This is a genomic window from Streptomyces sp. ME02-8801-2C (assembly GCF_033793965.1).
Lineage (GTDB): Bacteria > Actinomycetota > Actinomycetes > Streptomycetales > Streptomycetaceae > Streptomyces.
Genome location: NZ_JARAXP010000016.1, coordinates 111,358 through 167,254, shown reverse-complemented (window position 1 = coordinate 167,254; position 55,897 = coordinate 111,358). Strand labels below are relative to the sequence as shown.

Sequence of the window (55,897 nt, the reverse complement as noted above, 5' to 3'; positions counted from 1 at the left end):
AGCCGCCCGGCCTGTCCGTGACCGGCCGGGCGGCTCACCGGCGGTGTCAGCTCTTGTCGGTCTTGCCGAGGAGCTTGTTCATCTCGGTGATCTCGGCGTTCTGGGTGCGGATGACGTCGTCGGCCATGGAGGTGGCGGGGCCGTACTTGCCCTTGGCCTTCTCGGTGGTGGCCATCGTCACGGCGCCCTTGTGGTGCTCGATCATCATGGTCAGAAAGTTCTTGTCGAACTCCTTGCCGGTGGCGGAGTGGTCCATGCCGGGCATCGATTCCATCCCTTCCATGGACTCCATGCCGGGCATCGACTCCGTCGACGTCGGGACGTCCTTGCCCCAGGTCTTCAGCCACCCGGACATGGTCTCGATCTCCGGTGCCTGGGCCTTCTCGATGCGGGCGGCGAGGTCCTTGACCTCGGGCGACGAGGCCTTGTCCGCCGCCTCCTCCGCCATCTCCAGGGCGCCCTTGTGGTGGGGGATCATGCCCTGCGCGAAGGTGACGTCCTGGGCATTGTGGTCCTCGGTCCTGGTGCCACCGCTGGCGCTGGCGCTGGCGCTGGTGTCGCTGTTGCCGTCGTCGCTGCCGCAGGCGGTGAGCGTGACGGCGAGTGCGGCTGTGGCGGCCATGACGACGAGAGTCCTACGGGTTTTGCGCATGCTGGAACTCCTGCTGTGGGGAAGGGAATCGAGGCGAGGTGGGGGTCGCCTCTAGATCCGCAGCAGTTGGAGTTCGGCGAGGGAGGGTGGCGCTCTCGCGCCCTCGGGGGACCGGGGCAGCGAGTGGCCGCCGCGGGCGGCCGGGGCCGAGGCGCCGGCCGGGTCGGGCACGAGGGCGGGGAGCGTGTGGCCCGCCGGGACGGCGCCGGACGCGCAGGTCGCGTCGGCGTGCTGGGTGTGGCCGCCGTGCGAGCCCATGCCGTGGCAGACGGATTCGTCGGCCGGCCCGGCCCGCATGCTCATGCTCATCTGCTGGGCCTGGACGCCGTGGTGGGAGGCGTCCGTCGTCCCGGCCGGCATACCGCCCGGCCCGAGGCCGTGCATCGCGAGGACACCGGCCAGCAGCCCGAGCACGACGAACGCCCGCACCCACCAGAACCGGCGGTGGGTGCGCTGCTGTCGCTGTGCGCGGGCTGTCATGTGGGGCATCTTGTCAGGAAGTACGGGCGAAACAGCGTTCCAGCTCATCCAGGGCGTAGAACTTGCTGCCCTTGTCCACCGGTCGGCAGCCCGCCTTGAACGCGGTCTCCTTCTCGTTGTAGAGCATCCGTACGAGAGTGGTGCCGAGAGTGGTGTCGCCCCGGGGGTGACCGTGGAATGGCCGATACGGAGTGGGGTTCTGGTTGTTTGATTCACCTTGTGCGGGAGATTTGGTGACTTCTATCATCTAGATCTTACTCGCGAGACCCCAGAGGCCACCCGATGACGTCGACGCAGCAGTCCGAGCAGCACCTGGCCGGCGGCCTCCCCGCCGACCTCGACGAAGCCGTGCACCGGTGCCTTGTCGCCGGTTTCGACGGCACCACCGGTGTCCCGCACACCCTCAAGGGGCTCATCGACCGGGGTCTCGGCGGGGTCATCCTCTTCACCCGTAACGTGCGTGACGCGGGCCAGGTCCGCCGTCTCACCGACGAGCTGCGCGCCCTGCGTCCCGATCTCCTGGTCGCCATCGACAACGAGGGCGGCGGCATCGGCCACCTCGTCGCCGCGGGCGCGCCCGAGGTCCCCGGCTCGTACGCCCTCGGCGTCGTCGACGACCCGGACCTCACCGCCCGCTGCGCCGACGCCCTCGCCGGTCACCTCGCCTCGCTCGGCATCACCGTCTCGTACGCTCCCGTGGCCGACCTCCAGCATCACCCCGACAACCCGATCGTCCGCACCCGCTCCTTCGGCGCCGACCCGGAACTCGCCGCCCGTCACCTCCGGGCCTGGATCACGGCCACCGAGGCGCGCGGGGTCGCGTCCTGCGCCAAGCACTTCCCCGGCCACGGCGGCACGGTGACCGACAGCCACCACGAGATGGCGGTCGACCCGCGGTCGTACGACGAGATCCTCGCCGATGTCGAGCCGTTCCGGGCGGCGGTGGCGGCGGGGGTGCCGATGCTGATGAGTGCGCATGTGGTGTACCCGGCGCTGGATCCGGAACGGCCCGCGACGCTCAGTCGCCGCATCCTGGGCGACCTGCTCCGCCACGAGCTCGGGTTCGAGGGGGTGCTTGTCAGCGACGCGCTCGAGATGAAGGCGATCGCCGACCGGTACGGCGAGGCGGCCGGCGCGCGGCTCGCCCTCGCGGCGGGTGCGGACCAGGTGATCGTGGCGGTACCGGACCTGTCGACGACACTGGCCTGCCGGGACGCGGTGATCGACGCGCTGCGGGAGGGGGTTCTCGCGGAGGAGCGGGTGCGGGAGGCGGCGGGGCGGGTGCGGGGGTTGGCTGAGCGGTACGCCTCCGGCGGGGTGGGCGGAGGGGGAGTGGGCGCCTCCGTCGGGGTCGGCGGATGGGACGCGGAGGCCGGGCTTGAGGCGGCTCGCCGGGCTGTTCGGGGTGGTTTCGCGGGGGTGGCCCGGTCGGGCGGGGTGGCGGGGTCGGGTGGGTCCCCAGGGTCGGGCGGGGTGGTGGGGTCGGCTGGGTCCCAGGGGTCTGCTGTGGTGGCCCGGTCGGGCGGGGTGGTGGGGTCGGGTGGGTCCCAGGGGTCTGCTGTGGTGGCCTGGTCGGGCGGGGCGGTGGGGTCGGCTGGGTCCCCGGGGTCTGCTGAGGTGGCCGGGGTGGCCGGGGTGGTCCGGTCGGGCGCGGGGGTCGGGGTGCGGGGGGCGTATGTCGTTGATCTGTTTCCGTCGCCGCATCCCGCGTTGAACTGGGGTGGGGAGGATCTGCTGAGTGCGGTGCGGGCGCTGGATCCGACGGCCGCGGGGGTGGCGTTGAACGAGGCGCCGGTGGAGCCGGGAGCTCTCGTCGAGGGGATTCTGCGGCGGGCCGCGGGGGCGCCGTTGGTGGTGGCTACGGCGGATGCGGGGCTGTATCCGTGGCAGGGGGAGCTGCGGGAGCGGTTGGTGGCCGGGCGGGGGGATGCGGTGGTGGTGGAGACGGGGTTGCCCGGTGGCGGTGGCCATGGGGGAGCCGCCGCCGGTGCGTTGTGTTCGTTCGGGCGGGGTCGGGTGAATTTGCGGGCATTGGCCGAGGTTTTGGTCGGGGGCGTCTGAGCAGTCGCAGCATCCGCCCTGTACCAAAGGTCGATTGACCCGAGGGTCGGCCACCGGAATGATTGGTCGGGTGGTTACGGGGAGTTGGGTGAAGAGACGCCGACGCAGTACGTCACTTTGTTCGTCGCATCGCACTGACAATCCGGCCGAGTTGCTGCCTGCCCGCAGGTACGGGATTCAAGGAATTGGACTGCGATGAGTGACGTTCCCGACATTGTTGTTGAGGCTCTGAAGTCCGCGGAGGCGCGGGGATTCGGGCTTTCCTGCGAGGAAATGGTGGGCAGGCTCCTTGCCACTCTCGCGAGTGCCGTTCCTCCCGGCGGGCGGGTTCTGGAGCTGGGCACCGGCGCCGGCGTCGGTGCGGCCTGGCTGGTCTCGGGGCTCGGGCAGCGAAGCGACGTCACGGTGCTCACGCTGGAGCGGGATCCGGAACTTGCCGTCGCGGCCCGGGAGTTCGCGTGGCCGGATTGGCTCGAGGTGCGGGTCGCCGACGCGGAGAAGGAGCTTCCGCAACTAGGGCGTTTCGACTTGGTCTTCGCCGACGCCGAAGGCGGAAAATGGTCCGGACTCGACCTGACCGTATCGGCGTTGCAGCCCTCTGGAATTCTGGTCGTCGACGATATGGACCTGTCCCGCTACCAATCCGCCGAGCATCGTGCATCGGTGACCCGTGTACGCGACGCGATTCTCTCCGATCCGCGTCTCGTGGCAGTGGATCTCCCTGTGGGCAGCGGAATCATGGTGGCCGCCAGGCGTCGCGACTGAGGTAATGCGGCCCGTTCATTTCCACGGCGTCTTTCGTGTTGCCGCACGCGATTCATTTCCCCTCACTCCAGGAGACGACTGATGAGTGATACCGGGCTGGTGGATGCCCCGGGCAAGGACATGAGCTCTTCCCAGGATCTGCTGTCGTTCTACGAGACGATGAGCCTCATTCGAGCGTACGAACACCGCATGATGGAACTGCGGACCGCGCGCGAGGTGGTCGGGCCCGTCCATCCGTATGTCGGTCAGGAGGCCGTCGCCGTCGGAGTGTGCGCCGCGCTGGAGCCGCGCGACCACTTGGTGAGCCACTACCGCGGACACGGGCACGCGCTGGCCAGGGGCACCTCGCCGGTCGCTCTGACCGCCGAACTGTTCGGCAGGAGCACGGGGTTGTGCGGCGGCAAGGCGGCGGCGCTCATCTCCGACCCGGACCACAACATCCTGGTCTCCAGCGGTCTGGTGGGCGCGGGCATTCCGATCGCGGCCGGGGCGGCGATGACGGAGCAGGTCCGCGGCACCGGCGGAGTGGCCGTGGTCTTCTTCGGCGACGGGGCGCTGGGCAGCGGAGTGGTCCACGAGACACTCAACATGGCCGTGACGCAGCGCCTCCCGTTGGTCATGGTGTGCGAGCACAACGGCTACCAGGGCGGCACCCGCACCGAGGAGGTGTACCCGGAGACCTCGCTGCTCAGGGTGGCTCAGGGGCACCGGATGCGCGCCGTCCCGGTCGACGGGAACGACGTGACGGCCGTACACCGCGCGGCCGGTGACGCGGTGTCGGCGGCGCGCGCCGGAGCGGGACCCACCTTCATCGAGGCCCGTACGTACCTGACGGAGTTCCACCTCCAGTTCGACAAACCGTCGACGGAGAAGCGCCCGGAGGACGAGCTGCGTCACTGGCGGGCGCGCGACCCGCTGATCCTGCTGGCCCGGCGGCTGCTGGCCGACGGAGTCGCGCAACAGGAGCTGGACCGTGCCCAGGAACGGTCGTCGGCCGTCGTCACGGACGCTGTGCAGCGAGCCCGGAACGCGCCGTGGCCCGAGCGGAGCCAGGTCTTCACCCACATCTGGCCGGAGGCGTCATGAACGAGTTGGCCGTGCTCGACCTCGTACTGGAAGAGGAAATGCGCCGGGACGAGCGGATCGTCCTCCTCGCCACCAGCACGCCGGAGCCTTGGCGGCGGGAGTTCGGGCCCGAGCGCATCCGCACGTGTCCCATATCCGAGCAGGCCATGACCGGCATGGGCGTCGGGGCCGCGATGACCGGACTGCGGCCCGTCGTCGATCTGAACCGCGCGTCCTTCACCTTCCTCGTCATGGATCAGCTGGCCAACCACGCGGCCAGGCTGCACTACATGTCCGACGGCGGCTACCGGGTGCCCATGGTCGTCACCTCGGCCACCCGCGGCCGTCAGCAGCTCGGTCCGCAGAACGAGCAGTGTCCGTACGGGGTGTTCATGCAGCTTCCCGGGTTCCGGGTGGTGGTGCCGGGATCGGCGGAGGACGCGTGCGGTCTGCTGCGCACAGCCGTCCGGGAGGACGGCCCGACCCTGTTCTTCGTCGCGCCGGAGCTGGCGCGCGGTGTGCGGCTGGCGGCCGCCCTGGCAGCCGAGCCGATCCCCTTCGGCCGGGCAGCCACCCTGAGTTCCGGTTCCGACGTGACGGTGGTGGCCATCGGCGGAGCCGTGCAGGTCGGAGTGAAGGCGGCGGCGCTGCTCGCCTCACAGGGTGTGTCCTGCGATCTGATCGACCCCAGGACCCTCGTTCCGCTGGATGTCGACACGATCGCGCGGTCCGTGCGTCGCACCGGTCGCCTGGTGTTCGTCGACGACGGGCCCCGCTCGGGCGCACCGGCTCAGATCCTCTCCGCGCTGCACGACGTCGAGGGACTGGCCGCGAGGCTGGGCGGCAGGGTCGGGTTCGTGTGCTGCCCCGACGTGCCGGTGCCGTCGACCCCCGCTCTGGAACAGCACACTTGGCCGCTGGAGCAGGACGTGGTGGACGTCGCGTTGAAGCTGCTGAAGGCGGTTTGACGGTGGGTTTCGCGGAGACGGCCGCGACCGCACCCCGGACCACTCCCGCGACCAAGGACACCCGGTCGCGATCGGCGCCGGCCCGTCGCCTCGAACGCGGTTCGGCGTTCGCCGTACGGGCCGAAGCCGCGCGCCTCGAGGCGGCGGGCCGGGACGTGGTGCATCTGGAGCTGGGCGAGCCGGACTGGCGGCCACCGCCCGCCGTGCTCGACGCGCTGCCGACTGCTTGCGTGGACGGCGGCCGGCGGTACACGGAGGCGGCCGGAGATCTCGATGTACGGATCCAAGTCGCCGACAGCTATACGGAGTTGATGGGGACGCGGGTCGACCCGGAGCGGGTCGTGCTGGTGCCGGGCAGCAACCTGGTCCTCTACCTCACGCTGCTGGCCGTCGCGGGGCCGGGGGACGAGGTGCTGCTGCCGGATCCGGGATTTCCGCCGTACGCGGAGCTGGTCCGGCTCGCGGGCGCGGTTCCCGTGCCCTATCCGCTGCGCGGCGAGACGGGCTTCCTGCCCGACGCCGACGAGATCGGCTCCCTGATGACCCGGCGCACCCGACTGATCATCGTCAACTCGCCGAACAATCCGACGGGTTCGGTCATCCCCGACGAACTGACCGAGAAGATCATGGAGGTCGTCGACAGGAACGGACTGTACGTGGTCTTCGACGAGGCCTACCGGGAGTTCAAACCGGGCGGAGGCCGGCCGTCCCTGTACGGAGAGCTCGCGGAGCATCCGCGGACGGTCTTCATGGAGTCCCTGTCCAAGAGCCACTCCATGTGCGGGTGGCGGGCCGGAATCGCCATCACCCGGCCGGAGTTGGCCAAGGATCTGGCGGACCTGATGGTGAACACCGCCTGCTGCATGCCGTCCATGGTCCAACGGATCATCCCGGCAGCCCTGAACAGCCGGGAGTGGCTCGCCGGGCGAGTGGCCGAAGCGGCCCGGCGCAGACACCTCGTGCACGGCGAACTCGTCACCATGCCCGGTATCCGGTCGGCGGCGGTGGGTGAGGGGCTCTACCTGTTCCCCGACATCACGCGCACAGGGCTGTCGGACCGGGAGTTCGCCCGCCGTCTGCTCGACGGGACAGGGGTGTCGGTGGTGCCGGGCAGCGTCTACGGCCGACAGGGCGCCGGACACGTCCGGATCGCCTGTACGCAATCGATCGAGCGGCTGACCGAAGCGATGAGACGTATGCGAATCTTTCTGGAAGGAACGGCATGGGCGAACGCGATTCCCTAGGCAGCCGGCGTCTCAGCGGCCTCGACGAGAGCGGGGCGCTGGGAGAACCGTATGTGCTGGTCGACGCCGACAACGCCACCCTCGTGCTCCGCGGCACCGACGGCCGGGTGCGCACGTGCTCCGATTTCATGTCGGCCTACGCCTCTGTCAACTTCGGGCACCGCAACCCGTACGTGGAAGAGGTTCTCTCCCAGGGCTCGGACATCTCGGCCCTGTTCTATCCGGAAGAGGCCGAGTCGCTCTCCCGGCGGCTGTGCGCCGCGGTCGGTGGCGAGCGGAGGGTTCTGTACCAGGTGGGCGGCAGCTTCGCGGTGTCCACCGCCTTCGCGCTGGCTCGCCGGCACCGACCGGGACGCATCCTGGCCATCGAAGGGGCCTTCCACGGACTCGGTCTGGACGCGCTGGCCGCGACGACCGTGCAGCGCGACATCGCCCTTCAGGACACCGGACTGTCCGCGCTGCTGTCCGCGCAGATCGAGCACCTGCCCGTCGGCTCCTTACCGGAGACCTGGCAGGACGTCTCGGCGGTCGTCTACGAACCCGTCCAGGGCGCGAACGGCTATGTGCCCCTGGACACCGACTGGCTCGTGGAACTGGAAGCAGCGGCGCGGAAGAACGGGGTGCTCACCATCTCGGACGAGATCCAGTGCGGTTTCCACCGGCACGGCTCGCTGAGTCCGTCACGGGCGTGGGGGCTCACGCCTGACATCGTCCTGTTCGGCAAGTCCCTGACCAACGGGGCGTATCCGCTCTCCGCCGTCGTCTACCGGTCCGAACTGGAGAACTCCGTCGCGGGGCGAGTGCACCTCGCGCACACCTTCCAGACGGCGACTCTCGGATTCCGCGCCGGGCTTCGGGTCTTCGGCTTCCTCGACAGCAACCCGGTGGCCGACATGGGCGAGCGTGTCGCGGAGCTCTTCCGTGACCGTGCCGAGAAGTGGTCCGCCGATGGTCTGGTGCGCGAACTGCATGTCACGGGCCCGGCCCTGTCGTTCGAGCCGACGACGGTGGCCGGCCCCGAGGCGGTGCGCTCGGCGTTCGACGACGGAGTGCTGATGCTGCAGGGGGGCGTGCGAGGTCAGCGGATCCGGATAGCTCCCCCCTTGACCACACCCCTCGAACAGATCACCGAAGGCCTTGACGTGGTGGGCGGAGTGCTGGCCGGCAGTCGGGCGTGACCCGTCCCATCGCACGGACACGTGAGGAGAGTTCATGGAAAGCGCCAAGTTCTACGACGAGCTACGGGGATTCCTGCTGTCGATACAGCCGGACGACGCCGGACGGGCCGGACTGGAAAGTCTCGGGCACGACGACAACCTCTTCGACCTCGGCCTGGTCACGTCCTTCTCGGTGATCCGCATGATCGTCTTCATCGAGACGCTGACGGGTTGCTCCCTCGACCTGGCCGAGCACGACATCGAGAGCTTCTACACCATGCGTGGTCTGTGGGAGCTCGTCCGGACAGAGGAGGCGGGCACCCGATGACAACCGTGTCCTCGAAATACAGCGAGGAACAGATCGCCACCTTCCGGCGTCGCTTCGCCGAGGTGGCCTGCGCACAACTCGCCGACAGCGCCGCCGAGTTCACCAACCCCCTCCCACTTCCCCTGGTGGCACGCAACGGCCTGCCCCGGGTGTGCGGACCGGTCTTCCCCGTCACCACGTCGGACGACATGCTGCCCTGCCTCCAGGGGCTGGCCGCGGCTCCTCCGGGCTGGGTGCTCTTCATCCACAACGAGATCAGCCCGTCCGAGGGACTGGCGGGTGACATCTTCGTCGCCTCCGCCGAGGTACAGCGACTGGGCGGGATCGTGGTGAACGGCGCGGTACGGGACCTGGAGGCGATCGCGGACATCCCGGTGCCGGTCTTCTCCACCGAGGTCAACTTCGTATCGGCGCGGACCACTTCCGTACTGGCCGAGGCCGTGCCCGACACAGTGGATGTGGCGGGCTGCCGGCTGGCCCCCGGCGACTGGATCTTCGGTGACGAGGACGGCTTCCTGATGTTGCCGGAGAGCCATGTGTCGGCTGTGCTCGCCTCCGGCGCGGTACTGCGCGAGCGGGAGGACCGGCTGCGCCGGACGATGCGCGAGCAAGGGCGGACCCTGGCCGATCTCACGGGCCTCGACGAGTTCATCGCGGGCTCCGGCCCCCTCAAGTTCAACCCCTAGCCGAGGAGGCCGCACGTGCCCACCAGGGCGAAGGACAGCCTGCGGGAGAACAGGCCCGTTCACGACATCGACTTCGCGGCGGCGGACTTCCAGCGGGACCCCTGGCCGACCTACGACTGGTACCGGGAGAACGAACCCGTGTCTCTGTCGCGGCGTTACGGCGCCCACTTCGTGTTCGGCTACGAACATGTACGCCGGGTGATGACCTCGCCCGACTTCACCGCCTTCCACCCCTTCCGGGTCAGCCGCCGGGCCTTCGGGCCGACCATGCTCGACCAGGACGGCGAGCATCACACGCGGCTCAGGTCGGCGGCGGCCGACCCCTTCCGGCCGCGTGCCGCAACGGAGTTCGGCCGCCGCGTGGTCGCGCCGCTGGCCGGGCGCATGCTGGACGACCTCCTGACGCGCGGGCACGGCGACTTCGTCGCCAGGCTCGCCGAGCGGCTGCCCATGGCGGTCGTCTGCCACGTCATGGGTCTCCCCGACGGCGATGCCGGCCGGCTGCGAGAGCTGATGCGGCCCCTGGTGGAGTACGTGGACCACGGCACCGTGAGTCTGGAGCAGGTCGTCGCCGCGCGCGGGGAGCTACGGAGCTACCTGCGTGCGGCCCTGTCGGCCCGCCCGGGGGCCGACGGCCTGCTGAACGCGCTGGCCGAGAACGGGACTCTCGACGAGGCCGACGTCGTCAACACCTCGGTCCTGCTGCTCGCGGCGGGCACGGAGACGACGGCGGCGGGCATCACCAATGTGCTCAGCCGGGTGGCCGCCGAGCCGGAGGTCTTCCACCGTCTGCGCGAGGACCGCTCTCTGGTCCGCGCGGTCGTGACCGAGACGCTGCGTCACGAACCGCCCCTGCACGTCACTCTGCGCTTCGCCGCCCGGGATGTGACGCTCGGAGGCGTCGACATCCCCGTGGGCACGCCGCTCCAGGTGGTGCTCGCCAGCGCGAACCGTGACCCCGCCGTGTACCCGAGCCCGCACGTGTGGGACCCGGAGCGGACGGTCCGGACACCGTTCACCTTCGGCATGGGACGGCACGTCTGTCTGGGCATGGGACTGGCCCAGCAGGAGCTGGAGATCGTGCTGCACGGCGTCCTGGACCGGGTCGAGGAACTCGGGCTCCGCGGTGGGCCGTTGGCCCCGGCACAGGGCCGCACCTTCCGCACGGTCCGTGACTTCGAATGCGTCTACCGGCTCCGGTCCGGGGGCGACGCGGTGAGGACGACATGAGCGGCGACATGGTGACCTGGCGGGCGCCGGCTCCGCTGGCACCGTCCCAGCGCAGGACGTTCGAGGATCTGCTGCCCTACTGTCTGCCGGGCGACGGCGGGTTCTCGCTGGAGCACACGGAGCCCGGGGCGACAGTGCGCTACCTCGCGAAGCCCGGTCACAGCACCGAGGTGACCGCCGGGCTGCTCGACGAGGCCCACGCGAGGGCGGCGCTGGAGACCGCGCGCCCGCCGCATGTGCTGCACGAGTTCGACGGCCCCGCCGGCTCCGGCGCGCCAGGGTCGGACGCCACCTGGGTGGGAACGGGACTGCGCGTCGGGGGAAGTGAACTGGCCCGGCTGGTAAGGGCGTTGGACACCGTCCTCCTCGGACTGGCGGACGAGGCGGGTGCCGCGGAGCGGCTCGTGCCGCACCTGGTGTCCTGGGAGACCCTCCGGCGCACCGGATACACGCGCAACTTCCCCCAGCACCTGACGACCTGCGCGGTGGTACGGGAGGACCTGCGGGCACTCGACCGGTTCGCCGGGGCGCCGGACCCGGTGGCCGCGGCGGCCGAGCTGACCCCCGCCCCCGTGGCCCTGGCGCCCGCGGTGTGCATGAACCTGTTCGCCGGACTCGCGGACGGCGCGTTGCCCGCGCCCACCGTCCTCACCGCGCGCGGCATGTGCGGTCGGTACGAGGTCGGGGCGCGGGCCGTCGCGACCCGCCTGTGGTCGTTCGACATGCGGGAGCTGGTGTACGTCGGGAACGCCGCCGGCGCCAGGTCGTTCCGCGACGCCATGCTGGACGCGGTCACCGACCTCGCCCGCGACGTGGGGCTGCCGAGTACCCTCACGACGGCCAGCGATCCCTTCTTCACCTCCGAGCGTGCCGACCTGCTGGGCTACCAGTCGGCGCTCAGCCTCAAGCACGAACTGCGCGGACAGTCGGCGGACGGTTCGCCGGCGGTGGCCGTCACCTCCGTCAATCTGCACAGGCAGCATTTCGGGCTCGAGTTCGGCATCACCCTGCCCGACGGCACACCCGCCCACTCCGCCTGTGTGGGTTTCGGCCTGGACCGCTGGGCGGAGTGGATACACGGCCACCTCGGCGGCGACCCGGACGACTGGCCCGAGATCCTGAGGGCGGCGGTCAGAAAACCTTGCCGGGATTGAAGATGCCCGCCGGATCCAGGGCGTGTTTGACCCGCCGATGCAGGTCAAGTACGACCGTGCTCAACTCGGCGGTCAGACCGCGCATCTTCAGCAGTCCGACGCCGTGTTCGCCGGTGACGGTGCCGCCCAGGCCGAGCGCCTCGTCGACGATCTGCTCCAGGGCCTCGTGGCCGCGTCGGCGGGCCTCCCCGTCGCCGTGCGCCACCACCACCATGGGGTGCAGGTTGCCGTCCCCCGCGTGCGCGAGGCTCGCGATGCGCACACCTTGCCCGGCCGCGACGCGCTCGATGCGTTCGAGCATCTCGGGCACGCGCATACGCGGCACGCAGACGTCTTCGGTGAGCACCGAACCGAGCCGTTCGAGCGCGGGGTAGACCAGCCTTCGCGCCGCGAACAGAGCCTCCGCCTCGGTCTCGTCGGACGACTGCCCGGTGGACGTCGCGCCCGCCGAACGGAAGGCGCGTACGACGGTGTCGGCCTCCTCGGCGCCGGCCGCTCCCGGGGCGTCCGTCCGGGCGAGCAGCAGCACGCTCCCACCGTCGGTCAGGCCCATGTTCTTCCAGTCGTCCACCGCCTGGAGGCAGTAGCGGTCGACGAGTTCCAGCGCGCTGGGAACCACACCCGAAGCGGTCACGGCCGCGACGGCGCGCCCCGCGGCGGCCAGGTCGTCGAAGTAGCCGAGGACGGTGCGTTCCGGGGAACGGGCCCCGCGCAGCCGCAGGGTGACCTCGGTGACCAGACCCAGGGTTCCCTCGGACCCGACCATCAGGCCGGCGAGTTCGTACCCGGCGGAGCTCTTGGCCGTGCGGCGGCCGAGCCGGACCACCTCGCCACGGCCCACCACGGCCTCCAGCCCCAGCACGTAGTCACGGGTGACCCCGTACTTCACGCAGCACACGCCGCCCGCGTTGGTGGCGACGTTGCCGCCGATGGTCGACCACGGGGAGCTGGCCGGATCCGGTGGATACCACAGTCCACGCTGTGCGCAGGCCTCCCTCAACTCGTCGTTGACGACGCCGGGTTGCACGACTGCGACGCGTTCGTTCGGGTCGATGGCCAGGATCCGGTTCATCGCCTCGAAGGAGATCACCACGCAGCCGGGCACCGCGTTGGCTCCGCCCGACAGGCCGGTACCCGCTCCCCGGGCCACGACGGGGACACCCCGCGCGGCGCAGCCGGCGACCACGGTCGCGACCTCGGCGGTCTCGTGCGGTCGTACGACGGCGGCGGGTATCGCATAGGGGGCCGTGTCCGCCTGGTCCCGCGCGTAGGAAGCGAGGAGGGCGGGATCGGTGACGACGCGCCCGGGCGGAAGGGCCTGCGCGATTTCCAGAACCGTTTTATCCAGGGCTTTTATATCCACGTGAGCACGTTATCCACGGATTTCGTGGCCCACAATTGGTCTTTGGTTCACGGTCGAAGGCGTATGCACCAAAGGTCAATTGAGCCGGCCGCGCCCGGTGGGGAGAATCGTCGAAGAATCATCGACGAAGGGGGATTCTCATGGCGGCGGTGATCGAGGGGATCGGGGCATGGCTGCCACCTCGGATCGTCACGAACGACGATCTGTGCACGACACTCGACTCGACCCACGAATGGATAGAGACCCGGACCGGTATATCCGAGCGGCGCATGGTGTCGGAGGGTATGTCGACCCGTGATCTGGCCGTCGAGGCAGGCGTGAGGGCGTTGAAGTCGGCCGGTGCCGCGACGGTCGACGCCGTCGTGCTCGCGACCACGTCCTTCGACCGGTTGTGCCCCGCGGTGGCGCCGGAGGTCGCGCATCTGCTCGGGCTCGGCACGGTTCCCGCCTTCGACCTGACGTCGGCGTGCAGCGGTTTCCTCTACGGGCTCGCCACCAGTGGCGGACTGATCGCATCGGGCGTGGCCGACCGCGTGCTGTTCATCGGGGCGGAAGCCTTCACCACTCTGGTCAACCCCGAGGACCGCGGCACGGCGCCGATCTTCGGAGACGGCGCGGGCGCGGTGGTCCTGCGCCGGGGCGACGCCGACGAGCCAGGAGCGCTCGGGGTGTTCGACCTCGGCAGCGACGGTGCGCGCGCCGATCTGCTTGCCATCCCCGCGGGCGGTTCGCGTCAGCGCTCGGCCTCGGCGGGACTGGGCCACGACACGGTCCCGGTCGAGGACTGGTATCTGCGGATGGAGGGCCGGCCGCTCTTCCAGCAGGCCGTGGAGCGGATGGCCGAGTCGTCGCGCGGTGTGCTCGACCGCACCGGATGGTCCGTCGCGGACGTCGACTGGTTCGTGGGCCACCAGGCCAACGTCCGCATCGTCAATGCCGTGGCGGACGAACTGGAGCTGGCGAGGGATCGCGTCGCGGTCAACATCGGCAGGGTCGGGAACACGCTGGCCGCCTCGGTCCCGCTGCTGTTGAACGACATCGCGCACACCGGTGCCCTCCGGCCCGGTCACCGTGTGCTGCTGTCCGCGTTCGGCGCGGGCCTTTCCTGGGGATCGACCGTGCTCACCTGGCCGGACATCCCGGTCGAGGCTGTGCGGTAGCCGTCCCCGCCAAGAGTTCTGTCAATGTCAGGCCAATTATTTTGGAAGGAAAAAAGAATGAGCTCTGTCCAGGATTCCGTCATCGAGGTCTTCTCCGCCAGGTTCGAGATCGACAAGGAGTCGATCACGCTGGACGCGACCTTCGACGATCTGGGTCTCGATTCCCTTTCCCAGCTCGAACTCGCCACTGCCGTGAAGAAGCGGCTCGGAGTGGATATCTCCGACGAGGAGCTGTCCGAGATATCCGTGGTTTCCGACCTGGTCTCCCTGGTCGAGAAGAAGTGGGTGAACGTCCGATGACTCCTTTCGGCGCGGCGATCACCGGAATCGGGCTGGTGACGCCGGCCGGGATCGGGGTCGAGGAGAACTGGCGGAACGTCCTCGGGGCGAAGAAGACGGCCGCCCATGATGCCGGACTGACGGATCTTCCCGTGGACATCGCGTGCCGGGTACCGGACTTCTCCCCGGCACGCAGCGGACTGCGCAACGCCTGGCAGTTCGACCGGTACGCGCAGTTCGCCATCGTGGCCGCGCGCGAGGCCCTGGCCGATGCCGGCCTCAGGCCGGGGGCCTGGGCGGACAGCGCCCGGGTGGCCGTGGTGATCGGCTCGGGTGCCGGCGGTACGGCGACGCTCGAGGCCCAGCACAGGGTCCTCCTGGAGGAGGGTCCTTCGGAAGTCTCGTCCATGACCCTGCCCATGGGGCTGCTCAACATGGCGGCCGGTCAGCTGGCGATCGACATCGGAGCCAACGGCCCCTGTCTGGCGCCCTGTTCGGCCTGCGCCTCCGGGGCCAGCGCCATCGGGATCGGGCGCGAGATGCTGCGGACCGGTGTCGCCGACATCGTCGTCGCCGGCGGCGCGGAGGCCCCCGTCACGCCCCTGTACGCGTCGACGTTCGCCCGGATGCGCGCGCTGTCGCGGCGCACGGACACACCGGGGACGGCGTCACGGCCCTTTGACGCGACACGGGACGGCTTCGTCCTCGGCGAGGGTGCCGGAGTGGTCGTCCTGGAGTCCGAGGAACACGCCAGGGCACGCGGTGCGCGCACGTACGGGAAGGTCATCGGCTACGGCGCCTCGGCCGACGCCCACCACGTGACGTCCCCGCATCCTGAGGGACGAGGCGCCGAACTGGCGGTACGCGCGGCGCTCACCGACGCCGGGGTGAGCGGATCCGACGTGCGGTACGTCAACGCGCACGGCACCTCCACCCCGCTCAACGACGTCGTCGAGGCGAGTGTGATTCGCCGCGTGATCGGCACCGACGCGGCGGTGAGCTCCACGAAAGGGGTCACCGGACACCCGCTCGGCGCGGCCGGCGCCATCGAGGCGGCCTTCGCCGCGCTCGCCGCGCACCACGGGCTCGTCCCGCCGACGGCGAATCTCGAGGAGCCGGACTCCCGCATCGATGTGGACCTCGTCCGCAAGGAGCCGCGCCCCGGCTCCGTCGACATCGCTCTGAGCAATTCCTTCGGCTTCGGCGGCCAGAACACGGCGCTGCTGATCGCCGCCTGACCCCGAAGCCCTGACCGATTACGCACATGCACCGACCACGCACATGAACCGACCACGCACATGAGGAGACCGAGACGCGATGACCAGTGCCACGGTTTTAGGGCCGGCCGAGTCCGACGAGGGTGATGCCGGTCGCGCGGAGCTGAGCCGGCTGATCTTCGACGGTACCTATGAGGACGTGCACGCCGACATCCGTGCGCTGTTGCTGGACCCGGCCTTCGACGCCCGCGACGGGCTGAGCCTGCCCGAGGCGGGGCGGCTGGCCTACGAGCGGTCCCGCTTCGTGCACGGGCGCCTCGAGCGGCCGCTGGAGATCCTGAAGAACCCGCGCCGGCTGTTCGCGCTGGCCGAATGGCCCTCCCTGCTGGACGTGTCGACGTTCTCGCTGCTGATGGTCCACTACAACCTCTGCCTCGGCACCGTGGCGGAGCACGGCGGTGACCGGGAGGACCTCAAGGACCACCTCGAGGAACTCGACAGCCTGGAGTCGTTCGGCCCGTACATGGCCACCGAACTCGGCTACGGCAACAACGTGGCGGCGCTGCGCACGGAAGCGGTGTACGACCGGCACACCGAGACCTTCGTGATCAACACGCCGGACCCGCTCGCACAGAAGTACATGTCGTACAGCGGCTTCCAGGATGTCCCGAAGGTCGCGGTGGTACTGGCCCGGCTGAAGGCCGACGGGAAGGACCACGGCGTCTATCCCTTCGTGGTCCGCATCAGCGACGCCGGGGGCCTGTGCGAGGGCATCCACGCCGCGCCCTGCCCGGAGAAACCCGTACAGGGCCTCGACAACGGACTGACCTGGTTCGACCACGTACGCGTGCCGCGCCGTAACCTGCTCCTCGGCGACAGGGGCGAGTTCACGCCGGAGGGTGCCTTCAAGCCCGGCGCGGGCAACCAGCGCAAGCGGTTCCTGAAGGCGATGAGCCGCATCCAGCCCGGCAGGCTCTGTGTGTCGAGCGCGGCCGTCGGAGCGGGCCGGGCGAGCGTGTACATCGCCCTGAGGTACGCGGCGCGGCGACTCACCAACGCCCCCGGCCGCAACGACATGCCCGTCATCGAGTACCGAAGCCACCAGCTGTCCCTCTTCACCCAGCTGGCCAAGGTCTACGCGATGACCTTCCTGCTCAACCACGCCAAGCGCGCCTATCTGCGCGAGGCCGGCGAGATCTCCGCCGAGCTGGGTGTGCTCATCGCGCTCACCAAAGCTCTCACCACCTGGGAGATGACGGAGACCGTCGCCGTCTGCCGGGAACGCTGCGGCGCCCAGGGCATCTTCAGCGCCAACCGGATCGCGGACTACGGTTCCCTGCTCCAGGGCCTGGTCACCGCCGAGGGCGACAACCAGGTGCTCCTCGCGACCACCGCGGGCCAGTTGCTCGCCCGGCCCGCCGCCGAGACCGCCGGGGCGACGCGCGCCGAGCGTGGCCCCCACGGTCTCCTGGACGTGCGCCTGCTGGTGGAGATCCTGGGTGAGCGGGAGCGGTCCCTGCACGAGGAGGGTCGCGCCAGGATGTCCGACGACAGCGGGCGCACGTACTTCGAAGCGTGGAACTCCACGATGAACTCCGCGCTCGCCATGGCCCGTACGCGAGCGGTACGGGTGGCACTCGAATCCTTCGAGGCCGCCGTCGGCGAGGCGCACGAGCCGTCCGTCCGCGTGGCGCTGCGCGAACTGGCCCTGCTCTACGCGCTGACCGAGGTGCGGCGCGACGCGGGCTGGTACCTGGCGCAGGGTGCGCTGACCGCCGATGAGGTGCGGGCGCTGCCCGATCTGCTCGACGAGGTGTGCACCCGCGTCCTGCCGTACACATCGCTGCTGATCGACGGCTTCCGGCTGTCGCCCGAGCTGCTGCGCGCCCCGATAGCCGCAGACGACTACGTCTCCGCGTTCCAGTCACTCACCGGCGGAGGGAAGTGACCATGGCCCGGCACGTGTACCACTGCCCGCTGCGCTGGGCGGACATGGACGTCTACGGGATCGTCAACAACGTCAACTTCCTTCGGTACCTGGAGGAGGCGCGCGTCGATCTCGTCTTCCGAATGGCACCGACCGAGGGCGACGCGTTCTTCAAGGACGGTTCCGTGGTGGTGAGTCACCAGATCTCGTACAAGAGGCAACTGACCCACCGACACGAGCCGGTCGAGATCGAGATGTGGGTGTCACGGCTCGAGTCGGCCACCGTCGCCATCGACTACGAGGTCAAGGACGGCGACACCGTGTACGCGTCCGCGTCGACGGTCATGGCTCCGTTCGACTACAGGGCGGGACGCCCGCGTCGGCTCACCGACGCGGAGTCCACCTTCTTCGAGAAGTACCTCGAAGAGGGGGAGTGAATGCGCCTGCTGCGGATCGGACCGCCGGGGCAGGAACGCCCGTGCGCCGTCCACCCGGACGGTACGACGCGCGACCTCTCGGCCTGGGTTCCCGACTGGAGCGGTGCCGCGCTCGATCCCGGCCGGCTCCGTGAGCTCGGCCGGCGTCTGGCCCGTGAGGGTTCGCGGCTGCCTGTCGCCGGCCCGCACGAGCGGGTCGGCCCGCCCGTACGGCCCGGCGGCCATGTGTTGTCCATCGGCCTGAACTACCGCGCGCACGCGGCGGAGGCCGGGATGGAGGTGCCCGACGAGCCCTATGTCTCCAGCAAGGCGCCTTCGACGGTCGTCGGGCCCTTCGACGACCTTGTCATTCCGCCCGGCAGCCTGAAGACGGACTGGGAGGTGGAACTGGCCGTGGTCATCGGGCGCCGTGCCCAGTACCTGCCCGGCCGGCAGCACGCTCTCGACCACGTCGCCGGCTTCTGCACGGCCGACGACGTCTCGGAACGCGGCTGGCTGCTGGAGCGCGGCGGTCAGTGGATCAAGGGCAAGTCGTTCGAGACCTTCACCCCGCTGGGGCCGCACCTGGTGACCCCGGACGAGGTGGGCGATCCGCGGTCGCTGAGGCTGACCTGCCATGTGAACGGTCGTCGGATGCAGGACGGCCACACCGGCGACATGGTCTTCGACGTCGCCCATGTCGTCTGGTATCTCAGCCAGTTCACGGTGCTGCAGCCAGGAGACGTCGTACTGACCGGTTCCCCCGCGGGCATCTCGCTGGCCCGGCCCGACGTGGACTTCCTGCGCCCCGGGGACCTGCTGGAGGTGGAGGTGGGCGGGCTCGGCGCGCAACGCCAGCGCTGCCGTGCCTTCCAGAGCGAGCGAGAGGCCGTCACCGCCCCCGGCTCGACGGAGGGCCGATGATCGAGGAGGTCGTCCCGGGGTACGTCGCGGGCCACGAGGCGTACGGGGACTCGGAGGGCATCACCCTGCACCCGGGGGAGGAGGCCGTCGCACGCGGCTTCGCGGCTTCGCGGCGCGCGGCGTTCACGACCGGGCGGTACTGCGCCCGCCGAGCCCTGGCGGACCTGGGGGAGACCCCTGGGGCGATCCTGAGAACGCCCGGCGGAGCCCCGCACTGGCCGGCCTCGGTGGTCGGGAGCATCACCCACTGCGACGGCTATCGCGCGGCCGCGGTCGCGAGCCGGGAGCGGGCCGCGGCGGTCGGCATCGACGCCGAGCCGAACCGCGAAGTCCCCGAGGACGTACTGGAGTTCATCTCCACACCGCAAGAACGCCGCCTCGTGGGGGAGTTGCTTGCCGGTGGGGGCGAGGTGCGCTGGGACCGCCTGCTCTTCTGCGTCAAGGAGAGCGTCTACAAGGTCTGGCATCCGCTGACCGGGCTCTTCCTCGGCTTCCGGGAGGCCGAGGTCGGCTTCGCGGCCGACACGGCGGAGTTCGACGTACGGCTGCGCCCTCGCGGCGGGCGGCACCAGCGCCTTCCCGAGACGCTGTGCGGCCGCTGGACCAGTCGCGACGGCTTGCTGCTCACCGCGATCACGCTGTCGGTCACAGAAGGAGAGAGCTAGTCATGCCCCCTCAGACGCAGACGCAGACGCAGACGTGTGACGATCCGACGGTCCCCGGTGACGCCATGAGGCGCCTGAACGAGCTGCGTGAGATCAAGCGGGCGGCGCGCCGCGGACCGAGCGAGCGCGCCACGCGGGCCCAGCACGCCAAGGGCAAGCTCACCGCCCGTGAGCGGATCGAACTGCTGCTGGACCCGGGCACGTTCACCGAGGTGGAGACCCTGCGCCGGCACCGGGCCACGGGCTTCGGCCTGGAAGCGAAGCGACCGCACACGGACGGCGTGGTCACCGGATGGGGCCGCGTGGAGGGTCGCACGGTCTTTGTGTACGCCCACGACTTCCGTATCTTCGGCGGTGCCCTGGGCGAGGCCCACGCTGAGAAGATCCACAAGATCATGGACATGGCCGTGGCGGCCGGCGCGCCGCTCGTCTCCCTCAACGACGGCGCGGGCGCGCGCATCCAGGAGGGCGTCAGCGCGCTCGCGGGCTACGGGGGCATCTTCCGCCGCAACGCCCAGGCCTCGGGCATCGTCCCGCAGATCTCGGTGATCCTGGGCCCGTGCGCCGGTGGTGCCGCGTATGCCCCGGCGCTGACCGACTTCGTGTTCATGGTCCGCGGGACGTCGCAGATGTTCATCACCGGGCCCGACGTGGTCAGGGCGGTCACCGGCGAGGAGGTCACACAGAACGGGCTCGGCGGCGCGGACGTCCACGCCGCGACGTCCGGCGTCGCGCATTTCTCGTTCGACGACGAGGCGACCTGCCTCGCCGAGGTGCGGTACCTGCTGTCGCTGCTGCCCGCCAACAACCGGGAGATGCCGCCCGTCTGTCCTACGACCGACCCACCCGACCGGCGCTGCGACGACCTGCTGCACATCGTCCCGACGGACGGCAAGGTGCCGTACGACATGATGGACGTCATCGAGGGGTTCGTGGATGACGGCGAATGCCTCGAGGTCCACGAGCGCTGGGCGCCCAACGTGATCTGCGCGCTGGCGCGCGTCGGCGGCCGGACGGTCGGGATCGTGGCCAGCCAACCCCTGCGCCTCGCCGGTGTGCTGGACATCAGGGCCTCGGAAAAGGCCGCTCGCTTCGTGCAGATGTGCGATGCCTTCAACATTCCGCTCATCACGTTGCTCGACGTACCCGGATTCCTGCCCGGTGTCGCCCAGGAGCACGACGGCATCATCCGGCACGGCGCCAAGCTGCTCTACGCGTACTGCACCGCCACCGTGCCCCGCGTCCAGCTGATCCTGCGCAAGGCCTACGGAGGGGCGTACATCGTGATGGACTCCCGCTCCATCGGGGCGGACCTGGCCTTCGCCTGGCCGACCAACGAGATCGCCGTGATGGGCGCGGAAGGCGCCGCGAACGTCGTCTTCCGCCGGCGGATCGCCGAGGCGGAGGACCCCGAGGCGGTACGCGAGCAGGTCGTCAAGGAGTACAGGGCGGAGCTCATGCATCCGTACTACGCGGCCGAACGCGGGCTCGTCGACGATGTGATCGACCCGGCCGACACCCGCGACATTCTTGTCCGCGCGCTGACGATGCTGTGCGCCAAGCGCGCCGAGCAGCCGGCGCGCAAGCACGGCAACCCACCTGTCTGATCCCCCGCCCCCCGTCCCCCCGCCCCGCAGTCCCGGAGGAATCCCATGCCGGTCGAGTTCAGCCATCAGCCCGCCGTCCCCACCCCGGACTCCGAGCGGGAGCGGCTGATGTCCGACCCCGTCTTCGGGGAGGTGTTCACCGATCACATGGTGACGATCAAGTGGGCTGACGGGCGGGGTTGGTACGACGCCCGGGTCGAGCCGTACGGCCCGATCGCTCTTGAGCCCTCCGCCCAGGTCTTCCACTACGGACAGGAGATCTTCGAGGGCATGAAGGCGTATCGCCGACCGGACGCGTCCGTGGTGTCCTTCAGGCCGTACGCCAACGCCGCGCGGCTGAACGCCTCCTGCCGGCGGATGGCGATGCCGCCTCTCCCCGAGGACACCTATGTCGAGGCGCTGGAACGGCTGGTCGCCGCCGACCAGAAGTGGGTTGCCCACCGGCCCGGACACAGCCTGTACCTAAGGCCGTTCATGATCGCGACGCAACGGTCCATCGGTTTCTACCAGCCGTCCACCGAATACCTGTTCGTGGTGATCGCGTCGCCCGCCGCCGCCTACTTCAAGGGCGGGCCCCGGCCGGTCTCCGTGTGGGTGCCGGGCGAGCACGTGCGCGCGGCGCCGGGCGGCACAGGCGCGGCGAAGTGCGGCGGCAACTACGCGGGGACGCTGCCGGCCATGGAGGAGGCCCGACGGCAAGGCTGTGACCAGGTGGTGTGGCTGGACGCGGTGGAGCGGCGCTGGGTGGAGGAGATGGGCACCAGCAACCTGTTCTTCGTCTACGGAACCCGGCTGGTCACCCCGGAGCTGACGGGCACTCTGCTGCCGGGAATCACCAGGAACTCACTGCTGACCCTGGCCGGGGATCTCGGCCACACGGTGGAGGAGGGGCGCATCAGCGTGGATCAGTGGCGTGCGGACGCGGAGTCCGGAGCGCTCACGGAGGTGTTCTCGTGCGGGACCTCGTCGATGATCACCCCCGTGAGCCGGGTCAGGAGCGCCGACGGCCAGTGGACGGTGGCCGGCGGAGAGGTCGGGCCCGTCACCCTGCGGCTGCGGGAGGAGCTCATGGGCATCCAGTCCGGCGAGCGGCCCGACCCCTACGGCTGGGTCCACAAGCTTGTCTGAGCACCGTCCGCCCGCCGCACCCAGGAATGACCGAAGAAACGATCGAAGGGAGGATCCGGTGGGCCGATCCGTACTCGTCACCGGAGGCAACAGGGGCATAGGCCGCGCGGTCGCGCTTGCCTTCGCCGAGGCCGGCGAGCGGGTGGCGATCACCTACCGCTCCGGCGAGCCGCCCCGTGATCTCGTGGACGCGGGCTGTCTCGCGGTGCGCTGCGACGTCACCGACCCCGAGCAGGTGGAGATGGCGTTCAAGGCCGTCGAGGCACAGCACAGTCCGGTGGACGTGCTGGTCGCCAACGCCGGCATCACGCGGGACAACCTGTTGTTGCGCATGCCGGAGGACGATCTCGCCGCGGTGCTCGAAACGAACCTCGTCGGCGCCTTCCGCGTCGTCAAACGGGCCACGGCGGGCATGCTGCAGGCCCGCAGGGGGCGAATCGTCCTGGTCTCGTCCGTGGTCGGTCTGCACGGTTCCGCCGGCCAGACCAACTACGCCGCCTCCAAAGCGGGGTTGACGGGCCTGGCCCGCTCCTACGCCCGTGAGATGGGTCCGCGCGGCATCACCTGCAACGTCGTGGCCCCCGGCTTCGTCGACACCGACATGACCCGGGCCCTGACCGAGAGGCAGCGCGAGGCCGCGCTCGGGAAGGTCCCGCTGGCGCGTCCCGCCGCTCCGGAGGAGATCGCGGCGACGGTACGGTTCCTGACGTCGGACGACGCCTCGTACATCACCGGTGCCGTCATCCCCGTGGACGGCGGCATGGGGATGGGGCACTGACCGCTCCGGGCCCCTACACGTGCTCGCTGACCAGCACGGCCCAGGTGCCCGGCTCCAGCGCGCGGAACACGTGGGGCAGATCGGCCGGGTAGGTGATGGCGTCACCCGGGCCCAGTTCCACGGCGTCGTCGGCCGGCCCCACCAGCGCGCGGCCGGCGCCCAGCACCACATGCTCCACGACTCCCGGCATGTGGGGGTCCGACAGCCGCTGGTGCCCCGGCTCGGCGGTGACGCGGTAGACGTCGCGGCGCGCGCCGGGCGGGCAGGCCGACAGGAGTACGGCGTGGTAGTCGGCCTGGGCGGAGGAGACGGCGGCGCCTTCGCCGGCCCTGATCACCTGGACCCGGGGCTGGTGCGGTTCCACCAGCCGGGAGAACGGCGTGTCCAGTGCCACGCAGAGCGCCCAGAGGGTCTCCAGACTGGGGTTGCCCGCGCCCGACTCCAGTTGGGAGAGGGTGGATTTGGCGATGCCCGCCCGCTGCGCGACCTCGCTGAGGCTCAGACCGGTACGGCTGCGTTCCCGGTGCAGAGCGGCGGCGATGGCCTTCATCGGGGGCTTGTCGGAGCCGGCCGCCGGTGGTCGTTGCGGTGGTGGTGTCTTCATGGGGCGTTCGCTCCAGCGGTCGACTGTTCGCCTTGACGAACGATCTGTGGGATGTTCATCATGAACTCCATGCGTTCGATATGGAGAACTCTAGAGCGCCAGGTGTTACGGGACGTGGCCCTGGTGTGTCTGGCGGTCGGTGTCATCGGCCTGTCCTACGGCGCGATCGCGGTGTCATCGGGTTTCCCTCTGTGGGTGCCCGTGCTGCTGGGCGTGCTCGTCGTCGCCGCGTCCTCGGAGTTCCTGTTCATCGGGATCATCGCCGCCGGTGGCAGCCCGATCGCGGCCGTGCTGGCGGGACTGCTCGTCAACGCCCGGCACCTGCCCTTCGGGCTGGCGATTCCGGAGGTGATCGGCCGTGGCTGGCGCCGGTTCCTCAGCACCCATCTGATGAACGACGAGACCGTTGTCTTCGCCCTGGCGCAGAAGGACCTCCCCGCCAAGCGCGCCGCGTACCGGCTGTGCGGACTGGGCATTCTGGTGTGCTGGCCGCTGGGCGCCCTCCTGGGCGGTATGGCCGGTTCGGTGATCAAGGACACGGACGCCCTGGGCCTGGACGCCATGTTCCCGGCAGTGATCCTGGCGCTGATCCTGCCGGCCCTGCGCGACCGGAAGACCCGGACCGCGGCCCTCGCCGGTTCGGGCGCCGCTCTGGTCGCGACACCGTTCCTGCCGGTCGGGCTCCCCGTCCTGCTGGCGTTGGCCGGGGTCGTCCTGGCGACCGGGCGAGTACGAGAGGAAGAGAGCGCGCGATGACGAACACTCCGTTGCTCGTCGGGGCGATGCTCGTGCTCGCGGTCGGAACGTACGCGTTCCGACTCGCGGGCCCGACGCTGCGCTCCAGGGTCGAGTTCCCGCCCGCGGTGGAGAAGCTCATGGAGCGCTCCGCCGTCGTGCTGCTCACCGCGCTGGTCGTCACCACGGCCCTGTTCGAGGCCCATGAGTGGGCGGGGGCGGCACGCCCGGTCGGAGTGCTGGTGGGCGGGCTCCTCGCTTGGCGCAAGGTGCCGTTCGTCGTGGTCGTCCTGGCGGCCGCCGCCTGCACGGCCCTGCTGCGGCTGGCGGGTGTGTCCTGATCGCGTCCGCCGGCCGTCCGGTGCGCGGACGGCGGCGGGAATCCGCCTGATCAGCCGTGTCCGAGGGAGTGCAGGACGGGCGTGGAGCAAGGCGGTGAGGGCAGCAGGGGCGAGGTGCGGTTGCCGCTGTGCACCGCCCAGGCGAAGGCGACGATCCCCGCCTGCAGACGGGACTCCACGTCGAGTTTGGCCAGTACCTGGGCCACGTGGGCCTTCACCGTCCGCTCGGTGACCTTCAGGAACGTCGAGATCGAACGGTTCGAAGCGCCCTCGGCGAGCAGGCAGAACACCTCGAACTCGCGTTGGGACAGGGCGGGGACCTTCTCGAACAAGGTCCCCCACAGAGGGTCGTGGTCGGCGGTACACGGTCCCCGGCGGGCGCTGTGCGCGGGGATCGGGGCAGTTTGCGTGGCGATTGCGGACTCCTGTCGTGTGAGTCGGCCGGCGCGGCCGGGTCGGGGTCGTGCTCCGCCGTCAGGAGGGAGGAGCCGTCGCGTCCGCCGAGGCCCTCGAACCGCCTGGCCGGGGCAGCTGCCGCGGGCGTCGTCCGCCTGCCAGGGTCCACACCGCGTCGACGATGTCCCGCATGAACAGCTCACCCGGCCGGGTGAGTTCGGCGTCCAGGCACCAGGCGAGCCGGAGCGCGATGCTGTGCTTCTCCTGCAGGACGGTGAGCATCAGCTGCGGTCCGTGCCGCCGCTCCTCCTCGACGACGATCTCCTCGTCGGGGAACGGCCAGCGGGCGATGGATGCCTCGAGCGGGCCCTTCTCCCGCTCGGTGAACGCGTGCAGCGACGCGTCGGTGAAGTTGAACAGGGCGCCGGCCGCTCTGATCGAATCCGCGCCGGGCAGCACCCGGTCCCTGATCGCGTCGGCCTCGGCACGGTCGATGTGAGCGAACTCACCGGCCTGGGCCTGCCGGACGAAGGTCCGCCGTGCGACGCGGGACAGGTCCGCCGGTGACGGAATGTCCACGACCACCGGTGCCTGCATGAACATCTTGCTGGCGCAGGCCTTGACGTTCCCCAGCCATCTGTTGTGCGTCAGGGTCAGCACGCCCACTGCCCGCATGCCGCCCCAGCGGCACAGTGCCAGTCCGAATCCCGTCAGCAGCACCGTGGACACCGGCACCCGCAGTGCGGCAGAGGCGGCTTCGGCCGCCGTCAGCAACGAGGTGGAGCGCAGCACACAGGACGAGTGACGGTCCGAGGCGGCGGGACCGGCCTGCCGCCGGCCGTCGACTCCCGCCGGCGAAACCGCCGCCGAGCCGAGTTCCTCGAACTGCCGGGTCCAGTACCGTGACGCCCGTTCGAGGTGGCGCTGCCCGCTCTCGGACTCCTCCCAGCGCACGACGTCCAGAGGCTGAGTGATGTCCGTGCCACCGGTCGGCAGGGGGGGAAGCGTCCCGCGCAGCAGGCCCTCCAGGTCCTGGCGCATCACCTTCAGCCCCCATGCGTCCACGGCGCTGTGATCGGCCACCAGACCGATCTCCCGGACCCGTGGGCCCTCGGTCGACACCACCGCCTGGAACGGCCACTGGGTGGCCAGGTCGAACGAGGTGTGCCGGGCCCGGGTGAAGAGGTCCGTGGCCTCCCGGAAGCTCTCCACGCGGACGGCGGCCTCCACGTCGGGGGCGCGGACGGAGGTGACCCGTTGTGTGCCCCTGGGGTCGTCATCGAACCGCAGCAGGGTGCGCAGGGCTTCGTGCCGGCCGACCAGCCCGGTCACCGCCCCCATGACCTGCGCGACCGTGGCCCCCTGGCCGTCGGCCACGGCGAACAGGTTGTCCTCGTACGTCGCTTCGTTGTGTTCGGCCACCGCCTGAGGATCGGTGGGTCGTCCGGCGAACCAGTCGGCCTGCGACCAGTTCAACCGCCCTTCCCGTTCCCCCATTGAATCCTCAAAGCCTCCGGGCACAGCACCCACCTATCTGATCGACATTTCGGACGGAGAGATCATTTGCCGACCCTCCGCGCGACAACGTGAAGCATCCGGAGAATGGATGCGGGGAGGAGTTACATGTCCAGCGGCTCGGGCTCTTATGCGGGAAAGGACCGCGAATTCGGCGCTGTCCAAATAGTGGACACTCACCTCGGTTGATTCGCACAGGAAGTCCACAGGAGTCTTCCCGGTGGCGAATTGTGTGCCGCGAAATTGCAGCATCCAGCGAGAAGCGATGTCAAGACAGGGGGCTTTCCGGCCACACCATATTCCCGGGGCGAAGTGGCGCGCACTCTCCGACGGAGGGCGCGGGCTGTCGGAACGCGCACGTGCATGGGCGTTTCGGGTGCCCGCGCGAAGGTCTCGCGTCAAGCCCGGCGCGGTGGCTGATTTCCAACGTCTTGCCCTTCGTCCAACCGTCAGATTAAGCTCTGGGCGGCCCGATCGGTGGTGTGGACACCTGGCGTGAACACCCCGCAGCACTATGCCTGACAAGGCATTTACCGAGGTCCGTGCGCCCGGCGAACCCGGCGCACCCAGTGGCCGAGGCCCGGAGCGGCAAACCGGTCATCAACCGGCGCAGCGCCTGACGTGGGCGTCCGATATTTCGAACCCACGGTCATGAAACCCGCTTTCTCATGAAGTTTTCCCACGAAAGACCACGGGGGTCAGTCTGTGCTGCACAAGAGGTCCCGCGCCGGCGGCCCGGTGATACTGGCGGAAGGGTTGACAAAAACCTTCCGTACGGTCAGGCGTGTTCCAGGTTTTCGCGGCGCGGCGCGATCTCTTATCGCTCCGCAATGGGAAACAAAGGCGGTCGTGCAGGATGTGTCTCTCCATGTGAGACAGGGGGAGCTGCTTGCTCTACTGGGTCCGAACGGGGCGGGCAAGTCCACCACGATCAAGATGCTCACCGGAATCCTGCGACCGACGTCCGGAAGGGCTCGTGTAGCCGGCATCGACCCCCACCTCGAGCGGGAGAAGAACGCCAGAAACATCGGTGCGGTGTTCGGTCAGCGCACCCAGCTCTGGTGGGACCTACCGGTCCGCGAGTCCTTCTCCATCCTCAAGGACATCTACGGGATACCGGACGCCGACCACCGGGCTCGCCTTGCGGAGTTCGACGAGCTGCTCGCCCTCTCCTCCTTCCAGGACACGAGGGTGCGGCACCTGTCGCTGGGGCAGCGCGTGCGGTGCGATCTGGCGGCCGCGCTGCTGCACGACCCGCCCGTGGTGTTCCTGGACGAACCGACCATCGGCATGGATGTCGTCGCCAAGGAGCAGGTCCGTCGGTTCCTCCGGCACGAGGTGGAACAACGGGGCCGCACGGTGCTGCTGACCACCCATGACATGACGGAGGTCGAACGTCTCGCGGAGCGCGTGGTGCTCATCAACCACGGCCGCGTCGTGCTCGACGGATCACTGGACGACATCCGACGGACCTACGGATCGGCCTGGCAGATACACGTGACACTCGCCGACCCCGCGGACGGGATACGGCTGGACGGGCTCACCGTGGTCCGGCGGGACGGCCCACGGCTGTTCCTCGCACCCGATGACACGGTTCCCTTCACCGCGCATCAGGCGCTCAAGGAACTGATCCAGCACCACGACGTCGCCGAAGTCGGTATCGAACAGGCTGATCTCGAAGACGTGATGCGCGCCGCCTACCGCCACCAGGACGCCGAGGCCCCGGTCCCCGCCAGGGATCTTCTCGGCGCCTCGGACCGACGGGGCGGGTGAGCGCCCGTGACCACCGCGGCACAGGGCCGCGTCCGCCCGGGCCGGGCATGGCGAACCCTGCGGATCACACCGCTCGGCGAGTCGCTGGCGACGGGCCGGCTCGCGGCGACAGCCATACGTCTGGTCCTGCAGGTATTCCTGGTCACCTGCCTGTGGCGGGCCTTGTACGCCCAGACGGACAGCAGCGCGGGCCTGGACCGCGAACAGGCGGTCACCTTCGCCGTCGCGGCGGCGCTGCTCACCCGTGTGCGGGGGATCGACCGGCGGGCCGGACGGGACACCGTCTTCCAGCACCTGCAGTTCGGCACCATCGTCTACTGGTTCCTGCGGCCGCTCTCCCCGGGCCGCTATTACTTCTTCCGTGCTCTGGGGGAACAGCTCTACGCGCTGGCGTGGGCCGCCGCCGGCTACCTGGTGTGCCGTCTCTTCGGCCTCATCGAGGCGCCGGCGTCGGCGGCGGCCGGCATCCTGGCGCTGCTCAGCGTGTGCGCCGGCCAGGTCATCGTGTACTACCTCATGCTCCTGGTCGACCTGCTGTGCTTCTGGACGCTGAAGAACTACGCGGCCATTATGATCATCACCTTCGTGCAGAACCTGCTCTCCGGCGCGTTCGCGCCGCTGTGGTTCTTCCCCGACTGGTTCCGGACCATGAGTTCTCTGCTGCCGTTCCAGTCGACCCTCAACGTCCCGCTGTCGATCTACATCGGACGCATCCCGCTGTCCGACGTCCCGTTGGAGTTCCTCGTGCAGTTCGTCTGGGCCGTGCTTCTCGCGGTCGCGGCACGTGTGGTGTGGGCCCGGGCCGGCAGACGCGTCGTCTCCCAGGGAGGTTGAGCGTGCGGGCGTTTCTCGACGCATGGCGCGTCGCACTGCGGATCATGGGCCGAATAGTCCGGAGCTACATGGAGTTCCGCGTCGAGTTCGCGCTGACGGTGGCCATCGGGGCCATCTGGCAGATGTCCGTCATCGTGTTCGCCACGGTGCTGCTCGGCCGTTTCTCCGGGATGGGCGGCTGGAGCACGGACGCCGTTCTCCTCCTGGTGGGGCTGCGGATGCTGGCTCACGCCCTGTACGTGCTGTTCTTCGGACGCATCAGCGGCTTGACCGACATCGTCCAGGAAGGGCTGATGGAGGCCTACCTGCTGCGGCCCATGCCGGTGTACCGGCAGGTGCAGCTGACGTACTTCCCGAACAACGCGATCGGCGACCTCATCGTAGGGATCTCCCTGTCCACCGCAGCGATATCACGGGCGCAGGTGCACTGGACCGCGCCGAGAATCGCCTTTCTCGTCGCAGCCGTCACCGGGGGCGTCTTCGTGGAGGCGGCGATCTTCACCGCGCTGTCGAGCGCCGCTCTGCACTACCCCGCCGCCTCCTACTGGTCGAGTTGGGTCGAGGAACTGATGGGCACCTTCGGCAGCTACCCGCTCAAGATCCTTCCCGGAATCGTCAGCGGCATGTTCACCTTCCTCGTGCCGCTGGCCTTCGTCGCCTATCTGCCGACGGCCGTACTGACAGGGAACACGCACGGACTGGGCGTTCCCCTGGCGCTGGCGGTGGCGTCCCCGCTCATCGGTGTGCTCGCCTTCGTTCTTTCCCGTCGGCTGTGGCACTGGAGCCTGAGCCATTACACGGGAGTGAACGGCTAGCGCCCCCGGGTCAATCCGGCCGTACGACCTCCTTGATGTCCCGCGCCGTCAGGTGGGTTTCGTCCTCGGCGCGGTTCGCCAGGATCACCGCCGGGCGGGTGCCCTCCTCCCGCAGTCGCATCCACGCCTCGAAGTACGCGCCGCCAGGGCCCGAGATCGAACGGTTCCCCCAGGTGCAGTCCAGCACCAGCGCGGTCGTACGGGGTTCGGTCGGGCGGGGGTAGGCGCGCAGTTCTGCGACTGTTTCCGCCAGGGCCCCGGCGATGGGCTTCGGATTGCCCGTGGAGTCGAACAGGCCCAGTGTGTACTCCAGTTTGGGGAAGTCGGCCAGAGAGCGGTCGACGTCATGGGAGCACCACCACGTGACCCCGTACAGGTTGGCGCACTCGACGGCGTTGCGTACCGTCGCGCGGGCGAAGTCGGGGGCGTCCGCCGCCGGGATGTGCGGTTCGGGGGCGCCGGTCTCCTGGACCCACACCGGCCGGGCGGGGTCCTCGGCGTACGCGGTCGCCAGTTCCACGCCGTACTCCGCGAGATGCTGGACCTGCGGGGAGCGGGGGCCGTAGCGGCGGGCGCAGTCGGCCGAGAACACCCAGGGGTGGACGGTCGTCAGGTCGCCCTTTCCGGCCGAGGCCTCCGGGGTGAAGGGGTGGTCGTCGCTGTACCAGGCGGCGTCGTACGCGGAGTGGGTGACCAGGCCGGCCGTCGTGCCGAGGCCCGTTCGCGCGGCGGACAGCAAGGTGTCCAGGTAGTGGTCGATCTCCGACACCGTCACCGGGTTGTGTTCGACCAGGTTGTTGAGCTCGTTGCCGAGCTGGAGGCCCAGGAGGTTCGGGCGGCCGGCCAGAGCGCCGCCGAGGGTGCGCAGCAGCCGCGCCTGCGCCTCGATCGCCTCCGGGTCCGTGAAGACGTTGCGGTGGTGCCAGCTGCGCGTCCACTCCGGGTAGAAGTCGAAGCTGGAGAGGTGGCCCTGTACGCCGTCCACCATGACGTCGAGGCCCGCCTCGGCCGCCACGTCCACGAGCTGCGCCACCTGGTCGACGGCCGAGGCGCGGATCAGCGTGCGGTTCGGCTGGAGCAGCGGCCAGAGCGGGAAGATCCGTACGTGGTCCAGGCCCAGCCCGGCGATCTGGTCGAGATCCTCGCGCGCGAGGGCCGGGTCGAAGTCGTACCAGGAGTGGAACCAGCCCCGGCGCGGCGTGTAGTTGACGCCGAAGCGAGGAGTGGGAGAGGGGGAGGGAGATGGGGTGGGGGGTGTGCTCACGGGGGCCTCCTCCGACGGGCGGGTTGCGCCGGGCCCGCGAGTCGGGTCTTGTCCTCGGCGAATGTATGAACCACCATAGTGCGCGATGAGCAATGAATTGAACCAGGATTTGGGTCGGGGTTCGGATCATGCCCTCGTCGTCGGGATCGACGCCGGTGGCACCCGTACGCGCGCCCTGCTGGCGTCCGCCGCCGACGGGTCCCCGCTCGGTGAGGGTGTCGCCGGGCCGGGCAACGCCCTGACCGTTCCCGTGCCGCAGCTCACCGAGCACCTCGTCGAGGCCCTCGCCAAGGCTGTGCCGGAATCGGTCCGACCCCTGGTCGTCGCCGTCGCGGGCGGCTTCGCGGGCGCCGCCGGCACCGCCGACGAACCCGGCCGCCTCAACGCCCGTACCGCGCTGACGCAAGCCCTGCGGCGCCTCGGTATTCCCGCGCGCGAGATCCGGATCAGCAGCGACATCGAGGCCGCCTTCGCCGCCGCCCCGGGCGCCCCGGCGGACGGTCTGGCCCTCGTCGCCGGTACGGGTGCCGTCGCGATGCGCATCTCCGCCCGTCACTGCGAGAAGACCGTCGGCGGCGACGGCTGGCTCCTCGGCGACGACGGCGGCGGCTTCTGGATCGGCCGCGAGGCGGTCCGCGTCGCCCTGCGCATGGCGGACCGACGCGGCCCCGACACGGCTCTGGCGGCCCTGGTGGGACGGGAGTTGGGGGTGCCGGATGCGGTGCTCCCGTACGGAGGTGAAACATCGGCGTACGAGGGCGGGGCATCCTCGTACGAACGTGAGGTGTCCGCGTACGAAGGTGAGGGCGGCCTCGGGCAGGCCTGGGCCCGGGACGCCCGGGAGGCCTACCGCCGGCATGTCCTGCCCGCAGTCATGAGCGAACCGCCCGTCCGGCTGGCCCGGTTCGCTCCGCTGGTCGCCGGGGCGGCGCGGGCGGGGGACCTTCTCGCTCGGGCGATCCTCGACGAGGCTGCCGGTCATCTCGCCGACTGTGTACGGGCGTTGGAGCCGGTGCCGGGCGAGACAGTGGTCGCGACGGGCGGCCTTCTCGGGCCGGAAGGCCCGCTGACCTCCGCCCTGGACCCGCACCTGCGTGCCCTAGGCCTGGTCGCCCACTGGGTTCCGGACGGCAGCCGGGGCGCGGTCGCCCTGGCCGGACTCGCTATGGAGAACCAGTGACCGCGACCGCAGCCGCGACCTCCACCGTCAGCCCCCTCTACCGCGACCCCGCCGCCCCGGTCGCCGCCCGCGTCGCCGACCTTCTGGGCCGGATGACACTGCGCGAGAAGGTCGGCCAGCTCAACCAGCGGATGTACGGCTGGGACGCCTACCGTCGCCGCCCCGACGGCGGGTTCGAGCTGACCGAGGCCCTGTACGAGGAAACCGACCGCTTCGAAGGCCTCGGCGCCCTCTACGGCCTCCTCCGTGCCGACGCCTGGTCCGGTGTCGACCACTCGACGGGCGCCGGTGCGGACGCCGGCCCCGCACTGGCCCACCTGGTCCAGCGCCACGTACTCGAACGCAGCCGCCTCGGCATCCCCGCCCTCTTCGTCGAGGAGGTACCGCACGGCCTCATGGCCCTCGACGGGACCGTCCTCCCCGTCAACCTGGCCGTGGGCGCCACCTGGGACCCGGACCTGTACGAGCGTGCGGCTGCCCACGCCGCCGCCGAACTCCGCGCCCGTGGTGGCCACTTGGCCCTCGTCTCGGCCCTGGACATCGCCCGCGACCCCCGCTGGGGACGCACGGAGGAGTGCTTCGGGGAGGACCCCCACCTTGCCGCCCGCCTGACGGAGGCGCTGGTGAGGGGCATGCAGGGGGAGGGAGCGGGGGAGAGGGAGGCAGGAGAGGCGTTCGCTTCGGACAGGGCTCCGGTGGTTCTCAAACACTTCGCCGGGCAGGGCGCGACGGTCGGGGGGCGGAACTCCGCCGAGTCGGAGCTCGGTCCCCGTGAACTCCACGAGATCCACCTCCCGGCGGCCAGGGCCGGCGTACGGGCGGGAGCCGCAGCGGTCATGGCCGCCTACAACGAGGTGGACGGCATCCCGTGCTCGGCCAACGGCCCTTTGCTGAACGGGTTGTTGCGGGGCAGTGGAGGGCGCGGCTGGGGGTTCCAGGGGCTGGTCATGGCCGACGGGCTCGCCGTGGACCGCCTCGCCCGTATCACCGGAGACAAGGTCTCGGCGGGCGCTCTCGCCCTCAACTCCGGTATCGACCTGAGCCTTTGGGACGAGGGCTTCACGCATCTGGCGGAGGCGGTGGAACGAGGGCTGGTGGAGGAAACGGTGCTCGACGCGGCCGTGTCCCGGGTCCTGACCCTGAAATTCCGCCTGGGTCTCTTCGAACGCCCTTATGGGATACCTGAGTTGCCGTCCCCGGCGGCCGGTCGTTCCCTCAGTACGGCTCTGGCTCGCTCAGCCGTCACCCTCCTCCACGACAGGGCGGGCGTCCTGCCCGTCGACCCGGCGAAGGTCGAACGCATCGCCGTCATCGGCCCGCACTCCGCCACCACGGCCCACCAACTCGGCGACTACACGGCCCCCCAGCGCCCCGGCACGGGAACCAGCGTCCTGGCTGCCCTGAGCGACCTCGCCCTCCCGCGGACCGAGATCCGCCACGCCCGGGGCTGTGCCCTGACCGGCGACGACCTCTCCGGCATCCCCGAGGCGGTGGCCGCGGCAGCCGCCTCCGACCTGGCCGTTCTTGTCCTGGGCGGCAGCAGCGCCCGTACCCCGGACACCGAGTTCGACGCCAACGGCGCCGCCCGGACTGTCGTCTCGGAGATGACCTGCGGCGAGGGCGTCGACCTGGCAGACCTGCGCCTGGGCGGGGCCCAGCACGCCCTGCTGGACGCGGTGACGGCGACCGGCACACCCACGGTGGTCGTCCTGATCCAGGGCCGCCCGCACGCGGTCCCGGAGGCGGCGGAACACGCCGCCGCGCTGCTGACCGCCTGGTATCCGGGCCCCTGGGGCGGCGAGGCGATCGCCGAGATCCTCCTCGGCCACACCGCCCCGACCGGCCGCCTCCCCGTCTCTGTCCCGCGCTCGGCGGCCCAACTCCCCGTCTACTACAACCACAAGGACACGGAGTACGGCTCGTACGTGGACGAGGACGCCGAGCCCCTGTACTCCTTCGGGCACGGCCTGACGTACACGGCATTCGAGTACGGCGTCCCGAACATCGGCTCGGACGGGGCCAGTTGCGAGGTCGAGGTCACCAACACGGGTTCGCGGGCCGGGCGTACGGTCGTCCAGCTCTACATCCGCCCACTGCGTACGACGGTGTGGCCGCGCACCCTGGAGCTGCGCGCCTTCGAGAGCGTCGACCTTGCTCCGGGGGAGCGCCGGACGGTCACGTTCGCCCTCGGGGCGGAGCAACTCGCGCAGGTGGACGGCGACTTGGAGCGACGGGTGCTGCCGGGGAGTGTGGAGATCCGGGTGGCGGGGTCGGCGCGGGGGGCGTTGGACGCCGTACCGGTGATCCGCTGAAGGCACTTCGGGCGCAGCCGGTCAGATGTAGTCGAAGAACCTGGTCCACCAGGTCGCCGGGTGATCCGGATTGCGGAACTCGCTCAGCGGGGTGACGCCGTCGTACGGGCGATGGAGAAGGCGTTCCGGGACGGTCACGAACCCGAGGTCGGACAGGGCGTCCTCGACGCGCCGCCGGTCCGTCTCCGTCAGGTCTCCCCGCGCCACGGCGTCGTCCAGGGAATCGTGGCTCCCCGGGGCGGGCAGGGTGACGACGGCGAGGTCCGCGTAGTTGCTGAGCCGGATACCGATGGGTACTCCGGCGCCGGTGGCTTCGGCGGGAACGCCCACCAGGGCGTGGAAGCTGGCGTCCTGGACGTGGCGGTCGACCGTGCAGGGGTGGGAGAACTCCTGTTCAAGGCGTGCGTGGAGCTCGGCCAGCAGTTCTTTGGCCCGAGGGTGGTCGAAGTCCTCCGGGAATTCCAGATGATCGGGTCCGGGGAGGCGGTCGGCCTCTCGCAGTACGCGCAGTACGCGCTGATCACGGTCGTCTTCGGAGATGTGTGACATTTCGGCTTCCGCTTTCGCCTTCGTTTTCGTTTTCGCATCGAGGGGGCCTGTGCCGGAGAGTCCGCCGCGGCTTCGGCTCCGGCACAGGCCCCTGTTCAGGTGTTGCTAGTGACGCCAGGGATATGCCGTGACGATCTGGGGCGGATTGCTCCCCGGGATCACGACGACCTTCATTTTGGTCTGTCCCGCCGTGCCGATCTCTCTGTACAGATCGACGATGTAGGCGCCGGGGTCGTTCGGGTCAGGACTGCCCTTCTTCGTCCATGCCTCGTCGACCAGCCGCAGGATCTCGTCCTGGTCGATCGTGTTGAACATGTCGTGGTCGGGCTTGTTGGGCTTGGGCGACGCGTGTTCCATGATGTGGTCGATGCGGTGCTGGTTCCTTCTGCCCATCTGGCCGTAGACGAGCCCGGCCGGCGAGGTGAAGTAGTCGCCCCCCATGTCCGCGAATCCGGTCGGGCAGGTCGTGTTGTGGACCAGTACCGGCGCGTCCCCCGCGAGGGTGTAATAGGTGTGGATCTGGTTGACGGTCAGGTTGAACACCCGCTGCAACGCGGTCCACGCCCGGATCGCGGTGACCTCGACGGTCGCACCGCTCGGCGTGCGCAGCTGGTCGCCCGGCTCGACGCGTCCGGCGTCGGTCCAGGCGCCGCGGTTCACCAGCCAGAAGGGGTGACCCTCGGTGGCGGTCACGGTGCCGACGGCACCGCCCCTGTCGCCGTCCGTGTCGACGGTGAGCTCGACGAGGTTCTTCTGGCCGGCGTCGGTGATGACGTTGTCGACCTGTCGTGCCTCGGTCGTGCCGGTTTCGGGGTCGGTGGCGAGGACCTTCTCGCCCTCGGCGATGTCCTTGATCGGCTTGCTGCTGCCGTCGGCCATCAGCACCGGGGTCTCGGGGGTGAAGCTGTTGCACCCCTTGATGACCTTTCCGCCCTTGCTGAACAGCCCCTTGAAGAAGCCCGAGGCCTTCTCGCCCCACTTGCCGAACTTGACACCGGCGGCGCCCCAGCCGGCGACCGGGATCGCACCGGCGCAGGACAGCGTCGCGTTGAGGGCGTCGCCCTCGGCGCCGTACCAGGCACAGTTGGTGCCGTCGGCGATCTCGCCGAAGCCCGGGACGAGTCCACCGACGTCCAGCAGGAAGTGACCGCCGTCGGCGAAGAACGCCCCCCAGTCGAAGTCCTCGTCGCTCAGCCGCATGAACTCCTCGAACGCCTCACGCTCCTCCCGGAGTTCCTGGGCCTCCTCGGCCTTCCGCTTGGCCGCCTCCTCGGCCGCCTTCTTCTGGACGTAGGCGGAGAGGGCGTCCTTCGCGGCCTTGTTCGCGGCAGCGGAGTCCTTGCCGGCCGCGGTGGCGTCGGCGCGGGCCTGGTTGGCCGCCGCCCATGCCCCGTCGGCCGAACTGCGGGCCGAGGCCGCCGAGGACTCGGCGCGCGCCGCGGAGGCGGAGGCCTGCCGGGCCGCGTTGTGGGCGTCGGCCTCGGCCGCGCGCGCGGCCTTCGCGGAGGCGGCAGCCGCCGCGGCCGACGCCTCGGCGTCCTTGGCCGACTTGAGGGCCTGGTCCGCGTAGACCTTCGCCTGGTCCGCCGAGGCCTTCGCCTGCTTGGCGTACTCGGCGGCCTCGGCGGCGGCCTGGCGGGCGAGGGCCGCGACCCGGGCGGCCTCGGCCGCGTTCTGCTGCGCGGTCGCCGCGACGCTGAACGCGTCCGAGATCAGCTTCTGGACCTGGGCCACGTGGGTCGCGGTCAACTGGTCCTTGCGCTGGGCCTTGAACTGGCCGCTCAGGACGAACGCGCGCAGCAGCTGCGGCGGTCCCTCCAGGGCGATCTGGGCCGCGGCCTTGACCTCGGGCGTGCCGCTCTCCGACAGCTGGACGGCACGGATCCGGTCGTCGGCCTCCTGGGCGCGGTACCGGCCGGTCGTGATGAACTCGCGGAGCGCGTCGATCGACCCGGAGTCCAGCGCGGCCTGCCCGGCCCTCTTGACGCCGGCTCCGCCCGCGGTCATGAACTGGAGGGTCTTGACGCGGTAGTCGCTCGCCGCGGCCTGGTGCTGGCCGGTGGCGAGGAAGGCCGAGACCGTCGCGGCGTCACCTGCCAGGGCCGTCTCCGCAGCGGTGCGTACGTCCGCCAGGTCGCCCTCGTACGCGAGCCGTTCGGCGCGGGCGCGCTCGTCCTGCCGGGCGGCCTCCGCCCAGCCGGTGCGTACGTACTCGACGATGTCGTCGTCCGATCCGGCGAGGGCGACCTCGGCGGCGGCACGGCTCCACGGGCCACGGGTCTTCATCGCCAGCAGGGCTACCTGGCGGCCCTTGTCGGCGACCTCCGCGAGGTCCGTGCCGGGCTGCGCTGCTTCGGCGGCCAGACGTACGGCTTCGGCGTCGAGGTCCTTGGCCTCCTTGGCCGCGCGGGTCGCCTCGGCCTTCGCGGCGTCGTCCTCGGCCTTGAGCCGCCTGGCCTCGCTGATGCCGAGCTCGGTGCGGGTGGCGAGCTCCGCGGCCTCGATCTCACGGGCCAGGTCGTGCGTCTTCTTGGCCTTCGTGACAGCGGCGGTCGCGTTGTCCGCCGCCGTCTTCGCCGCTGCCGCGTGGGCGGTGGACTCCTTGGCGGCGGTCGCTGCGTCACCGGCGTGATCGGCGGCGGCATCGGCTGCGGCGGCCGCCTTCTCGGCGTGGTCGGCGGCCGAGTTGGCCGCGTCCCGAGCCTCGTACGCGGCTGCCGCGGCCTTCTTCGCCAGCGACTCGGCCTGGTTGGCGGCACGGGTGGCCGCCGCGGCCTGGCGGCGGGCCTCCGCAGCCGCCGCGCGGGCGGTGGCGGAGCTGGCACCGGCCTGGTCGGCGTAGCCGCTGGCCTCGGTGGCGGCGTCGGCGGCCAGGTCGGCGTTGGCACCGGCGGACGTCGCGGACCTGGCCGCGACTCCGGCGGCGTCCGCGGCGATACCGGCCTGCGTGGAGGCCTCCGCCGCCTTGCGGGCGCTCTTCGCGATCTTCCGGGCGTCCTCGGCGGCCTTGCGGGCGGCGGACGCCTTGCCCGCGTCGGTGGCGGCGTCGGCCGCCGCGCTGCGGGCGCGGGAAGCGGCCTGCGCGGCACCGGCCGCAGCTGACGCGGCCTGGGCGGCGGCGTTCGAGGCGACCCGGGCCGAGGTGTTGGCGGCGCGGGCGGCGTCGATGGCCTGCTGGGCCGCCTTCGCGGCACCCTTGGCCGCGTCCGCGGCGCGGTTCGCCGCACCGGCGGCGCGAACGGCGTCGTTCCTGGCGGCCTCGGTCTCCTTCGCGGCCTTCTGCGCGGACTCCTTGGCCAGCTTGGCCGCCGCGACGGCGCGCTCGGAGGCGTCCTTCGCGGCCTCGGTCTCCTTGGCGGCCTGCCGGCCCGCCTCCGCGGCCCGCGCTGCCAACTCGGCGACGGTGGCCCGTTCCTGGTCGCGGGCGCGCGCGATGTGCTGGCCCACCTCCAGGTACTCGCGGACGTCCGCCGGGGAGCCCTCCATGGCGACCCTGGCGGACTCCTGGACGGCCGGTCCGCCGGTGCTCATGATCTGTACGAGCTGGACCCGCTCGTCACTGTCCCGCGCGGTGAACTGACGTTCGGCCAGGAACCGCTGTACGTCGGCGGACGTCCCGTTCAGCGCGGCGTTGCCGGCCTTCTGGACCTCGCGGCCCCCGGTGCTGATGACCTGGGCGACCTTGACCCGCTGGTCCTCCTTCAGCGGCTCCTGCCAGCCGGTCGCGAGGAAGGTGCGGAGCTGCTCCGGCGTACCGGAGAGCGCTGTCTGCGCGGCCGCCCGTACGGCCCGGCCGCCGAAGGTGTGGACCTGGATCGTGGAGATCCGGTCGTCGTGCACCTCCGCGGCGTTCTTCTCGGTGTCGAGGAACCGGCGGACATCCTCGGCGGTGCCGGTCAGGGCGATCTCGGCGGCGGCCTTGACGCCCGGACCGCCCGCCTTCCACATCTCGACGACGCGGCCTCGGTCGGTGGCCGGAATCGCGCTGACGGTGTCGTCCGCGCCCGCGTCGGTATCCGTGTCGACCGCCCACGCGGGCGAGGGCCCGAGGAGTCCGACGGTCATTGCCATGGGCAGCGAGGCGAGCAACAGTGCGCGGATGGAATGCGCACGCCCTCTCGCCGAGTTTTTCCGGAATATTCTTCGCTTCAAGAATGACTCATTCCGCTTACTGACCTTTTCCCCCGGCCAGCTGCCGAACTTCGGCATAGGAAGAGTAAACTGCCAGCCCTGGCAGTCAAGTTCTCCTTATTTTTTGACTTACGACACGCAAAATGGATGTACCGAAGTGCGTGTGATGTGAGTCACCACGGGAATTCCCCTATCGGAATTCCCATATCCGAATCTCCACCCCAAAAGGGGCGGCCGGCAGTGGTCAGTCCTCGCCGCCGTGGACGCGGGCGGCGATGATGCGCGCGCACGTCAGGGACTCGGTGTGCGAGGTGTCGACCTCCAGGTCGTAGCCGACACCCTCGTGCACCACGTCCGCCTGCGCGGCGGCCATTCCCTCGGCCCGGTCTCCCCGCGCGGCCTCACGACCGGCGGCGACCGCGCTCTCGCAGCGGACGCCGACCCACAGCACGGGCAGATCCCCGAGAGCCGTACGCCACCGCTGCTGGGACGCCGCTCCGCCGAGGAAGACGTCGTCGATGACGACCCGGGCGCCGGCCCGGACCATCGCCACGACGCCGGTCCGCCAGGCGGCCTCCAGGGTCAGGAAGTCCGCCCCGATGCTCACCTGGCCGCCCGCCCCGATCTCGATCCCCGCGTCCGACTCCTGCAACCTCGCGGGCAGGGCGTCCACGAACGAGTCGCACCCCAACGCCAGCCACGGATCCGGCAGTTCGGCCTGCAGACACCGTACGATCGCCGACTTGCCCGAGCTGGAACCGCCGTTGAGAAGGATCATCCGAGTCGCCATCGCGCCACCCTAATGGGACGGCGAAGCGTTAGCCTCGGGTCGCATGATCGTATGGCTCAACGGCACCCACGGCTCCGGCAAGACGACGACCAGCCCTCTCGTACAGCAACTGATCCCGGATTCCCGGGTTTTCGACGCCGAGAAGGTCGGCGAGACACTCATGGACATCAAACCGGGGCTGCCCGACACGGACAACTTCCAGCACTGGCCGCCGTGGCGCCCCCTCGTCGTGGAGACCGCTCGCCGCGTACTCGACTACACCGGCGGCACGCTGGTGATCCCGATGACCGTCCTGGTCGAGGAGTACTGGCGCGAGATCAGCACCGGCCTCGCCCAACACGACATCCCGGTACGCCACTTCGTCCTCCACGCCGACCAGGCCACCCTGCGCGGACGCATCGCCGGAGACACCGTCCTCGGCCCCGACTCCCCGTTCCGTCTCAGGTACCTCGAGCCCTACGCGGAGGCGGCCCGCACCTGGCTGCACGAGGAGGCCGAGGTCATCGACACCACACACCTCACACCGGGCCAGGCCGCCGAGCGGATCGCGGAGGCAGCCAAGGGGTGAGATCCCGGCCCGCTGCCGCTGTCACGAGCCGTCGATCAGCTTCCTCACCTCGACCGGCAACCCGGTGCCGGTGCCGGTGCTGACGGCGACGAGGACGGCCTCACCCGGTGTCTCCCCGACCGCGACGGCCACCCTTGGCGAGATGCCGGCCACCTCGTAGGCGGCCAACGTCGTACCCGCCTCCTCGGCCTCGTCCTCGCCGCCGGTGTCGTCGCACGCCGGCAGGGTGGCGTCGCCGGGTCGCCGGCCGATCGTGAACTCCGCGTCGGCGACGTCCTGGTACGCGCGGCCCTCGTACAGGATCCGGTAGGCGCAGGACGCCGCCCCCTCACCGGCGCTGCCGCCACCCGCCGCTGCACACGAGGCTGACGCCATGACGGCTGCCAGCACGGCGCCTGCCGGTACGGCGCCCGTCTGCACGGCGCCTGCGAATCGCCCGACCCAGCTCATTGACGTCCTCCTGGTGAATGCCGCGACCCGAGAGGTACGAGCCGCGAGCCGCGAGTTGCGAGGACGCGGCTTCTGCCGGCCGCCCTGCCCGCCCCTCGTGAGTACCGACGGAGTGGGCGGCGCTTTCGTTCGTGTGCCGGCCGATCGGGGGCCGACAGGGGTCCGCGCGGTTGTCGGCCGACCCTGCGGTTGATTTGGGAAGCGCTTCGACGCGCAAGCTTGGGAACTCCATGGCCATTCCACGCGGATCACCCCGTTCTCACCGTGGCCCCCGTGCGCTAGGCTCCCGCAACGTGTCGAAGCGCTTCGACGTTGAAGCCTCCGTTGGTGCCTTCGACGTGGGGGGAAGCCCTTCGACTCAATGGAGAGTTCTATGCCGAGTTCAGCCGGTTTCACTCGCCGTCAGGTCATGACGACCTCCGCCGCCCTCGCCGTCGCGGCGTTGTCCGCCCCGACGGCCGCCCAGGCCGCCGCCGCCCGGTCCACCGGTTCCGCCGCGTCGGCGTCCGCGCTGGACGTGGTCGCGAAGATGCAGCCCGGCTGGAATCTGGGCAACAGCTTCGAGGCCATCGGCGCCGACGAGACGGCGTGGGGCAACCCGAGGGTGACCCGGGCCTTCTTCCGCAGACTGAAAGCCCAGGGCTTCAAGAGCATCCGGATCCCGGTGACCTGGGGCCAGCACGAGGGCCCGGCTCCGGACTACACCCTCGACCCGGTGTTCCTGGCCAGGCTCAAGCAGGTGGTCGACTGGGCCCTGGCCGACGGCTTCTACGTCCTGATCAACATGCACGGCGACGCGTGGCAGTGGGTGCCGGCCATGCCGGCCCGGCACGACGAGGTCCTGGCCCAGTACACGGCCACCTGGCGGCAGATCGCGGCCGCCTTCCGGGACGAGCCGCGCCGACTGCTCTTCGAGAGCATCAACGAGCCATTCTTCAACGGCAGTTCCGGCGACGAGCAGAACGCCGTCCTGATCGACGAGCTCAACACGACCTTCCACTCCGTCGTGCGCGCGAGCGGCGGCCGCAACGCCGACCGGCTGCTGGTCCTGCCGACCCTGGGGGACACCCCGGATCAGCCCAAGATCGACACGCTGCTCGCCACCTTCACCGCGCTCGACGACCCCAACCTCGTGGCCTCGATCCACTACTACAGCTTCTGGCCGTTCAGCGTGAACCTCGCCGGCTACACAACCTTCAACGCGGCCACCCAGCAGGACCTGACCGACACGTTCGACCTGCTGCACAGGTCCTTCGTCGCCAAGGGGATCCCGGTCGTCGTCGGTGAGTACGGCCTGCTCGGCTGGGACTCCGGCCCCGGGACGGTCGAGGAGGGGGAGTCGCTCAAGTACTTCGAGTATCTCGGCCACTATGCCCGCTACCGGGGCCTGACCACGATGCTGTGGGACAACGGCAGCCGTTTCAACCGCCGCACCATGCAGTGGAACGACCCGGGCCTTTATGCGCAGATACGTTCCAGCTGGACGGAGCGCTCTGGCACCGCCTCCACAGATCAGCTCTTCGTGCCCAGGGGCGAAACCCCCACGGACGCGACGATCACGCTGAACCTCAACGGCACCCGACTGAAGAGGATCGACGTCGGCACCCGCCACCTGGTCCGAGGCGTGGACTACACCGTCAGCGGCAGCACGCTGACGATCGCGGCGGCGACACTGGGCCGGCTGACCGCGTCGCAGGAGCACGGCACGAACGCCGTCCTGTCCCTCCGGTTCACGGACGGAATCCCCTGGGACGTCAACGTCATCACCTATGACAAGCCTGTCCTGACGAGCGCGACGGGTACGACGGCCTCGCTGGTGATACCCACCGCGTTCAACGGGGACAAGCTGGCGACCATGGAAGCCGTCTACGCCGACGGCAGCCCCGCCGGTCCGCAGTCCTGGACGACGTACAAGCAGTTCAACGTGGCTTTCACGGTGGACTACACCGCGGACACGATCACCTTGCCGACCGCGTTCTTCAACGAGGTCACCGACGGCGCCCCCGTGACCCTCACCTTCCACTTCTGGAGCGGGGCGATCCTGACGTACACGGTGACCAGGTCCGGCCCGGCGGTCACGGGCGCCTCCGCCTGAGGACGGGGAGGGCAAGGGGGGAGCGGCACCGCGGTTCGGGGTCCGGTCCGGTGAATCCGGACCGGGCCCCGACGGGCCCGACGCCCCTTTACGGTCTGTTCTGGATAATCCATTTCAGATCGAATGTTCTACGCTGACAGGCATGACCGCCATGACCCCCGCGCGCACCGAACCGGACCTGTCCTTCCTCCTCGACCACACCAGTCACGTCCTGCGGAGCAAGATGTCCGCAGCTCTCGCCGAGATCGGTCTGACCGCCCGGATGCACTGCGTGCTTGTGCACGCCCTCGAGGAGGAGCGCACACAGATCCAGCTCGCCGAGATCGGTGACATGGACAAGACCACGATGGTGGTGACGGTGGACGCCCTGGAGAAGGCGGGGCTGGCCGAGCGTCGCCCGTCCAGTACCGACCGGCGGGCGCGGATCATCGCCGTCACCGAGGAGGGCGCCCGCGTCGCCGGGCGGAGCCAGGAGATCGTCGACCGCGTACATCGCGACGCCCTGGCCGCACTTCCCGGAGGTGAGCGAGAGGCCCTGCTGCGAGCCCTGCGGCACCTGGTCGGCAACGGCCTGGCGACCCCTGTCGAGGCCCCTCGTACCGCCCGCCGGGCGCGCCAGTCCAGATGAGCGGGGAGGCAGGGCGGGAGTGGAAGTTCCGAAATAAATAGTCTGCAACAAAACCATCTGCTACGGTCTTTCCTGTCGCCTCGACTGACAGGAGAGACCGCATGTCCGCATCCGGCCCCGCGCCCTCACCCGCTTCTCCCGCCTCCCCGCGTTCACGTCAACTCGCCCTCGGAGTCCTCGCCACCGGGATGCTGATGATCATCCTCGACGGCTCCATCGTCACCGTGGCGATGCCGGCCATGCAGGACGACCTGGGGTTCACCCCGGCCGGCCTCAGCTGGGTCGTCAACGCCTACCTCATCGCGTTCGGCAGCCTGCTTCTGCTGGCCGGGCGGCTCGGCGACCTGATCGGCCGCAGGCGCATGTTCCTGGCCGGCACCGCCGTCTTCACCGCCGCGTCGCTGCTGGCCGGCCTGGCCGCCTCGCCCGCCCTGCTGATCGCCGCCCGCTTCCTCCAGGGCGTGGGCAGCGCGATGGCCTCCGCCGTCAGCCTGGGCATCCTCGTGACGCTGTTCACCGAGCCGGGGGAGCGGGGCAGGGCCGTCGCCGTCTTCAGCTTCACCGGCGCGGCCGGCGCGTCGATCGGCCAGGTCCTGGGCGGCGTACTCACCGACGCGCTCAACTGGCACTGGATCTTCTTCATCAACCTGCCGATCGGCATCGCCGTCCTCGCGACAGCCGTGCGCGTCCTGCCCGGTGACGTCGGTCTGGGCCGCAAGGCGGGCGCGGACGTGATCAGCGCGGTTCTGGTCACCGCCGGGCTGATGCTCGGTATCTACACCGTCGTCGAGGTCGGTGAGAACGGTTGGACATCGGGCCGCACCCTCGGCTTCGGCGCCCTCGCCGCCGTACTGCTCGCCGCGTTCCTCGTCCGTCAGGCGACCGCGAAGAACCCACTGATGCCGCTGCGGATCTTCCGCTCGCGCAGCGTCTCGGCCGCCAACCTGGTCCAGATCCTGATGGTCGCCGCGCTCTTCTCCTTCCAGGTCCTCGTCGCTCTGTACCTCCAGAAGGTGCTCGGATACGGCGCCGCCGAGACCGGCCTCGCGATGCTCCCCGCAGCCGCCGTCATCGGTGCCGTCTCCCTGGGACTCTCCGCCCGGCTCAACGCCCGCTTCGGTGAGCGCAACGTCCTGCTGGCGGGCATCGTGCTCCTCATCGGCGTCCTCGGTCTCCTCACCCGCGTCCCCGTGCAGGCCAACTACCTCGTCGACCTCCTTCCGGTCATGCTGCTCGCGGCGGGCTTCGGCCTCGCGCTGCCCGCACTGACCACACTCGGTATGTCCGGTGCGAGCGAGGAGGACGCCGGTCTGGCGTCGGGCCTGTTCAACACCACCCAGCAGATCGGCATGGCGGTGGGCGTCGCGGTGCTGTCCACCCTGGCGGCCGCCCGCACCGAGAGCCTCGCGGCGGGTGGCAGTACGGCGGCCGAAGCGCTGACCGGCGGCTACCGGCTCGCCTTCGCGGTGGGAGCGGGGCTTCTCGTCGTGTCCTTCGTCATCGCCTTCACGATGCTGCGACGCCCCGAGCGCTGGGCCGCCGAGGAGCCGGCCGTCGAGCAGCCGGCCGCCGACACGCAGGCCCCCGCTCATGCCGCAGCCGTCTGACCTGCCGTCTTCCCGAGGCGCGCAGACCTCCGGGCCCCAGCCGAGGAAGTCCGCGGCATCACGCGATCGGGAGCCGGCGTTGACAACGGCGGGCGTGAGCGCGGACGACTGCGACAGCAGGCCCTCCTCGTACGGGCGCGGCCGGGTGGGAGCCTGCGTGTCGGCGGCCGTCGCCTTGGGTGCGGCTATGAGGCCAGGGCGCGTTCGGGCTTGCGGGCCAGGAAGGTGGCGTAGGTCCGCTCGACCCCGTCGGCGCGTTCCTGGATGAGCCGCGCGGTGATCAGGAGCCCGGCCCGGCTCAGCAACTCGGCGATCCGCTGAGGCGGCAGACAGTGGGACTCGTAGGTCACCGGATGGCCGCCGTGGCCCTGGGTCGGACGGAGATGGACGTGCTCGTCGATGCCCGCGTGTCCGGCCGGCATCAGGAGGCCGCCCGGTGTGAGCGTGCGGTGGAACTCGGCGTACACGGCGGGTAGTTGCTCGGGTGGGGTGTGGTGGGTGGAGTAATAGGCGAGGATGCCGCCGAGTGCGCCGTCCCGGATGGGAAGCGCGGTCATCGAGCCCACCGTGAAGGCCGGCTCCGGGTGCGCCCGGCGGGCCGGCTCGATCATCTTCGGCGACAGGTCGACACCGAACGCGTTCACGCCCAGGCCCGCCAGGTGGGCGGTGACTTTGCCGGGACCGCATCCCAGGTCCCCGACCGGCCCGAGCCCGGCCGCACGCACGGTTTCAGCGAACGCGGCCGGCATGGCCCGGGAGAGCGGGTCCAACTCGGCAGGATCGGGGACGAGTTGGGCGTAGTCGGCGGCGACGGTGTCGTAGGAGTCGCGGATCGCGGTGAGGTAGGTGGGGGAGGGGTTGTGGGTCACGCGGGGGACTAAACGCGGTCAGCCCCGGCCCGGTGGACACCCCGCTGTACTCCTCCGCCAAGCTCGGGATCGAGGACCCCGCGGTGCAGGCGGCGGTTGTGGAGGGGATCAGCGCCGGCATCCCGCTGGGCCGCATGGGTCTGCCCGAGGAGGTCGCCGAAGCCGTCGTGTACCTGGCCTCCGACGTCTCCGCCTTCGCCGTGGGCCAGGACCTTATCCTGGACGGAGGCCAGACCGCTCTCTGACAGCGAGGATGCGGCCGGGAGACGGGCGAGAGGCGTGGGTATGTCGGTGGCGGACCGAGCGGCAACCGGTGGCGACACATGCCGGGCCGGGGATCCCGCGCAGACCAAAGCCGGGTATCACGCGCAGATCAAGGCGGAGAACCGGGCGCGCATCATCAGTGCCGCCCGCGACCTCTTCCTCGCCCGGGGGTACGACAAGACCTCCCTCGCGCAGATCGCCAGGGAGGCCGGCGTCTCCACCGGCACCCTCTTCAAGCGGTACCCCTCCAAAGCCGCGCTGTTCGCGGCCGTCACCGCCGAACAGTGGCAGCTGGACGTGGAGTACGCCGAAGCGCCCCCGCCCGGTGATCCCCGCTTCGGTCTGGACCACATCGGCCGCGACTACGCCTGCCTGGTCGCCCGGCCCGGCACGGCAGCGCTGTGCCGCCTGATCATCACCGAGCTTCCCCAGATGCCGGAACTCGCCGACATCGTCGGCACCGGCTTCGCCATCGACCGCGGCCCCTTCTTCGACCGGCTCCGCGACTACCTGGACGCTGAGGCGGAGGCCGGCACACTCGACTTCCGCTCCGCCGACGGACAGACACAGTCGGCGGCCGCAGTGGCCGAACAGTTCCTGGGCATGATCTGCAGCCAGCTCCTGTGGCCCCAACTGGTACGGACCGACTTCGTCCCGCCCAGTCCCACCGACCCCGCGATCGTGGACGAAACCGTCGCCCTCATGCTCAGCCGCTACAGCACCGGCTCCTGAACCCCGGTTCACCGGTTCACGTTAACCCTCCGCCTTCTCCCAAGGCCTGACCCCGAGTTTCCCGGTCGTTCCGAGGTCGAGGTTCGGGGTCACCGTCACCGGGGTGGCGCCGGCCTTCGCGCGGACCTGTACGTAGGGCACGTTGACCGGTGTGCCGAACTCGGTGGTGTTGCGCCAGACCAGGGCGGCGGTCGCCGATTCGCCGGGTTTGAGCGTGACGGGGCGGGGCTGCCTGTCGGGGCCGGCGCCGGTGGTGATCTCGGCGCTGCCCTTGAGGATCCTGACGCCGGTGACGGGCTTACGGGCGTCGTCGAGGAGTTCCAGCAGCGGGTAGCCGTCCACGGTGTAGTCACGCGTACCGCAGTTGTCGAGATGCAGGCCCACCACGCGCAGGCCCATGGCCGCGTCGCCCTTGTCCGCACTCACCCGGATCCCTGAGGCGGGGCAGGTACCCGGCGCGGCCGGGGCCTCGCTCGCGGGGACCTTGGTCACCTCGAGCACCTTTGCCTGCGTGATCCGTGGCGTGGTGGGCGGCAGCACCCCGGCCCGGATCGTGCCCCGCACGGTCTTCCCGGGGCCCACGTCCCGCACGGTCGCGGTCTGGTTGGACATGGCCCCGCCGTCGGCGCTCATGAAGGTGAAGACGACCGAGTAGGTCATGCTCTCGGCGCCCTTGTTGGTGACCTCGTAGTGGGCGACGACCCCCGGGTCCGAGCCCGAGTCCGAGCCGAGGCTGTCGGCCGACACGGAGTAATCGCGGGAGGGCGAGGGCGACGGGGACGCGGAGGGGTCGGGAAGCGTCAGTGAAGTGATCCGTACGCCGTCCTTGCCCGGGTCGTCGACCTGTACGACGGACTGCTCCCCGGCCGCGTCGGCGCCGGTGTTCCCAGTGCCCGAGTGCTCCGATCCGCAGGCCGTGAGCAGCAGAGCGGTGGCGGCGAGGGCCGGCAGGAGGGGGGCGGGTCGGCGTCTGCGCATCCTGTCATCTGATCAGGGGTGTGCGCCCTGCGTGTGTGACGGAGGCCATACTTCCGGTCACGGGGGTGTCACAAGTTCGGTGGCTGGTGGGTGAGTTGGACTCACCCGCCCGCCCCCTCCCTCGCCCCCCGGAACCCTCGCCCCTCAGAGCTTCACGCCCCCCGAAGCCACCCCCCGGTAGAACCACCGCTGCGTGATGACGAACAGCACCAGCACCGGCACCACCGAGATCACGGACCCCGCCATCACCATCCGCTGGTCGTACCCGAACGACGACGTCTGGAGCCTCGCCAGGCCCAGCGTCAGCGTGAAGTGTTCCTCCGAGCGGAGCACGATCAGCGGCCAGAGGAAGTCGTCCCAGGCGCTGATGAATGTGTTGATGGTGACGACAAGGATCGCCCCGTACGCCGAGGGCAGGTACAGATGGCGGAAGCGTTTCCACTCGCCCGCGCCGTCCAGCATCGCCGCGTCCTCGATCTCGCGCGGGACCGCCAGGAACGCCGCCCGCATGATCAGGACGTTGATCGCGCCGACGAAGCCGGGCAGCCACACGCCCGCGAGGTGGTCGACGAGGCCGAGGTCGCGGATGCTCAGGAACAGCGACACCATGATGGACTCGAAGGGGAACATCATCGACGCCAGCAGCAGTACCCAGACGGCCTTCTTCCCCTTCCAGCCCGGCTTGGACAGCATGTAGCCGGCCAGCGTCGAGAAGGCGAGCTGGCTCGCCATCGACAGCAGCGCGATCATCACGCTGTTCCTGATGTACGTACCCACCGGGACCTGGTCGAAGATCTCGCGGTAGGCGCGCAGCGTCGGGTGGTGGGGGATCAGGGAGGCGTTCGAGCCGAAGACGTCCTCGCCCACGCCCTTCAGCGACGCCAGCAGCTGCCACAGGAGCGGGCCGATCGTGATGGCCAGCACGAACAGCAACAGCAGGTAGCGGACGACGAGTTCACGCGGCCGGCCGTAGTCCCGCCAGCGGGGCCGAAAGCGTCGGCGGGCCGCCGCCCCAGGGGTGGTCGGGGATACGGTCGTCAAGACTCGTCCTCCTTCGAGATGAGGCGCTGTGACAGGAGCGTCAGGCCCAGGGTCAGTACGAACAGGGCGACGCTGACCGCCGCGCCGTAACCGGCGTTGCCGCTCAGCGGGTCGAGGCCGACGTCCCGGATGTAGAAGGGGAGGGTGCGGTCGGCGCCGCCGGGGCCGCCTGTCGCGCCGCCGAGCATGTAGATCTCCGTGAAGACCCGCAGGGAGCCGATGCCGGTGAGGGTGCCGACCAGCATCATCGACGTACGGACGCCGGGCACGGTGATGTGCCAGAAGCGGCGTGCCGCGCCGGCGCCGTCCACCGAGGCCGCCTCGTGGAGTTCCTTCGGGACGTTTCCGAGGGCGGCCAGGTAGAAGATCATGTACCAGCCGAGGCCCTTCCACAGGGTCAGCCCCATCGCCGACAGCAGGATCAGCCAGCTGTCGGAGAGGAAGGGGATGGCCCCCTTGATGATGTGGGCCTTCTCCAGCCAGGTGTTGACCAGGCCCTGGTCCGCGAGCAGCCACTGCCAGCTCAGCCCGACGACCACGCTCGAGGCGAGCACCGGGGTGTAGAACGCCGAGCGGAAGAAGCCGATGCCCGGCAGGTTCTTCTCCACCAGCACGGCGAGCAGCAAAGGCAGGATGACCATCAGCGGGACCACGATCACCGCGTACAGCACGCTGTTGCGGGTCGCCAGCCAGAAGTCCGAGTCCCCGAGCATGCGGGTGTAGTTGTCCAGGCCCACGAAGCCGGCCGCTCCGCCGAGCGGTTTCGCGTCGGTGAAGGAGAGGAGCAGCGTGTTCAGGAACGGGAAGACACCGAAGGCCGCCGCTCCGACGATCGCCGGGAGCATCCACAGCCAGGGCAGCCACCAGCGGCGGTAGATCGCCGCGCCGCCCGCGTCCGGGGTGGGACCCGGGGTGACCGCCTTCAGCGCGCGGCGCAGCCGCGAGGGCGGGAGCGGCGCCGGGGCGCCCGGGGCCGCCGGAGCGGTCGCGGGCGCCTCGCCGTCGGGCATCGTGCGTACGGCCGTCATCCTCAACTGCCCTGCTTCAGCAGCTCGTCGGCCTTGGACTGCGCCTCCTTGAGGGCGTCCTGGGCGCTCTTCTTGCCCTGCATCGCCAGCTGCACCTGCGCCGTGATGGCGTTCAACTCACCGGGGGACAGGGCGATCTCGTCGGCCGTGGACGTCTTGCGGTCCTCGGCGACGATCTTGCGGGCCTCGGAGAAGGGGTCCGTTCCCTTGACCGACTGGAAGAAGGGGTCGTCCAACGAGGCTGTCGTGGACGGGAAGATGACCACGTTGGGGTCCTTCGCCCACGCCAGCTGGTTCTGGGCGTTCGTCAGGAACTGGGCGAATGACAACGCTGTCGCGGCGTTCTTGCTCGTCGCGGCCACCGAGATGTACTGCGGGGCGCCGACGGTGTGGCCGAGGTCGTCCAGCATGTACTGGGCGACGCCGGTCTTCTTGTAGACGCTCGGGTTGTTCTGCTGGATGAAGCGCAGGTAGTTGGGGTTGGTGGAGCCGTAGACCAGCTTGCCCTGTGCGTAGAGGGTGGACGCGTCCTGGTTGGAGGAGAGCGAGTCCTTCGGCATGGCGCCGGCCTTGTACATCTTGGTCATCGCCTCGACCCACGCCACCGTCTTCGGGTCGTCGGCGAAGGTGAACGACTTGCCGTCGTCGGACAGGACCTTGACGCCCATCTGCTGCCAGTCCGCCGGGATGCGCCAGATCGGGTTGGCGACCGTGGCGTAGTACTTGCCGTCGGACACCTTGGCGATCTTCAGGGCGTCGTCGAACATGCCGAGGATGGTCGTGGCCGGTTTGGCCGGGTCCAGGCCCGCCTTCTTCATCAGGTCGACGTTGAAGGTCTGGGCTATACCGCCGGAGTACCAGGGGTACGCGCTGTGCACCTTCGCCCCCGAGGCGTCGGCGAACACGCTGGACTTCCACACCGGGGCGCCGAACGGCTCGCCCGAGCCCGGTGCCTTCTTGTCGAGGTCGAGGAGGTAGCCGGCCTTGGTGAGGGCGATCGACGTGTTGACGTTCAGGTTCACGACGTCGGGGAGGGTGCAGGCCTGCGCGTCGGCCACCAGGCGCTGCGTGAACTGACTGTCGCCCGGGTCGTCGATCCACTTGACGCTCGTACCCGGGTGGGCCTTCTCGAAGGCGGCGATGACCCCGTTGAAGTACTTCCCGAAGTCTTTCTTCAGGTTGGTCGTCTGGAACGTGATCTTGCCCTTGACGTCGCCGGTGAGCTTCCCGGAGCCGACGTTGCCCTTGTCGACCGAGCAGCCGCCCGCGGTGGCGCCGCCGTTGTCGTCGGAGCCTCCGGAGAGGCCGCAGCCGGCGGCGGTCAACGTCAGTACGACGAGAGCGGACAGGGATCCGGTCAGTCTTCTTGCGCGCATGCTGCTGCCCTCCTGGATGGTGAGTGCTGGTTCAATTCACCAATCTTGACTCCGAGTGATGAAAATGTGGACCAGAATTCATCGGAGGTCAATGGGGTGCCGTGTTGCGTTTAGGTTCCGGCGGCCGACGAGGGCGCGGGAGGGGGCGTGTTCTGGCCGCGGGGCGGTGGGGGCTGGTCGCGCCCCGCGGCGGAGCCGCCAGTGTCACAGCCCCGCGCCCCTGTCGGGGGGCGCGTCACCGCGGCCCCCCACAGGTGGGGTTCAGCGGGTGCGGCGGGACCTCACCGCGTGCTCCCTGGCGATGTGGTCGGTGAGGGCGAGGGAGGCGCTGGCGCGCTGGTAGGAGAGCTGCGCGACCCGGACGTACAGCAGGTCGATGAGGACGAGCACGGAATGGCGGGCGCCGATGCTCTCCGTGCGGAAGCTGGTCTCCGAGGAGGAGGAGATGAGCCGTACGTCGGCGGCGCGGGCCAGCGGGGACTTCGGGTCGGCGGTGATGGCGACGGTGGTGGCGCCTCGCTGCTTGGCCAGTTCGAAGGGCTCGATGGTCTCGCGGGTGGAGCCGGAGTGCGAGATGCCGATGGCGACGTCGGCGGGGGTGAGGAGGGCGGCGGAGGTGAGGGCGCCGTGCACCTCGGTCCAGCCGCGCACCGCGCACCCGATGCGGAAGAGCCGCGTCTCGGTCTCCTGCGCGACCGCGCCGCTGCCCCCGACGCCGTACACGTCGATGCGCCGGGCGCGGGCGGCGGCCTGGCCGGCGCGCTCCATGGAGTCGAGGTCGATACGGTCGATGGTCTGCTGGATGGCCCGCAGATCGGCGCTGCCGACGACCTGGACGACCCGCTCCAGGCTGTCGTCCGGGGAGATGTCGGGCCCGATCTCGGCGGTGCCCCAGTCGGAGACCTCGCCGCGACCGCGTTCCTGGGCCAGCTCGATGAGCAGATGCTGGTAGGAGTCGAGGCCGATGGCACGGCAGAACCGGGTGACGGTGGCCTGGGAGGTGCCGGTACGGCGGCCCAGCTCGGCGGCGGAGCAGTGGGTGACGGCGGCGGGATCCTCGAGGATCAGCTCACCGACCTTCCGCAGGGAGCCGGCGAGGCGCGGCAGCTCCGTACGGATGAGGGTGGTGACGTCAGTCGGGGGCATCACGGTTACCCGGTCTCCTCGGCGCTGTGCTGCTGTACTGAAGGGTAAACAAGAATGTACCAGCCACCGTCTGAGGGTCAGTTTGAATTCCAGGACCAGGGCCAGGCCAGGACCAGGCCGGGACCGGGACCACGGGAGGGGAGGGGCCTGGCCACGTTGCCCGCAGCCCGTACCGTGTGATTTATTGATTCACCGATAGAGATGTAGCGGGTGGTTCAATCCACCGGTGGGGAGTGCCGAGTGTCCGTCGAGTCCGCCGTCAGCGCCCAGGGCTTCGCGCGCGAGAGCCGGGCCGTCCTCGACCGCATCGCCGGGTCGGAGCCGGTCCAGGAGGCCGTGACCCGCGCCGCCGCCCTGATCGCGGACTGCATCCGCGCGGACGGCGTCATCCAGGCCTTCGGTACGGGCCACTCCCAGGCCCTCGTCCTGGAACTGGCGGGCAGAGCCGGCGGCCTCGTCCCCACCAACCGGCTGAGCATGGCCGACCTCGTCCTCTACGGCGGCGCGGACCCCGGCACGCTCGACGACCCCCTCCTGGAACGCGAACCGGGCATCGCCGAGCGCCTGTACGAACTCGCCGCGCCGCACCCCGCCGACCTGTTCGTGATCATCTCCAACTCGGGCGTCAACAACGTCATCGTCGAGATGGCCCTGCACGCGAAGGAACGCGGCCACAGGATCCTCGCGATCACCTCCCTCACCCACACCCGCACGGTCCCGGCGGGCCACTCCAGCGGCAGGAAGCTGGCGGACATCGCGGACGTGGTGCTGGACAACGAGGCACCCACGGGAGACGCGCTCCTCGAACTCCCGGGCGGCGGCGCGGTGTGTGCCCTGTCGACCCTGACCGGCGTGCTCCTGGTGCAGATGACGGTCGCGGAGACGGCGGCGACGCTGATCGCGGCGGGCGAGCGTCCGCCGGTGTACGTGTCGGCGAACGTGCCCGGGGGGTTCGAGGGGAACCTGGAGCTGGAGCGGCGGTACGCGGGCCGGCTTCGGCGGCCGGCGAGCTGAGCGGGCCGAGCGGGCTGCGTGACCTGAGCGGGCCGCGTGACCTGAGCGGACGTACGCGGACGCGACGACGGCCCGCCGGAAGAACCGGCGGGCCGTCGTCATCTCAGCCTGCGGATACCTACTGGCGAGCCCTCTTCCTGAGCGCCCTCAGGACCAACCAGGCCAGCAGCACCTGGACGATGCCCGCGATCGCGTACACGGACGGCGCGTACGAGTCCGGGCCGGGGCTGTAGTCGTCGAACCCGAAGGCGACCCCGATCAGCAGGAACGCGATGGTCGTCAGGAAGCCCGACGGGAACGTGATGACCGACACGGCGACCGCCGCGCCGTCGACACCCCGGTCCACGCTCAGATAGCCATGAGGTTGATGTAGTGGGGGCCAGGTCCTGGAGGTTGCTCACCAGTCTCGACCACGTGCTCTTCGCGTCGGCGCCGGGCGGAACGTTCCGTGGGTCGTGATCCTCATCCGCCCGCTCTTCAGTTGATCCGTGTGGAACCTACGGAAAAGCGGTTGCCGAGCGACCGCCGGTCGGAAACGATCCAGGACCGTGACGACCTTTCCCGCGCCCCGCCCGCTCGCCCTGATCACCGGAGTGGGCCGCACGGTCGGTATCGGTGCCGGGATCGCCGACCGTCTGGCGGCGTCGGGCTGGGACATCGCCTTCACCTACTGGACCCCGTACGACGCCCGTATGTCCTGGGGCGCCGAGCCGGGCGCGACCGAGGCGATCGCCCGGTCCCTGGCCGCGCGGGGCGCCGCGAACACGGCGATCGAGGCGGACCTCGCCGACCCGGACACTCCGGCGCACGTCTTCGACGAGGTCGAGCGCAGGATGGGCGGCGACGCGGGGGCCGCCGGTGTCACCGCGCTGGTGATGTGTCACTGCGAGTCGGTCGACTCGGGCCTGTTCGACACGACCCTGGAGAGCTTCGACCGTCACTTCGCCGTCAACGCACGCGCGACCTGGCTGCTGATCCGGGAGTTCGGCCGCCGCTTCACATCACCCCCGGGAACCGGACGCATCATCGGTCTCACCAGCGACCACACGGTGGGCAACCTGCCGTACGGGGCGAGCAAGGGAGCGCTGGACCGCATCACCTTGGCGGCGGCCCGCGAACTCGCCCACCTCGGGGTGACCGCGAACGTCGTCAACCCCGGCCCGGTGGACACCGGTTGGATGTCGCAGGAGGCCAGGGAGAACATCGCCCGCCACACCCCCCTGGCCCGCCTGGGCACCCCACAGGACACGGCCCACCTCGTCGACTTCCTGTGCTCCGAGGAGGGGCAGTGGGTCAACGGGCAGTTGCTGATGAGCAATGGGGGGCTCGCGTGACCACGACCATGTCCAGTCCGAAGGCGGCCCGGCTGCCGGAGACGCAGCATGTTGCGCGCCCGCTCGGATGTCGACTTGCCCCTGACGCCGACGTCAGGTTTTAGCGTAGCTGGCATCGGCACTCGCCGAAACATCACCATTGATCTCGATAACGGCCGCTTCAGGCCGCGTGGAGAGGCAGAGCGACATGCACGCAGCCCGGTATCACGAGTACGGCGGTGTGGAGACCCTTGTGGTCGAGCAGGCGCCGGATCCGCATCCCGGACCTGGCGAG

At 70.1% G+C, this 55,897-nt stretch carries 53 protein-coding genes and 1 pseudogene (1 of these 54 cut by a window edge); 36 read left to right on the top strand and 18 right to left on the bottom strand.

Annotated features, from left to right (window positions below; genetic code table 11):
- Positions 1-46 precede the first annotated feature (46 nt).
- The gene (locus PV396_RS36770; RefSeq protein ID WP_319212221.1) at positions 47-652 is read right to left on the bottom strand and encodes a DUF305 domain-containing protein; all 606 of its coding nucleotides are present in this window, start codon (positions 650-652) and stop codon (positions 47-49) included.
- 51 nt (positions 653-703) lie between these two features.
- Entirely contained in the window at positions 704-1,132 is a 429-nt protein-coding gene (locus tag PV396_RS36765; protein ID WP_319212219.1) for a DUF6153 family protein, read from the bottom strand.
- A gap of 282 nt (positions 1,133-1,414) precedes the next feature.
- Between PV396_RS36765 and PV396_RS36760 the strand changes: the two genes are divergently transcribed.
- The 10 genes from PV396_RS36760 (at position 1,415) to PV396_RS36715 (ending at position 11,790) form a co-directional block, all read left to right on the top strand.
- Entirely contained in the window at positions 1,415-3,193 is a 1,779-nt protein-coding gene (locus tag PV396_RS36760; RefSeq protein ID WP_319212217.1) for a glycoside hydrolase family 3 N-terminal domain-containing protein, read from the top strand.
- Between the two features lie 195 nt (positions 3,194-3,388).
- Positions 3,389-3,958, top strand: coding sequence for an O-methyltransferase (locus PV396_RS36755; protein WP_319212215.1), 570 nt, complete (start codon positions 3,389-3,391; stop codon positions 3,956-3,958).
- A gap of 81 nt (positions 3,959-4,039) precedes the next feature.
- Positions 4,040-5,044: a thiamine pyrophosphate-dependent dehydrogenase E1 component subunit alpha gene (locus PV396_RS36750; RefSeq protein ID WP_319212214.1), complete on the top strand. Its 1,005-nt coding sequence runs from the start codon at positions 4,040-4,042 to the stop codon at positions 5,042-5,044.
- Positions 5,041-5,991 (top strand): alpha-ketoacid dehydrogenase subunit beta, encoded by a 951-nt coding sequence (locus PV396_RS36745; protein ID WP_319212212.1) that lies wholly within the window; start codon positions 5,041-5,043, stop codon positions 5,989-5,991. Before PV396_RS36750 ends, PV396_RS36745 begins: the two co-directional genes overlap by 4 nt.
- A gap of 2 nt (positions 5,992-5,993) precedes the next feature.
- Positions 5,994-7,235: a pyridoxal phosphate-dependent aminotransferase gene (locus PV396_RS36740; protein ID WP_319212210.1), complete on the top strand. Its 1,242-nt coding sequence runs from the start codon at positions 5,994-5,996 to the stop codon at positions 7,233-7,235.
- On the top strand, positions 7,214-8,413 hold the full coding sequence (locus PV396_RS36735) for an aminotransferase class III-fold pyridoxal phosphate-dependent enzyme (protein ID WP_319212209.1): 1,200 nt from the start codon (positions 7,214-7,216) through the stop codon (positions 8,411-8,413). Before PV396_RS36740 ends, PV396_RS36735 begins: the two co-directional genes overlap by 22 nt.
- A 34-nt stretch (positions 8,414-8,447) precedes the next feature.
- Entirely contained in the window at positions 8,448-8,720 is a 273-nt protein-coding gene (locus tag PV396_RS36730; RefSeq protein ID WP_319212207.1) for a hypothetical protein, read from the top strand.
- Positions 8,717-9,406: an RraA family protein gene (locus tag PV396_RS36725; RefSeq protein WP_319212206.1), complete on the top strand. Its 690-nt coding sequence runs from the start codon at positions 8,717-8,719 to the stop codon at positions 9,404-9,406. The genes PV396_RS36730 and PV396_RS36725 overlap by 4 nt, the downstream gene beginning before the upstream one ends.
- A gap of 15 nt (positions 9,407-9,421) precedes the next feature.
- Positions 9,422-10,636 (top strand): cytochrome P450, encoded by a 1,215-nt coding sequence (locus PV396_RS36720; protein WP_319212204.1) that lies wholly within the window; start codon positions 9,422-9,424, stop codon positions 10,634-10,636.
- Positions 10,633-11,790: a hypothetical protein gene (locus PV396_RS36715; protein WP_319212203.1), complete on the top strand. Its 1,158-nt coding sequence runs from the start codon at positions 10,633-10,635 to the stop codon at positions 11,788-11,790. The genes PV396_RS36720 and PV396_RS36715 overlap by 4 nt, the downstream gene beginning before the upstream one ends.
- On the opposite strand, the gene PV396_RS36710 is transcribed toward PV396_RS36715, so the two are convergent.
- Positions 11,768-13,153, bottom strand: coding sequence for an FAD-binding oxidoreductase (locus PV396_RS36710; RefSeq protein ID WP_319212201.1), 1,386 nt, complete (start codon positions 13,151-13,153; stop codon positions 11,768-11,770). The two genes, PV396_RS36715 and PV396_RS36710, sit on opposite strands and share 23 nt — an antisense overlap.
- Positions 13,154-13,293: 140 nt before the next feature.
- Between PV396_RS36710 and PV396_RS36705 the strand changes: the two genes are divergently transcribed.
- The 10 genes from PV396_RS36705 (at position 13,294) to fabG (ending at position 23,254) form a co-directional block, all read left to right on the top strand.
- The gene (locus PV396_RS36705; RefSeq protein WP_319212198.1) at positions 13,294-14,313 is read left to right on the top strand and encodes a beta-ketoacyl-ACP synthase III; all 1,020 of its coding nucleotides are present in this window, start codon (positions 13,294-13,296) and stop codon (positions 14,311-14,313) included.
- A 57-nt stretch (positions 14,314-14,370) separates the two neighbouring features.
- A complete protein-coding gene (locus PV396_RS36700; RefSeq protein ID WP_319212197.1) occupies positions 14,371-14,613 on the top strand; it encodes an acyl carrier protein in 243 nt (80 codons plus the stop codon).
- On the top strand, positions 14,610-15,830 hold the full coding sequence (locus tag PV396_RS36695; protein WP_319212195.1) for a beta-ketoacyl-ACP synthase II: 1,221 nt from the start codon (positions 14,610-14,612) through the stop codon (positions 15,828-15,830). Before PV396_RS36700 ends, PV396_RS36695 begins: the two co-directional genes overlap by 4 nt.
- Before the next feature lie 79 nt (positions 15,831-15,909).
- Positions 15,910-17,757 carry an acyl-CoA dehydrogenase gene (locus PV396_RS36690; RefSeq protein ID WP_319212194.1) on the top strand — a complete coding sequence of 616 codons (1,848 nt, stop codon included), beginning with the start codon at positions 15,910-15,912 and terminating at the stop codon, positions 17,755-17,757.
- A gap of 2 nt (positions 17,758-17,759) precedes the next feature.
- Positions 17,760-18,173, top strand: a complete 414-nt coding sequence (locus tag PV396_RS36685) for an acyl-CoA thioesterase (protein ID WP_319212192.1) — start codon at positions 17,760-17,762, stop codon at positions 18,171-18,173.
- Complete coding sequence (locus PV396_RS36680) at positions 18,174-19,076, top strand: fumarylacetoacetate hydrolase family protein (protein WP_319212190.1); 903 nt, start codon at positions 18,174-18,176, stop codon at positions 19,074-19,076.
- Positions 19,073-19,741 (top strand): 4'-phosphopantetheinyl transferase family protein, encoded by a 669-nt coding sequence (locus PV396_RS36675; RefSeq protein ID WP_319212188.1) that lies wholly within the window; start codon positions 19,073-19,075, stop codon positions 19,739-19,741. The genes PV396_RS36680 and PV396_RS36675 overlap by 4 nt, the downstream gene beginning before the upstream one ends.
- A 2-nt stretch (positions 19,742-19,743) precedes the next feature.
- Positions 19,744-21,348, top strand: coding sequence for an acyl-CoA carboxylase subunit beta (locus tag PV396_RS36670; RefSeq protein WP_319212186.1), 1,605 nt, complete (start codon positions 19,744-19,746; stop codon positions 21,346-21,348).
- Between the two features lie 45 nt (positions 21,349-21,393).
- Positions 21,394-22,476, top strand: coding sequence for a branched-chain amino acid aminotransferase (locus PV396_RS36665; RefSeq protein ID WP_319212184.1), 1,083 nt, complete (start codon positions 21,394-21,396; stop codon positions 22,474-22,476).
- A 58-nt stretch (positions 22,477-22,534) separates the two neighbouring features.
- Positions 22,535-23,254: a 3-oxoacyl-[acyl-carrier-protein] reductase gene (fabG, locus tag PV396_RS36660; RefSeq protein ID WP_319212182.1), complete on the top strand. Its 720-nt coding sequence runs from the start codon at positions 22,535-22,537 to the stop codon at positions 23,252-23,254.
- 13 nt (positions 23,255-23,267) lie between these two features.
- Here the strand turns inward: fabG and PV396_RS36655 are convergent, their stop codons facing one another.
- The gene (locus PV396_RS36655) at positions 23,268-23,858 is read right to left on the bottom strand and encodes an XRE family transcriptional regulator (RefSeq protein WP_319212180.1); all 591 of its coding nucleotides are present in this window, start codon (positions 23,856-23,858) and stop codon (positions 23,268-23,270) included.
- 69 nt (positions 23,859-23,927) lie between these two features.
- Here PV396_RS36655 and PV396_RS36650 point away from each other — a divergent pair, with 69 nt between their 5' ends.
- Complete coding sequence (locus PV396_RS36650; protein ID WP_319212178.1) at positions 23,928-24,614, top strand: AzlC family ABC transporter permease; 687 nt, start codon at positions 23,928-23,930, stop codon at positions 24,612-24,614.
- Positions 24,611-24,934, top strand: coding sequence for an AzlD domain-containing protein (locus PV396_RS36645; protein WP_319212177.1), 324 nt, complete (start codon positions 24,611-24,613; stop codon positions 24,932-24,934). The genes PV396_RS36650 and PV396_RS36645 overlap by 4 nt, the downstream gene beginning before the upstream one ends.
- A gap of 50 nt (positions 24,935-24,984) precedes the next feature.
- Here the strand turns inward: PV396_RS36645 and PV396_RS36640 are convergent, their stop codons facing one another.
- Both PV396_RS36640 and PV396_RS36635 read right to left on the bottom strand, forming a co-directional pair.
- Positions 24,985-25,266 carry a helix-turn-helix domain-containing protein gene (locus PV396_RS36640; RefSeq protein WP_319212175.1) on the bottom strand — a complete coding sequence of 94 codons (282 nt, stop codon included), beginning with the start codon at positions 25,264-25,266 and terminating at the stop codon, positions 24,985-24,987.
- A gap of 142 nt (positions 25,267-25,408) precedes the next feature.
- Positions 25,409-26,752: a condensation domain-containing protein gene (locus tag PV396_RS36635; RefSeq protein ID WP_319212173.1), complete on the bottom strand. Its 1,344-nt coding sequence runs from the start codon at positions 26,750-26,752 to the stop codon at positions 25,409-25,411.
- Positions 26,753-27,583: 831 nt separating this feature from the next.
- Here PV396_RS36635 and PV396_RS36630 point away from each other — a divergent pair.
- Genes PV396_RS36630 through PV396_RS36620 form a run of 3 tightly spaced genes read left to right on the top strand, consistent with a single transcriptional unit; the run spans position 27,584 to position 30,267 of the window.
- Positions 27,584-28,618 carry an ATP-binding cassette domain-containing protein gene (locus PV396_RS36630; RefSeq protein ID WP_319212242.1) on the top strand — a complete coding sequence of 345 codons (1,035 nt, stop codon included), beginning with the start codon at positions 27,584-27,586 and terminating at the stop codon, positions 28,616-28,618.
- A 6-nt stretch (positions 28,619-28,624) separates the two neighbouring features.
- Positions 28,625-29,452 carry an ABC transporter permease gene (locus tag PV396_RS36625; RefSeq protein ID WP_319212171.1) on the top strand — a complete coding sequence of 276 codons (828 nt, stop codon included), beginning with the start codon at positions 28,625-28,627 and terminating at the stop codon, positions 29,450-29,452.
- A 44-nt stretch (positions 29,453-29,496) separates the two neighbouring features.
- A complete protein-coding gene (locus PV396_RS36620) occupies positions 29,497-30,267 on the top strand; it encodes an ABC transporter permease (RefSeq protein ID WP_319212240.1) in 771 nt (256 codons plus the stop codon).
- Between the two features lie 10 nt (positions 30,268-30,277).
- Here PV396_RS36620 and PV396_RS36615 read toward each other — a convergent pair whose 3' ends face one another.
- Positions 30,278-31,531, bottom strand: a complete 1,254-nt coding sequence (locus tag PV396_RS36615) for a cellulase family glycosylhydrolase (protein ID WP_319212169.1) — start codon at positions 31,529-31,531, stop codon at positions 30,278-30,280.
- 85 nt (positions 31,532-31,616) lie between these two features.
- On the opposite strand from PV396_RS36615, the gene PV396_RS36610 reads away from it, so the two are divergent.
- Together PV396_RS36610 and PV396_RS36605 are read left to right on the top strand one after the other, a co-directional pair.
- The gene (locus PV396_RS36610) at positions 31,617-32,711 is read left to right on the top strand and encodes a BadF/BadG/BcrA/BcrD ATPase family protein (RefSeq protein ID WP_319212167.1); all 1,095 of its coding nucleotides are present in this window, start codon (positions 31,617-31,619) and stop codon (positions 32,709-32,711) included.
- Between the two features lie 92 nt (positions 32,712-32,803).
- A complete protein-coding gene (locus PV396_RS36605; protein WP_319212238.1) occupies positions 32,804-35,023 on the top strand; it encodes a glycoside hydrolase family 3 N-terminal domain-containing protein in 2,220 nt (739 codons plus the stop codon).
- 21 nt (positions 35,024-35,044) lie between these two features.
- Here the strand turns inward: PV396_RS36605 and PV396_RS36600 are convergent, their stop codons facing one another.
- From PV396_RS36600 to cpt, 3 genes are all read right to left on the bottom strand, one after another.
- Entirely contained in the window at positions 35,045-35,572 is a 528-nt protein-coding gene (locus PV396_RS36600) for a hypothetical protein (RefSeq protein WP_319212165.1), read from the bottom strand.
- 105 nt (positions 35,573-35,677) lie between these two features.
- Entirely contained in the window at positions 35,678-39,643 is a 3,966-nt protein-coding gene (locus PV396_RS36595) for a polymorphic toxin-type HINT domain-containing protein (protein WP_319212163.1), read from the bottom strand.
- Positions 39,644-39,947: 304 nt separating this feature from the next.
- On the bottom strand, positions 39,948-40,493 hold the full coding sequence (cpt, locus tag PV396_RS36590; RefSeq protein WP_319212161.1) for a chloramphenicol phosphotransferase CPT: 546 nt from the start codon (positions 40,491-40,493) through the stop codon (positions 39,948-39,950).
- A gap of 43 nt (positions 40,494-40,536) precedes the next feature.
- Here cpt and PV396_RS36585 point away from each other — a divergent pair, with 43 nt between their 5' ends.
- Positions 40,537-41,061 carry an AAA family ATPase gene (locus PV396_RS36585; protein ID WP_319212159.1) on the top strand — a complete coding sequence of 175 codons (525 nt, stop codon included), beginning with the start codon at positions 40,537-40,539 and terminating at the stop codon, positions 41,059-41,061.
- 21 nt (positions 41,062-41,082) lie between these two features.
- Here the strand turns inward: PV396_RS36585 and PV396_RS36580 are convergent, their stop codons facing one another.
- On the bottom strand, positions 41,083-41,511 hold the full coding sequence (locus PV396_RS36580; RefSeq protein WP_319212157.1) for a DUF6281 family protein: 429 nt from the start codon (positions 41,509-41,511) through the stop codon (positions 41,083-41,085).
- A gap of 409 nt (positions 41,512-41,920) precedes the next feature.
- Here PV396_RS36580 and PV396_RS36575 point away from each other — a divergent pair, with 409 nt between their 5' ends.
- The 3 genes from PV396_RS36575 to PV396_RS36565 all read left to right on the top strand — a co-directional run bounded on the left by PV396_RS36575 (position 41,921) and on the right by PV396_RS36565 (position 45,841).
- Positions 41,921-43,606, top strand: coding sequence for a cellulase family glycosylhydrolase (locus PV396_RS36575; RefSeq protein ID WP_319212155.1), 1,686 nt, complete (start codon positions 41,921-41,923; stop codon positions 43,604-43,606).
- A gap of 142 nt (positions 43,607-43,748) precedes the next feature.
- Positions 43,749-44,234 carry a MarR family winged helix-turn-helix transcriptional regulator gene (locus tag PV396_RS36570; RefSeq protein ID WP_319212153.1) on the top strand — a complete coding sequence of 162 codons (486 nt, stop codon included), beginning with the start codon at positions 43,749-43,751 and terminating at the stop codon, positions 44,232-44,234.
- A 101-nt stretch (positions 44,235-44,335) separates the two neighbouring features.
- A complete protein-coding gene (locus tag PV396_RS36565; protein ID WP_319212151.1) occupies positions 44,336-45,841 on the top strand; it encodes an MFS transporter in 1,506 nt (501 codons plus the stop codon).
- Positions 45,842-46,026: 185 nt separating this feature from the next.
- Here PV396_RS36565 and PV396_RS36560 read toward each other — a convergent pair whose 3' ends face one another.
- A complete protein-coding gene (locus tag PV396_RS36560) occupies positions 46,027-46,710 on the bottom strand; it encodes a class I SAM-dependent methyltransferase (RefSeq protein WP_319212149.1) in 684 nt (227 codons plus the stop codon).
- Between the two features lie 23 nt (positions 46,711-46,733).
- On the opposite strand from PV396_RS36560, the pseudogene PV396_RS36555 reads away from it, so the two are divergent.
- Positions 46,734-46,955 (top strand): annotated as a pseudogene (locus tag PV396_RS36555) (SDR family oxidoreductase); the annotation flags it as partial.
- 40 nt (positions 46,956-46,995) lie between these two features.
- Positions 46,996-47,706 carry a TetR/AcrR family transcriptional regulator gene (locus PV396_RS36550; RefSeq protein WP_319212147.1) on the top strand — a complete coding sequence of 237 codons (711 nt, stop codon included), beginning with the start codon at positions 46,996-46,998 and terminating at the stop codon, positions 47,704-47,706.
- Between the two features lie 21 nt (positions 47,707-47,727).
- Here the strand turns inward: PV396_RS36550 and PV396_RS36545 are convergent, their stop codons facing one another.
- The 5 genes from PV396_RS36545 to PV396_RS36525 form a co-directional block, all read right to left on the bottom strand.
- Positions 47,728-48,684 carry a DUF4232 domain-containing protein gene (locus PV396_RS36545; RefSeq protein ID WP_319212145.1) on the bottom strand — a complete coding sequence of 319 codons (957 nt, stop codon included), beginning with the start codon at positions 48,682-48,684 and terminating at the stop codon, positions 47,728-47,730.
- Between the two features lie 144 nt (positions 48,685-48,828).
- On the bottom strand, positions 48,829-49,725 hold the full coding sequence (locus tag PV396_RS36540; RefSeq protein ID WP_319212143.1) for a carbohydrate ABC transporter permease: 897 nt from the start codon (positions 49,723-49,725) through the stop codon (positions 48,829-48,831).
- On the bottom strand, positions 49,722-50,753 hold the full coding sequence (locus PV396_RS36535; protein ID WP_319212142.1) for a sugar ABC transporter permease: 1,032 nt from the start codon (positions 50,751-50,753) through the stop codon (positions 49,722-49,724). Before PV396_RS36535 ends, PV396_RS36540 begins: the two co-directional genes overlap by 4 nt.
- A 2-nt stretch (positions 50,754-50,755) precedes the next feature.
- The gene (locus PV396_RS36530; RefSeq protein ID WP_319212140.1) at positions 50,756-52,129 is read right to left on the bottom strand and encodes an extracellular solute-binding protein; all 1,374 of its coding nucleotides are present in this window, start codon (positions 52,127-52,129) and stop codon (positions 50,756-50,758) included.
- A gap of 261 nt (positions 52,130-52,390) precedes the next feature.
- Positions 52,391-53,275: a MurR/RpiR family transcriptional regulator gene (locus tag PV396_RS36525; protein WP_319212138.1), complete on the bottom strand. Its 885-nt coding sequence runs from the start codon at positions 53,273-53,275 to the stop codon at positions 52,391-52,393.
- 240 nt (positions 53,276-53,515) lie between these two features.
- Between PV396_RS36525 and PV396_RS36520 the strand changes: the two genes are divergently transcribed.
- On the top strand, positions 53,516-54,289 hold the full coding sequence (locus PV396_RS36520; RefSeq protein WP_319212136.1) for an SIS domain-containing protein: 774 nt from the start codon (positions 53,516-53,518) through the stop codon (positions 54,287-54,289).
- Positions 54,290-54,407: 118 nt separating this feature from the next.
- Here PV396_RS36520 and PV396_RS36515 read toward each other — a convergent pair whose 3' ends face one another.
- Positions 54,408-54,635 carry a hypothetical protein gene (locus PV396_RS36515; protein ID WP_319212134.1) on the bottom strand — a complete coding sequence of 76 codons (228 nt, stop codon included), beginning with the start codon at positions 54,633-54,635 and terminating at the stop codon, positions 54,408-54,410.
- A 202-nt stretch (positions 54,636-54,837) separates the two neighbouring features.
- Here PV396_RS36515 and PV396_RS36510 point away from each other — a divergent pair, with 202 nt between their 5' ends.
- Entirely contained in the window at positions 54,838-55,623 is a 786-nt protein-coding gene (locus PV396_RS36510) for an SDR family oxidoreductase (protein WP_319212132.1), read from the top strand.
- 187 nt (positions 55,624-55,810) lie between these two features.
- Positions 55,811-55,897 carry the beginning of an NADP-dependent oxidoreductase gene (locus tag PV396_RS36505; protein WP_319212131.1) on the top strand. Its footprint extends 819 nt past the window's final position, so 87 of the gene's 906 nt are visible here — the first part of the coding sequence; the start codon lies at positions 55,811-55,813; the stop codon falls past the right edge of the window.

What these genes read in the sequence shown, in the direction of transcription:
- PV396_RS36670 (WP_319212186.1), top strand. Translation starts at nt 19,744, where the DNA reads ATGCCCCCTCAGACGCAGACGCAGACGCAGACGTGTGACGATCCGACG.
- PV396_RS36565 (WP_319212151.1), top strand. Translation starts at nt 44,336, where the DNA reads ATGTCCGCATCCGGCCCCGCGCCCTCACCCGCTTCTCCCGCCTCCCCG.
- PV396_RS36535 (WP_319212142.1), bottom strand. Translation starts at nt 50,753, where the DNA reads ATGACGGCCGTACGCACGATGCCCGACGGCGAGGCGCCCGCGACCGCT.
- PV396_RS36745 (WP_319212212.1), top strand. Translation starts at nt 5,041, where the DNA reads ATGAACGAGTTGGCCGTGCTCGACCTCGTACTGGAAGAGGAAATGCGC.
- PV396_RS36550 (WP_319212147.1), top strand. Translation starts at nt 46,996, where the DNA reads ATGTCGGTGGCGGACCGAGCGGCAACCGGTGGCGACACATGCCGGGCC.
- PV396_RS36680 (WP_319212190.1), top strand. Translation starts at nt 18,174, where the DNA reads ATGCGCCTGCTGCGGATCGGACCGCCGGGGCAGGAACGCCCGTGCGCC.
- PV396_RS36650 (WP_319212178.1), top strand. Translation starts at nt 23,928, where the DNA reads ATGCGTTCGATATGGAGAACTCTAGAGCGCCAGGTGTTACGGGACGTG.
- PV396_RS36575 (WP_319212155.1), top strand. Translation starts at nt 41,921, where the DNA reads ATGACGACCTCCGCCGCCCTCGCCGTCGCGGCGTTGTCCGCCCCGACG.
- PV396_RS36760 (WP_319212217.1), top strand. Translation starts at nt 1,415, where the DNA reads ATGACGTCGACGCAGCAGTCCGAGCAGCACCTGGCCGGCGGCCTCCCC.
- PV396_RS36610 (WP_319212167.1), top strand. Translation starts at nt 31,617, where the DNA reads ATGAGCAATGAATTGAACCAGGATTTGGGTCGGGGTTCGGATCATGCC.
- PV396_RS36600 (WP_319212165.1), bottom strand. Translation starts at nt 35,572, where the DNA reads ATGTCACACATCTCCGAAGACGACCGTGATCAGCGCGTACTGCGCGTA.
- PV396_RS36690 (WP_319212194.1), top strand. Translation starts at nt 15,910, where the DNA reads ATGACCAGTGCCACGGTTTTAGGGCCGGCCGAGTCCGACGAGGGTGAT.
- PV396_RS36665 (WP_319212184.1), top strand. Translation starts at nt 21,394, where the DNA reads ATGCCGGTCGAGTTCAGCCATCAGCCCGCCGTCCCCACCCCGGACTCC.
- PV396_RS36605 (WP_319212238.1), top strand. Translation starts at nt 32,804, where the DNA reads ATGACACTGCGCGAGAAGGTCGGCCAGCTCAACCAGCGGATGTACGGC.
- PV396_RS36620 (WP_319212240.1), top strand. Translation starts at nt 29,497, where the DNA reads ATGGGCCGAATAGTCCGGAGCTACATGGAGTTCCGCGTCGAGTTCGCG.
- PV396_RS36715 (WP_319212203.1), top strand. Translation starts at nt 10,633, where the DNA reads ATGAGCGGCGACATGGTGACCTGGCGGGCGCCGGCTCCGCTGGCACCG.
- PV396_RS36570 (WP_319212153.1), top strand. Translation starts at nt 43,749, where the DNA reads ATGACCGCCATGACCCCCGCGCGCACCGAACCGGACCTGTCCTTCCTC.
- PV396_RS36765 (WP_319212219.1), bottom strand. Translation starts at nt 1,132, where the DNA reads ATGACAGCCCGCGCACAGCGACAGCAGCGCACCCACCGCCGGTTCTGG.
- PV396_RS36585 (WP_319212159.1), top strand. Translation starts at nt 40,537, where the DNA reads ATGATCGTATGGCTCAACGGCACCCACGGCTCCGGCAAGACGACGACC.
- cpt (WP_319212161.1), bottom strand. Translation starts at nt 40,493, where the DNA reads ATGGCGACTCGGATGATCCTTCTCAACGGCGGTTCCAGCTCGGGCAAG.
- PV396_RS36525 (WP_319212138.1), bottom strand. Translation starts at nt 53,275, where the DNA reads ATGCCCCCGACTGACGTCACCACCCTCATCCGTACGGAGCTGCCGCGC.
- PV396_RS36770 (WP_319212221.1), bottom strand. Translation starts at nt 652, where the DNA reads ATGCGCAAAACCCGTAGGACTCTCGTCGTCATGGCCGCCACAGCCGCA.
- PV396_RS36685 (WP_319212192.1), top strand. Translation starts at nt 17,760, where the DNA reads ATGGCCCGGCACGTGTACCACTGCCCGCTGCGCTGGGCGGACATGGAC.
- PV396_RS36755 (WP_319212215.1), top strand. Translation starts at nt 3,389, where the DNA reads ATGAGTGACGTTCCCGACATTGTTGTTGAGGCTCTGAAGTCCGCGGAG.
- PV396_RS36735 (WP_319212209.1), top strand. Translation starts at nt 7,214, where the DNA reads ATGGGCGAACGCGATTCCCTAGGCAGCCGGCGTCTCAGCGGCCTCGAC.
- PV396_RS36545 (WP_319212145.1), bottom strand. Translation starts at nt 48,684, where the DNA reads ATGCGCAGACGCCGACCCGCCCCCCTCCTGCCGGCCCTCGCCGCCACC.
- PV396_RS36580 (WP_319212157.1), bottom strand. Translation starts at nt 41,511, where the DNA reads ATGAGCTGGGTCGGGCGATTCGCAGGCGCCGTGCAGACGGGCGCCGTA.
- PV396_RS36700 (WP_319212197.1), top strand. Translation starts at nt 14,371, where the DNA reads ATGAGCTCTGTCCAGGATTCCGTCATCGAGGTCTTCTCCGCCAGGTTC.
- PV396_RS36645 (WP_319212177.1), top strand. Translation starts at nt 24,611, where the DNA reads ATGACGAACACTCCGTTGCTCGTCGGGGCGATGCTCGTGCTCGCGGTC.
- PV396_RS36595 (WP_319212163.1), bottom strand. Translation starts at nt 39,643, where the DNA reads ATGGCAATGACCGTCGGACTCCTCGGGCCCTCGCCCGCGTGGGCGGTC.
- PV396_RS36750 (WP_319212214.1), top strand. Translation starts at nt 4,040, where the DNA reads ATGAGTGATACCGGGCTGGTGGATGCCCCGGGCAAGGACATGAGCTCT.
- PV396_RS36530 (WP_319212140.1), bottom strand. Translation starts at nt 52,129, where the DNA reads ATGCGCGCAAGAAGACTGACCGGATCCCTGTCCGCTCTCGTCGTACTG.
- PV396_RS36695 (WP_319212195.1), top strand. Translation starts at nt 14,610, where the DNA reads ATGACTCCTTTCGGCGCGGCGATCACCGGAATCGGGCTGGTGACGCCG.
- PV396_RS36725 (WP_319212206.1), top strand. Translation starts at nt 8,717, where the DNA reads ATGACAACCGTGTCCTCGAAATACAGCGAGGAACAGATCGCCACCTTC.
- PV396_RS36655 (WP_319212180.1), bottom strand. Translation starts at nt 23,858, where the DNA reads ATGAAGACACCACCACCGCAACGACCACCGGCGGCCGGCTCCGACAAG.
- PV396_RS36730 (WP_319212207.1), top strand. Translation starts at nt 8,448, where the DNA reads ATGGAAAGCGCCAAGTTCTACGACGAGCTACGGGGATTCCTGCTGTCG.
- PV396_RS36705 (WP_319212198.1), top strand. Translation starts at nt 13,294, where the DNA reads ATGGCGGCGGTGATCGAGGGGATCGGGGCATGGCTGCCACCTCGGATC.
- PV396_RS36675 (WP_319212188.1), top strand. Translation starts at nt 19,073, where the DNA reads ATGATCGAGGAGGTCGTCCCGGGGTACGTCGCGGGCCACGAGGCGTAC.